General features: G+C 60.7%; 61 protein-coding genes and 1 pseudogene (2 of these 62 running past the window's edge). 22 read left to right on the forward strand and 40 right to left on the reverse strand.

All coding sequences use genetic code 11. The features are described 5' to 3' along the window. Positions 1-1,182, reverse strand: partial view of a type I restriction-modification system subunit M gene (locus IB274_RS02995; protein ID WP_192430591.1) — the 5' portion only. 657 nt of this gene lie to the left of the window's left edge; only the first 1,182 of its 1,839 coding nucleotides appear in the window; it begins with the start codon at positions 1,180-1,182; its stop codon lies off the left edge, out of view. A gap of 486 nt (positions 1,183-1,668) precedes the next feature. On the opposite strand from IB274_RS02995, the gene IB274_RS03000 reads away from it, so the two are divergent. Further along, entirely contained in the window at positions 1,669-1,974 is a 306-nt protein-coding gene (locus IB274_RS03000) for a LasR-specific antiactivator QslA (RefSeq protein ID WP_192430592.1), read from the forward strand. Between the two features lie 106 nt (positions 1,975-2,080). Here the strand turns inward: IB274_RS03000 and IB274_RS03005 are convergent, their stop codons facing one another. The 3 genes from IB274_RS03005 to IB274_RS03015 form a co-directional block, all read right to left on the reverse strand. Then, complete coding sequence (locus IB274_RS03005) at positions 2,081-2,332, reverse strand: hypothetical protein (protein ID WP_192430593.1); 252 nt, start codon at positions 2,330-2,332, stop codon at positions 2,081-2,083. Positions 2,333-2,532: 200 nt separating this feature from the next. Then, entirely contained in the window at positions 2,533-2,739 is a 207-nt protein-coding gene (locus IB274_RS03010; RefSeq protein WP_192430594.1) for a hypothetical protein, read from the reverse strand. 117 nt (positions 2,740-2,856) lie between these two features. Continuing rightward, the gene (locus IB274_RS03015) at positions 2,857-3,291 is read right to left on the reverse strand and encodes a hypothetical protein (RefSeq protein WP_225614623.1); all 435 of its coding nucleotides are present in this window, start codon (positions 3,289-3,291) and stop codon (positions 2,857-2,859) included. A 256-nt stretch (positions 3,292-3,547) separates the two neighbouring features. On the opposite strand from IB274_RS03015, the gene IB274_RS03020 reads away from it, so the two are divergent. The 5 genes from IB274_RS03020 (at position 3,548) to IB274_RS03040 (ending at position 7,730) form a co-directional block, all read left to right on the forward strand. Then, complete coding sequence (locus IB274_RS03020; protein WP_192430595.1) at positions 3,548-4,549, forward strand: D-cysteine desulfhydrase; 1,002 nt, start codon at positions 3,548-3,550, stop codon at positions 4,547-4,549. Positions 4,550-4,669: 120 nt separating this feature from the next. Beyond that, positions 4,670-5,470 (forward strand): cystine ABC transporter substrate-binding protein, encoded by an 801-nt coding sequence (gene tcyJ / locus IB274_RS03025; RefSeq protein WP_192430596.1) that lies wholly within the window; start codon positions 4,670-4,672, stop codon positions 5,468-5,470. Next, complete coding sequence (gene tcyL, locus IB274_RS03030) at positions 5,470-6,141, forward strand: cystine ABC transporter permease (protein WP_171049556.1); 672 nt, start codon at positions 5,470-5,472, stop codon at positions 6,139-6,141. Before tcyJ ends, tcyL begins: the two co-directional genes overlap by 1 nt. Next, positions 6,138-6,905, forward strand: a complete 768-nt coding sequence (gene tcyN, locus IB274_RS03035; protein WP_192430597.1) for an L-cystine ABC transporter ATP-binding protein TcyN — start codon at positions 6,138-6,140, stop codon at positions 6,903-6,905. Before tcyL ends, tcyN begins: the two co-directional genes overlap by 4 nt. Positions 6,906-7,031: 126 nt before the next feature. Further along, positions 7,032-7,730: a pirin family protein gene (locus tag IB274_RS03040; RefSeq protein WP_192430598.1), complete on the forward strand. Its 699-nt coding sequence runs from the start codon at positions 7,032-7,034 to the stop codon at positions 7,728-7,730. A 63-nt stretch (positions 7,731-7,793) separates the two neighbouring features. Here the strand turns inward: IB274_RS03040 and IB274_RS03045 are convergent, their stop codons facing one another. Both IB274_RS03045 and IB274_RS03050 read right to left on the reverse strand, forming a co-directional pair. Continuing rightward, positions 7,794-8,213 (reverse strand): divergent PAP2 family protein, encoded by a 420-nt coding sequence (locus IB274_RS03045; protein WP_192430599.1) that lies wholly within the window; start codon positions 8,211-8,213, stop codon positions 7,794-7,796. Then, a complete protein-coding gene (locus IB274_RS03050; protein WP_192430600.1) occupies positions 8,210-9,097 on the reverse strand; it encodes a decaprenyl-phosphate phosphoribosyltransferase in 888 nt (295 codons plus the stop codon). The genes IB274_RS03045 and IB274_RS03050 overlap by 4 nt, the downstream gene beginning before the upstream one ends. Positions 9,098-9,138: 41 nt before the next feature. On the opposite strand from IB274_RS03050, the gene IB274_RS03055 reads away from it, so the two are divergent. From IB274_RS03055 to IB274_RS03065, 3 genes are read left to right on the forward strand one after another with little or no spacing between them, the layout of a single operon-like run. After that, positions 9,139-9,540, forward strand: a complete 402-nt coding sequence (locus IB274_RS03055; protein WP_192430601.1) for a GtrA family protein — start codon at positions 9,139-9,141, stop codon at positions 9,538-9,540. Then, positions 9,537-10,838: an FAD-binding oxidoreductase gene (locus IB274_RS03060; RefSeq protein ID WP_192430602.1), complete on the forward strand. Its 1,302-nt coding sequence runs from the start codon at positions 9,537-9,539 to the stop codon at positions 10,836-10,838. Before IB274_RS03055 ends, IB274_RS03060 begins: the two co-directional genes overlap by 4 nt. Before the next feature lies 1 nt (position 10,839). After that, positions 10,840-11,589 carry an SDR family NAD(P)-dependent oxidoreductase gene (locus tag IB274_RS03065; protein ID WP_192430603.1) on the forward strand — a complete coding sequence of 250 codons (750 nt, stop codon included), beginning with the start codon at positions 10,840-10,842 and terminating at the stop codon, positions 11,587-11,589. Between the two features lie 45 nt (positions 11,590-11,634). Here IB274_RS03065 and IB274_RS03070 read toward each other — a convergent pair whose 3' ends face one another. From IB274_RS03070 to IB274_RS30045, 7 genes are all read right to left on the reverse strand, one after another. After that, positions 11,635-12,297, reverse strand: a complete 663-nt coding sequence (locus IB274_RS03070; protein ID WP_192430604.1) for an O-methyltransferase — start codon at positions 12,295-12,297, stop codon at positions 11,635-11,637. A 15-nt stretch (positions 12,298-12,312) separates the two neighbouring features. Next, positions 12,313-12,843, reverse strand: coding sequence for a C40 family peptidase (locus tag IB274_RS03075; RefSeq protein WP_192430605.1), 531 nt, complete (start codon positions 12,841-12,843; stop codon positions 12,313-12,315). 80 nt (positions 12,844-12,923) lie between these two features. Beyond that, positions 12,924-13,550 carry a C40 family peptidase gene (locus IB274_RS03080; RefSeq protein WP_192430606.1) on the reverse strand — a complete coding sequence of 209 codons (627 nt, stop codon included), beginning with the start codon at positions 13,548-13,550 and terminating at the stop codon, positions 12,924-12,926. A 69-nt stretch (positions 13,551-13,619) separates the two neighbouring features. Beyond that, the gene (locus tag IB274_RS03085) at positions 13,620-14,384 is read right to left on the reverse strand and encodes an NAD-dependent deacylase (RefSeq protein WP_192430607.1); all 765 of its coding nucleotides are present in this window, start codon (positions 14,382-14,384) and stop codon (positions 13,620-13,622) included. A gap of 28 nt (positions 14,385-14,412) precedes the next feature. Continuing rightward, on the reverse strand, positions 14,413-15,084 hold the full coding sequence (locus IB274_RS03090) for a DNA-3-methyladenine glycosylase I (RefSeq protein WP_192430608.1): 672 nt from the start codon (positions 15,082-15,084) through the stop codon (positions 14,413-14,415). A gap of 19 nt (positions 15,085-15,103) precedes the next feature. After that, positions 15,104-15,931, reverse strand: a complete 828-nt coding sequence (gene ttcA, locus IB274_RS03095; protein WP_017522174.1) for a tRNA 2-thiocytidine(32) synthetase TtcA — start codon at positions 15,929-15,931, stop codon at positions 15,104-15,106. Between the two features lie 253 nt (positions 15,932-16,184). Next, complete coding sequence (locus IB274_RS30045; protein WP_401084884.1) at positions 16,185-16,352, reverse strand: hypothetical protein; 168 nt, start codon at positions 16,350-16,352, stop codon at positions 16,185-16,187. A 276-nt stretch (positions 16,353-16,628) separates the two neighbouring features. Here IB274_RS30045 and IB274_RS03100 point away from each other — a divergent pair, with 276 nt between their 5' ends. Then, on the forward strand, positions 16,629-16,838 hold the full coding sequence (locus IB274_RS03100) for a cold-shock protein (protein WP_192430609.1): 210 nt from the start codon (positions 16,629-16,631) through the stop codon (positions 16,836-16,838). Positions 16,839-16,941: 103 nt separating this feature from the next. Here the strand turns inward: IB274_RS03100 and IB274_RS03105 are convergent, their stop codons facing one another. The 13 genes from IB274_RS03105 to IB274_RS03165 form a co-directional block, all read right to left on the reverse strand. Then, entirely contained in the window at positions 16,942-17,319 is a 378-nt protein-coding gene (locus tag IB274_RS03105) for a response regulator (RefSeq protein ID WP_192430610.1), read from the reverse strand. 152 nt (positions 17,320-17,471) lie between these two features. Beyond that, complete coding sequence (locus IB274_RS03110; protein ID WP_192430611.1) at positions 17,472-18,476, reverse strand: tyrosine-type recombinase/integrase; 1,005 nt, start codon at positions 18,474-18,476, stop codon at positions 17,472-17,474. Further along, entirely contained in the window at positions 18,476-19,771 is a 1,296-nt protein-coding gene (locus tag IB274_RS03115) for a hypothetical protein (RefSeq protein ID WP_192430612.1), read from the reverse strand. Before IB274_RS03115 ends, IB274_RS03110 begins: the two co-directional genes overlap by 1 nt. Before the next feature lie 233 nt (positions 19,772-20,004). Further along, positions 20,005-21,288, reverse strand: a complete 1,284-nt coding sequence (locus IB274_RS03120) for a zonular occludens toxin domain-containing protein (protein WP_192430613.1) — start codon at positions 21,286-21,288, stop codon at positions 20,005-20,007. 7 nt (positions 21,289-21,295) lie between these two features. Beyond that, complete coding sequence (locus IB274_RS03125; RefSeq protein ID WP_192430614.1) at positions 21,296-21,652, reverse strand: DUF2523 family protein; 357 nt, start codon at positions 21,650-21,652, stop codon at positions 21,296-21,298. Positions 21,653-21,656: 4 nt separating this feature from the next. Then, complete coding sequence (locus IB274_RS03130) at positions 21,657-22,868, reverse strand: hypothetical protein (RefSeq protein ID WP_192430615.1); 1,212 nt, start codon at positions 22,866-22,868, stop codon at positions 21,657-21,659. A gap of 139 nt (positions 22,869-23,007) precedes the next feature. Beyond that, the gene (locus IB274_RS03135; RefSeq protein WP_192430616.1) at positions 23,008-23,259 is read right to left on the reverse strand and encodes a major capsid protein; all 252 of its coding nucleotides are present in this window, start codon (positions 23,257-23,259) and stop codon (positions 23,008-23,010) included. 13 nt (positions 23,260-23,272) lie between these two features. Next, complete coding sequence (locus IB274_RS03140; protein ID WP_192430617.1) at positions 23,273-23,524, reverse strand: hypothetical protein; 252 nt, start codon at positions 23,522-23,524, stop codon at positions 23,273-23,275. Position 23,525: 1 nt separating this feature from the next. Then, positions 23,526-23,747: a hypothetical protein gene (locus IB274_RS03145; RefSeq protein WP_192430618.1), complete on the reverse strand. Its 222-nt coding sequence runs from the start codon at positions 23,745-23,747 to the stop codon at positions 23,526-23,528. A 15-nt stretch (positions 23,748-23,762) separates the two neighbouring features. After that, positions 23,763-24,191 carry a DNA-binding protein gene (locus IB274_RS03150; RefSeq protein WP_192430619.1) on the reverse strand — a complete coding sequence of 143 codons (429 nt, stop codon included), beginning with the start codon at positions 24,189-24,191 and terminating at the stop codon, positions 23,763-23,765. A gap of 227 nt (positions 24,192-24,418) precedes the next feature. Then, the gene (locus tag IB274_RS03155) at positions 24,419-24,646 is read right to left on the reverse strand and encodes a hypothetical protein (RefSeq protein ID WP_192430620.1); all 228 of its coding nucleotides are present in this window, start codon (positions 24,644-24,646) and stop codon (positions 24,419-24,421) included. A 3-nt stretch (positions 24,647-24,649) separates the two neighbouring features. Next, the gene (gene pflM / locus IB274_RS03160) at positions 24,650-24,979 is read right to left on the reverse strand and encodes a lysogeny maintenance protein PflM (protein ID WP_192430621.1); all 330 of its coding nucleotides are present in this window, start codon (positions 24,977-24,979) and stop codon (positions 24,650-24,652) included. A gap of 267 nt (positions 24,980-25,246) precedes the next feature. Further along, positions 25,247-25,462 (reverse strand): DNA-binding protein, encoded by a 216-nt coding sequence (locus IB274_RS03165; protein ID WP_192430622.1) that lies wholly within the window; start codon positions 25,460-25,462, stop codon positions 25,247-25,249. Positions 25,463-26,104: 642 nt separating this feature from the next. Between IB274_RS03165 and IB274_RS03170 the strand changes: the two genes are divergently transcribed. Beyond that, on the forward strand, positions 26,105-27,286 hold the full coding sequence (locus tag IB274_RS03170) for a hypothetical protein (protein WP_225614625.1): 1,182 nt from the start codon (positions 26,105-26,107) through the stop codon (positions 27,284-27,286). Next, positions 27,283-28,404 (forward strand): hypothetical protein, encoded by a 1,122-nt coding sequence (locus IB274_RS03175; RefSeq protein WP_192430623.1) that lies wholly within the window; start codon positions 27,283-27,285, stop codon positions 28,402-28,404. Before IB274_RS03170 ends, IB274_RS03175 begins: the two co-directional genes overlap by 4 nt. An 88-nt stretch (positions 28,405-28,492) precedes the next feature. On the opposite strand, the gene IB274_RS03180 is transcribed toward IB274_RS03175, so the two are convergent. Continuing rightward, positions 28,493-29,620 carry a reverse transcriptase family protein gene (locus IB274_RS03180; protein ID WP_192430624.1) on the reverse strand — a complete coding sequence of 376 codons (1,128 nt, stop codon included), beginning with the start codon at positions 29,618-29,620 and terminating at the stop codon, positions 28,493-28,495. Positions 29,621-29,780: 160 nt separating this feature from the next. Continuing rightward, positions 29,781-31,022 carry a hypothetical protein gene (locus IB274_RS03185; protein WP_192430625.1) on the reverse strand — a complete coding sequence of 414 codons (1,242 nt, stop codon included), beginning with the start codon at positions 31,020-31,022 and terminating at the stop codon, positions 29,781-29,783. A gap of 562 nt (positions 31,023-31,584) precedes the next feature. On the opposite strand from IB274_RS03185, the gene IB274_RS03190 reads away from it, so the two are divergent. The 3 genes from IB274_RS03190 (at position 31,585) to IB274_RS03200 (ending at position 33,606) form a co-directional block, all read left to right on the forward strand. After that, positions 31,585-32,181, forward strand: coding sequence for a DNA-J related domain-containing protein (locus IB274_RS03190; protein WP_192430626.1), 597 nt, complete (start codon positions 31,585-31,587; stop codon positions 32,179-32,181). 160 nt (positions 32,182-32,341) lie between these two features. Continuing rightward, positions 32,342-32,938: a Yip1 family protein gene (locus IB274_RS03195; protein WP_088419777.1), complete on the forward strand. Its 597-nt coding sequence runs from the start codon at positions 32,342-32,344 to the stop codon at positions 32,936-32,938. Between the two features lie 170 nt (positions 32,939-33,108). Then, positions 33,109-33,606, forward strand: a complete 498-nt coding sequence (locus tag IB274_RS03200) for a SprT family zinc-dependent metalloprotease (protein ID WP_138525106.1) — start codon at positions 33,109-33,111, stop codon at positions 33,604-33,606. Positions 33,607-33,612: 6 nt separating this feature from the next. Here IB274_RS03200 and IB274_RS03205 read toward each other — a convergent pair whose 3' ends face one another. After that, positions 33,613-34,794: a CaiB/BaiF CoA transferase family protein gene (locus IB274_RS03205; protein WP_192430627.1), complete on the reverse strand. Its 1,182-nt coding sequence runs from the start codon at positions 34,792-34,794 to the stop codon at positions 33,613-33,615. Between the two features lie 42 nt (positions 34,795-34,836). Next, positions 34,837-35,976 (reverse strand): acyl-CoA dehydrogenase family protein, encoded by a 1,140-nt coding sequence (locus IB274_RS03210; RefSeq protein ID WP_192430628.1) that lies wholly within the window; start codon positions 35,974-35,976, stop codon positions 34,837-34,839. A gap of 145 nt (positions 35,977-36,121) precedes the next feature. Here IB274_RS03210 and IB274_RS03215 point away from each other — a divergent pair, with 145 nt between their 5' ends. Then, entirely contained in the window at positions 36,122-36,586 is a 465-nt protein-coding gene (locus tag IB274_RS03215; protein ID WP_192430629.1) for a GNAT family N-acetyltransferase, read from the forward strand. Positions 36,587-36,779: 193 nt separating this feature from the next. Here the strand turns inward: IB274_RS03215 and IB274_RS03220 are convergent, their stop codons facing one another. After that, positions 36,780-38,096, reverse strand: coding sequence for an OprO/OprP family phosphate-selective porin (locus IB274_RS03220; protein ID WP_192430630.1), 1,317 nt, complete (start codon positions 38,094-38,096; stop codon positions 36,780-36,782). Between the two features lie 301 nt (positions 38,097-38,397). On the opposite strand from IB274_RS03220, the gene IB274_RS03225 reads away from it, so the two are divergent. Further along, entirely contained in the window at positions 38,398-39,312 is a 915-nt protein-coding gene (locus IB274_RS03225; protein ID WP_192430631.1) for a DedA family protein/thiosulfate sulfurtransferase GlpE, read from the forward strand. Positions 39,313-39,402: 90 nt separating this feature from the next. Here the strand turns inward: IB274_RS03225 and IB274_RS03230 are convergent, their stop codons facing one another. The 3 genes from IB274_RS03230 to IB274_RS03240 are packed head-to-tail and all read right to left on the reverse strand — an operon-like array spanning position 39,403 to position 41,368. Then, positions 39,403-39,642 carry a zf-HC2 domain-containing protein gene (locus IB274_RS03230; protein ID WP_138215361.1) on the reverse strand — a complete coding sequence of 80 codons (240 nt, stop codon included), beginning with the start codon at positions 39,640-39,642 and terminating at the stop codon, positions 39,403-39,405. Beyond that, positions 39,636-40,244, reverse strand: a complete 609-nt coding sequence (locus tag IB274_RS03235) for an RNA polymerase sigma factor (RefSeq protein ID WP_192430632.1) — start codon at positions 40,242-40,244, stop codon at positions 39,636-39,638. Before IB274_RS03235 ends, IB274_RS03230 begins: the two co-directional genes overlap by 7 nt. Positions 40,245-40,246: 2 nt before the next feature. Then, positions 40,247-41,368 (reverse strand): beta-ketoacyl-ACP synthase III, encoded by a 1,122-nt coding sequence (locus IB274_RS03240; protein WP_192430633.1) that lies wholly within the window; start codon positions 41,366-41,368, stop codon positions 40,247-40,249. A 424-nt stretch (positions 41,369-41,792) separates the two neighbouring features. Between IB274_RS03240 and IB274_RS03245 the strand changes: the two genes are divergently transcribed. After that, positions 41,793-42,305 carry an ankyrin repeat domain-containing protein gene (locus IB274_RS03245; protein WP_192430634.1) on the forward strand — a complete coding sequence of 171 codons (513 nt, stop codon included), beginning with the start codon at positions 41,793-41,795 and terminating at the stop codon, positions 42,303-42,305. Between the two features lies 1 nt (position 42,306). Here the strand turns inward: IB274_RS03245 and IB274_RS03250 are convergent, their stop codons facing one another. Beyond that, positions 42,307-43,209, reverse strand: coding sequence for a LysR family transcriptional regulator (locus IB274_RS03250; protein ID WP_192430635.1), 903 nt, complete (start codon positions 43,207-43,209; stop codon positions 42,307-42,309). A gap of 104 nt (positions 43,210-43,313) precedes the next feature. Between IB274_RS03250 and IB274_RS03255 the strand changes: the two genes are divergently transcribed. Together IB274_RS03255 and IB274_RS03260 are read left to right on the forward strand one after the other, a co-directional pair. After that, complete coding sequence (locus tag IB274_RS03255; RefSeq protein WP_192430636.1) at positions 43,314-44,498, forward strand: MFS transporter; 1,185 nt, start codon at positions 43,314-43,316, stop codon at positions 44,496-44,498. A gap of 87 nt (positions 44,499-44,585) precedes the next feature. Continuing rightward, positions 44,586-45,629 (forward strand): acyltransferase family protein, encoded by a 1,044-nt coding sequence (locus IB274_RS03260; protein WP_192430637.1) that lies wholly within the window; start codon positions 44,586-44,588, stop codon positions 45,627-45,629. Here the strand turns inward: IB274_RS03260 and IB274_RS03265 are convergent. Further along, the gene (locus IB274_RS03265; protein ID WP_192430638.1) at positions 45,611-46,675 is read right to left on the reverse strand and encodes a GGDEF domain-containing protein; all 1,065 of its coding nucleotides are present in this window, start codon (positions 46,673-46,675) and stop codon (positions 45,611-45,613) included. The two genes, IB274_RS03260 and IB274_RS03265, sit on opposite strands and share 19 nt — an antisense overlap. A gap of 174 nt (positions 46,676-46,849) precedes the next feature. Between IB274_RS03265 and IB274_RS03270 the strand changes: the two genes are divergently transcribed. Beyond that, positions 46,850-47,269: a 3-isopropylmalate dehydratase gene (locus tag IB274_RS03270; protein ID WP_192430639.1), complete on the forward strand. Its 420-nt coding sequence runs from the start codon at positions 46,850-46,852 to the stop codon at positions 47,267-47,269. Positions 47,270-47,288: 19 nt separating this feature from the next. On the opposite strand, the gene IB274_RS03275 is transcribed toward IB274_RS03270, so the two are convergent. Then, positions 47,289-47,726, reverse strand: coding sequence for an HIT family protein (locus IB274_RS03275; protein ID WP_138215370.1), 438 nt, complete (start codon positions 47,724-47,726; stop codon positions 47,289-47,291). 154 nt (positions 47,727-47,880) lie between these two features. Here IB274_RS03275 and IB274_RS03280 point away from each other — a divergent pair, with 154 nt between their 5' ends. Next, positions 47,881-48,585, forward strand: a complete 705-nt coding sequence (locus IB274_RS03280; RefSeq protein WP_192430640.1) for a glutathione binding-like protein — start codon at positions 47,881-47,883, stop codon at positions 48,583-48,585. Between the two features lie 189 nt (positions 48,586-48,774). Here the strand turns inward: IB274_RS03280 and hrpA are convergent, their stop codons facing one another. From hrpA to IB274_RS30055, 3 genes and pseudogenes are all read right to left on the reverse strand, one after another. Further along, positions 48,775-52,794 (reverse strand): ATP-dependent RNA helicase HrpA, encoded by a 4,020-nt coding sequence (hrpA, locus tag IB274_RS03285; RefSeq protein WP_192430641.1) that lies wholly within the window; start codon positions 52,792-52,794, stop codon positions 48,775-48,777. A gap of 163 nt (positions 52,795-52,957) precedes the next feature. After that, complete coding sequence (locus tag IB274_RS30050; RefSeq protein WP_401085580.1) at positions 52,958-53,713, reverse strand: methyl-accepting chemotaxis protein; 756 nt, start codon at positions 53,711-53,713, stop codon at positions 52,958-52,960. Between the two features lie 102 nt (positions 53,714-53,815). Continuing rightward, positions 53,816-54,421 (reverse strand): annotated as a pseudogene (locus tag IB274_RS30055) (cache domain-containing protein); its annotated part runs 267 nt beyond the window's last position; the annotation flags it as partial.

Genomic DNA, 54,421 nt, shown 5'->3' on the forward strand with positions numbered 1-54,421 from the left:
GTAGGTGCTGATGCCGGTGTTGTAGAACATGTCGGTGGGCAGGCCGATGATGGCTTCCACCAGGTCGTTCTCCAGCACATAGCGGCGGATTTCGCTTTCGCCGCTGCCGGCACCGCCGGTGAACAGCGGCGAGCCATTGAGCACGATGCCGAAGCGGCTGCCGCCTTCGCTGGCCGGGCGCATCTTGGCGATAAGGTGCATCAGGAACAGCAGCGAGCCATCGGACACCCGCGGCAGGCCGGGGCCGAAGCGACCGTTGAAGCCTTGCTGCTCATGCTCCTGGCGCACCACCTTTTCCACCTTCTTCCACTCCACGCCAAACGGCGGGTTGGAGAGCATGTAGTCGAAGTGTTTGCCGGCGTGGCCGTCGTCGCTCAGGGTATTGCCGACTTTGATATTGCCGACATCCTGCCCCTTGATCAGCATGTCAGCCTTGCAGATGGCGTAGGACTCGTCATTGAGCTCCTGGCCATGCAGGGTCAGGCGCGCCTTGGGGTTGTGCTCGACGAGAAACTCTTCGGCGATGGACAGCATGCCGCCGGTGCCGGCCGTAGGGTCGTAAAGTTCACGCACCACACTGCGTCCTGCTTCCAGCACGTCGCTGTCTTCGATGAACAGCAGGTTGACCATCAGCCGTATGACTTCGCGCGGGGTGAAGTGCTCCCCTGCCGTTTCATTGGAGATTTCCGCGAACTTACGGATCAGCTCTTCGAACACCAGGCCCATCTGCGCGTTGTCGACCTTTTCCGGGTGCAGATCGATTTGAGCGAAGCGTTCGGCCACCTGGTAGAGCAGCCCGGCCTTGTGCAGGCGGTCGATCTGAGTGTGGAACTCGAAACGCTCGAAGATATCCCGCGCCGCCAGGGAAAAGCCCTGGATATAGCTGAGGAGGTTCGCCTTGATATTGTCCGGGTCGCCCATCAGCTTCTTCAGGTCCATCTCGGAGATGTTGTAGAAGCTTTGCCCGGCCTTGCGCAGCAAGAAGGGTTCCGGGTTGGTCACCACCTTCATCTTTTCTGCCTGCTCGGCCAGTACGGCGGCCTTGGTCTTCTCCAGCACGCAGTCCAGGCGGCGCAGCACAGTGAACGGCAGGATGACCTTGCCGTATTCCGACTGTTTGTAGTCACCGCGTAGCAGGTCGGCAACCGACCAGATGAAGGCGGAAAGGGCTTGTTGGTTCATGGGGGGCGAGTCCTTGGGGCACGGCTTCCGGGTGGCCAGGCGGCCGGGGGAATCTGAAAAAGCCGGGATTATGCCGCGCATGGCCGAGGGATGCGATGCGCGTAGGTAATCGCCGCGTCCTGCGCCCACCTCCCTTCATTAATGTCAGACGCGGCCGATAGCGCTTCTGCGCGAGCACCTGTTCTTGCCGCGCCACCACGCAGCCCCTATGCTGCGCCCGTCACGGCTATATCCGTGATCGGGTTTGACAGCCCGAAGCGTCGGCGCGATTGCGCCGTATAGGTGCATGCGAAAAGCAGCGAATGCTTTTTGCAGGCCCTGTTTCGACCAGAGTTTTTGGTTGAAGACGTTATGGCAGATCGCGCGGGGAGACCTCCTCGTGGGGTCTGCCGGTTCCGATGCCCGGTCTGTCAACCCCGCGTGGTCTGCCTCCCTTCGATTGACAGCGAAGCCGGCAGTCTCCTTTCCTGCATTGGAGTTCCGCTTATGTCTTCAGACAACAACACCCACGACCCCGAATCAGAGCTGCACCAGGGCCTGCGCGACACCCTGTCCAGTAGCGACAATCCCGTCACCTTTAAACTGCCGCCGGACTGGCCGGAAGAATCCGACCAGGCCATGGCCTACGGCACAGTGGTCGCAAGGCAATGGCTGTTCGCACCGGGTGGAGAATCGCTCTGGACGTGCTTCGCCCGAGGGCGCACGGTGCAGAGCGATATGCTGGATCGCATGGCCTTTGAAATCGGCTTCCTGACGCATCTTCAACAGCAGATCGACCGCCTGCCGCAGTAAGCGCACGGCGGCCTGGGGAGCCCAGGCCGCCACTTTTCAGAAGGTGGGGCGGATAACGCCAGGGGTGTTATTCGCGCGGCATCGGGTCATCAAATGGCGGGGCGTGTCAGCGACACTGGTAAGGACTCTCGCCCTCCAGTTCCTGCTCCGATTCCACGTCCTTGATGGTGACGATGGCCTTCGGGTAGACCGAGCACAGCGAGTTGCGCACGGTGTAGATGCCACTGCCGTGGGCGAGGAACTTGCCCTTGCTCAGCTCCTTGCCTGACTCATCGTGAGCGGTGACCTCGTAGTTGCCGGTCATGGTGATGCAGCCGGCGAGCGCCAGCAGCGAGAAAATGGGAACGAGGACTTTCATTGATTCTCCTTTGACGCGAGGCGCCCCTCCAGCCATGGCATAGGGGTGCGCTACTGTCGATCCTTGACGTGTTCGCGAGACGGGAAGTTGCCAGCCGACCTGGCCCGGCGGATGCGAATACGACCTGAGCCGGTCGTCGCAGTTCAGCCAGCGCTCCCCGCAAAAGCGCTGGTTGACGGAGTTTCAGATGAGAGGTTGTCTCAGCGCTTGCCCATGGAGCGACGCGAGCCGCGCGGGTGTGGCGGACGGTACTCAGCCTTGTCGTGCTTCTTGCGGTGCTGGTAGGCGCCATTAGCCTGCTGCTGCGCAGCAAGGGCGGCCTTGGCCAGCTCGGCCAGGGAGAGAGTGGGTTGTTCCTGCGCGTTGTCGGCGCTGTCGTCGCGGGGCGGCTGCTGAGAGGACGTCATGGGTAGACCGGTTCTGAAAGGTATGAAACGGCGCACATGATAGCCGAACTCGCCCCGCTCCGGCTGCCCGTCCGCGCGAGCGGCTCAGGCAGAGCCTTCAGCGCGCTGGCAAAGCCATCAGCTCGGCGGGAACAGCGTGTCCGGGCGGGTCACGTATTCGGTCGCTTCGGCCTCGGTCATCACCCAGATCTGGCTGATCCGGCTGTCCAAACCCATCTTGATGCCGACGAACTTGCCGGCGATCTTCGGCAGCATGCCGTAGACCATGAAGCGGTTGCTCTCATCACGGATGCGGATGGTGACCGACAGCGGATAACTGATGGTCTTCTTGTACAAACCAATGGTGATCACCTGGCGCAGCAAGCTCGGCTTCGGCCGCTTGAGGGTGATCACCGGATACACCGCGCTGTCGACGAACCCCACCAACATTCCCGAAGGCAGCTCCCGGGCAGCCAGCGCCGGGTTGCTCAGTCCCGCCATCAGGGCGAGTGCGCCGAGCAGCTGAAGCGTCCAGCGTTGCAGCGAAGCGCGTGAAAGTACTGCTGAAGTCATCGGATTTCCCCGCCCTGGTTTTCCAGTTTTCATTATCTGCCCGGTTAGTTGCCCGGATCTTGAGCGTGGAGCGTAGCGGTTCGCCACGCCGCTGTCCGCACATTGATTCACAGCCTCTGGAGATTCCCACGGCGAGATGGCGAATCATTGCGCGACATTCCCGTGCAGGTCGGCGTCACGCGGTCGCCAGCCACATTGCAGCCACCCCTCGCGGGCTCTATCGTGACGCATCCCGCCGTCACTCCGAGAACCAGCCATGAGCTCTCTTCGCGAAGCCCTCGCCCGATTTTCCCGACTCGACCTGGCCGGCGGCCCGACGCCGCTGGACAAGTTGGAGCGACTGTCCACACACCTGGGCCGCGAACTCCATGTGAAACGCGACGACACGACACCCTTCGCCCTGGGCGGCAACAAAGTGCGCAAGTTGGAATTCCTCGCCGCGGATGCCCTGAAGGCCGGCGCCGATACGCTAGTGACCGCCGGCGCGATCCAGTCCAACCATGTCCGCCAGACCGCCGCCGTCGCGGCAAAACTCGGCCTGCGCTGCGTGGCGTTGCTGGAAAACCCCATCGGCACCGATGACCGCAACTACCTGAGCAACGGCAACCGCCTCCTGCTGGACCTGTTCGGCACCGAGGTCGAACTCGTGTCCAACCTCGATACCGCAGACGAGTTGCTGGCCCAGACCGGCGAACGCCTGCGCCGCGTGGGCCGCAAGCCCTACATCGTGCCCATTGGCGGCTCGAACGCGCTGGGCGCCTTGGGCTACGTGCGTGCCGGACTGGAACTGGCGCAGCAGATTCACGGCAGCGGCCAGGAGTTCTCGGCCGTGGTGCTCGCCTCCGGCAGCGCCGGTACCCATGCAGGCCTGGCGATCGCCCTGGCCGATACCCTGCCGGAACTGGACGTGATCGGCGTGACCGTCTCGCGGACAGACGCGGCACAACGGCCGAAGGTCGAAGGGCTGGTTGAGCGCACGTTGGAGCTGCTCGGCCACGACGCGCGGCCCCTGCCGAAAGTGCAACTGTGGGACGAATATTTTTCCCCGCGCTATGGCGAACCCAATGCCGGCACGCTGGAGGCCGTGCGCCTGCTGGCAAGCCAGGAAGGCCTGCTGCTGGACCCGGTGTACACCGGCAAGGCCATGGCCGGATTGCTTGATGGCATCCGCCGTGATCGCTTCGCTAAACCCGGGCCTATCCTGTTCCTGCACACCGGCGGCTCACCGGCACTATTCGCCTATCATTCGGCGAAGTAACCTACATACCATTCAGAACTAGGTATGTAATTTTTTATTATTTTATTGCATAACGATTCCAGCCCTATAGTCGCCACGCGTTGACTAACCTGCTAACAAACACCAATAACGGGGACCACCATGACCTTCTCCGCACTGCGACGTCATTTCCTGCTTGCCAGCCTGACTCTCACCCTCGGCGCCGGCCTCTTCGGCCAGGCCCAGGCCGCCGACGACCTGCTCGCCCAGATCAAGTCCAAGGGAGAAGTCCGCGTCGGGCTCGAAGGCACCTACCCGCCCTTCAGCTTCCAGGACGAAAACGGCAAGCTAGCCGGCTTTGAAGTGGACTTCTCTGAGCTGATCGCAAAGGAGCTGGGCGTCACCGCCAAGCTGCAGCCGACCAAGTGGGACGGCATCCTGGCCGCGCTGGAGTCCAAGCGCCTGGACCTGGTGATCAACCAGGTAACCATCTCCGAGGAGCGCAAGAAGAAGTACGACTTCTCCGACGCCTACACCGTCTCCGGCATCCAGGCGCTAGTGCGCAAGGGCGACGAAGGCAAATACGACGCGCCGGAGAAACTGGCAGGCGTAAAAGTCGGCGTGGGCCTGGGCACCAACTACGAACAGTGGCTGCGCGAACACGTGCCGCAGGCTGACGTGCGTACCTACGAAGACGACCCGACCAAGTTCCAGGACCTGCGCAGCGGCCGCATCGACGTGATCCTGGTGGACCGCCTGGCCGCCTTCGACATGGTCAACAAGACCAAGGGCGCCATGGCCCTGACCGGCGCGCCCTTCGCTCGCCAGGAAGCCGGCATCGCCCTGCGCAAAGGCAACCCGGAACTCCTCGCAGCACTGAACAAGACCATCGAGAAATTCAGGACCGATGGCACGCTGAAAAAACTCTCGGAGAAATGGTTCCAGGCTGACGTCACCCAATGATCGAAGAAAGCCTGCAGCTAGCGCTGGATTCCGCGCCCTTCCTGCTCAAGGGCGCGGTCTTTACGGTAGTCCTCAGCGTTGGCGGCATGTTCTTCGGACTGCTGCTCGGATTCGTACTGGCGCTGATGCGCCTGTACGGATTCACTCCCGTACGCTGGATCGCGCGCATCTACGTGTCGTTCTTCCGCGGCACGCCGTTGCTGGTCCAGCTCTTCATGATCTATTACGGCTTGCCCCAAGCCGGCATCGAACTCGACCCGCTGCCAGCGGCGCTGATCGGCTTCTCGCTGAACATGGCCGCCTATGTCTGCGAAATCCTCCGCGCCGCCATCGGCTCCATCGACAAGGGCCAATGGGAAGCAGCCGCCAGCATCGGCATGACCCGCGCCGAGACCCTGCGCCGGGTGATCCTGCCACAGGCCGCGCGCACTGCCCTGCCGCCGCTGGGCAACAGCTTCATCTCGCTGGTCAAGGACACTGCCCTGGCCGCCACCATCCAGGTCCCGGAACTGTTCCGCCAGGCTCAGTTGATCACTGCGCGCACCTTCGAGGTCTTCACCATGTACCTCGCGGCGGCGCTGATCTACTGGATCCTTGCGAGCATCCTGTCGCACCTGCAGAACCGCCTGGAAGACCGGGTCAACCGTCATGACCAGGAGCACGACGCATGATCGAAGTACGCCAGCTGACCAAGCAGTTCCGCGGCCAGGAGGTGCTCAAGGGCATCGACCTGACCGTCGAGCCTGGCGAAGTGGTCGCGATCATCGGCCCCAGTGGCTCGGGCAAAACTACCCTGCTGCGCTGCCTGAACCTGCTGGAAGTGCCCAACGGCGGGACCATCCAGGTCGGCGACATCCTCATCGACGCGTCCAAGCCGCTAAGCGGCCAACAGGGGCTGATCCGCAAGCTGCGCCAGCATGTGGGCTTCGTCTTCCAGAACTTCAACCTGTTCCCCCACCGCACCGCGCTGGAGAACGTGGTGGAAGGCCCAATCATCGTGAAGAAGGAGCCACGCGCCCAGGCCATCGAGCGCGCCCGCCAATTGCTGGCGAAGGTCGGGCTGGCCGGCAAGGAAGAGTCGTACCCCAAGCGTCTCTCCGGCGGCCAGCAACAGCGTGTCGCCATCGCCCGCGCGCTGGCCATGCAGCCGGACGTAATCCTGTTCGATGAGCCCACCTCGGCGCTGGACCCGGAACTGGTCGGTGAAGTCCTGTCGACCATCCGCGGCCTAGCCCAGGAAAAGCGCACCATGGTCATCGTCACCCACGAGATGAGCTTCGCCCGCGACGTCGCTAACCGGGCGATCTTCATCGACAAGGGCGTGATTGTCGAACAGGGCGACGCCAAGGCGCTGTTCGCTCACCCAAAGGAAGAACGCACCCGCCAGTTCCTCAGCAAGTTCCTCAATCAGGGCGAGAAGCGCGCGGCCGAATAGAATCGAATTATTCGATTTATATCTGCCGATATTTGCGCTTTTTTATCGATCACCCGCGAGAGAAGATAGCCCCATGAACCGCGCGGACTGGCCCACCGGCCAGCCGCGCCCCATGAGGACTAAGTCATGATCGAACGCAGACCCTTCCAGCAACTCGGCGGCGCCAACCATGGCTGGCTCAACGCCAAGCACCACTTCTCCTTCGCCGAGTACTACGACCCCGAGCGTATGGACTGGGGCAACCTCCGCGTCTGGAACGATGACGAAATCGCCGCCGGCACCGGCTTCCCGCCGCACCCGCACCGCGAGATGGAAATCATCACCTACGTCCGCCAGGGTGCGATCACCCACCAGGACAGCTTGGGCAACAAGGGCCGTACCGAAGCGGGCGACGTGCAGGTAATGAGTGCAGGCTCGGGCATCGTGCATTCCGAGTACAACCTGGAGAAGGATGTCACTAAGATCTTCCAGATCTGGATCATCCCCTCGGTACGCGGCGGCACGCCGTCCTGGGGCGCCAAGCCCTTCCCGAAGGGCGACCGCGCCGGGCGCTTCGTGACCCTGGCCAGCGGCTATGAGAACGACGTCGACGCCCTGCGCATCCGCGCGGAAGGTCGCCTGGTCGCCGCCACCCTGAAGGCAGGCCAGAGTGCCGAGTACGAACTGGGCAACGGTCGCCGCGCCTATCTGGTACCGGCAACCGGCAAGGTCGAGGTCAACGGCATCGAACTGCTGGCCCGCGACGGTGCCGCCATCACCGACGAGACCGTAGTGAAAGTCACGGCGCTGGAAGACAGCGAAGTGATCCTGGTCGACGTAGCCTGATTCAGGCACTAGTAACGAAAAAGGCACGCCAACTGGCGTGCCTTTTTCATGGCAACGGAAAACTCATATCCCGGTTGCCGCAACGCCCCAGGCCACCAGGATACCGACCAGGATACCGGCGGCGATCTCGATTCGAGTGTGTCCCATGCGTTCGCGCAGCGGCTTGTGATCGGTCGCATCCACTGCAAGCATATTGATGGCCGCAGCATGCCGCCCAACCTGCTGACGCAAGGTATTGGCATCCAGCATCACGATGAACGCCAGCGTCAACGCGACGCCGAATGCCGCTTGATCCAGCCCCTGCTTGAATGCAATCAGTGCCGCCATGCTGCAGACGATTGAAGTGTGGTTGCTCGGCAAGCCACCGTAACCGATCAGGCCAAAGGCAGGCGTGCGGGCCCTGATACTGTTGATGGCGAACTTGCTGCAGCCAGCGACCAGCCACGCCAGGAATGGCGTCAGTGCGTATGCATAGGTACTCATGCCGGCATCCCCGGCCAAAGTGCCCACATGCAGACGCCCCCCCAGGCAATGACGGTCAGTAGCAATTGCCAATCCGCCAACAATGCATCGGTAGGCGACTCGCCACCATCCAGTGCTTCAACCACGTACCAGTAGCGGAATAAACCGAACAGCACCAGAGGGACCGTGATCACAAGATCAGGCTTCGCCGACATCACGAACATGCTGTAGAACAGCAGGGCCCCGGTAGCGGAGATTTCTGCGTAGCGATCGACCAGCGAGAGAGTGTACTTGCCTAGCACCTCTCGAGCCCCCGCACCGCTCTTGCTCAGCTCCTGGCGACGCTTGACAGCTGCAAGATAGAGGGCAAGACAAAGCGTGGTGACGAACATCCAGGACGATACCGGGACGCTCAGCGCCACCGCGCCTGCAAATACCCGAAGTACGAATCCGATGGCAATGGTGAATATGTCGACCACGGGCTGATGCTTGAGCACGAAGGTATAAGCCAGGTTGAGCAGCATATAACCCACGATGACTGCAACAACTTTGGGTGCCAGGAACCATCCCACCACCAGTGCCCCATAGAGCAGCACCAGCAGGATTGCCGCCGCCGGAACCGACACGACGCTAGCGGCAAGCGGGCGAGACTTCGACTTGACCGGATGCAGCCGATCCCGCTCTATGTCGTGCATATCGTTGATGACATAAGTCGCCGACGACGCTATGCAGAACAGCAGCACGGCCAGCAAAGCGTGACTCAGCGCAACGGAGCTGAGAAACTCGCCTGAGAAGATCAGCGGTGCAAGAACGAATCCATTCTTGACCCATTGTTTTGGGCGCATCAGTTTGATCAATCCACGCAACTGAGCCCCCGGAACACGAGTGATCGCCGACTCCTGCATCAAATTCCTACCTTGAGAAGCTAAATCAGAAGATACTTTTCATGAAACTGGTTCTTACCTACACAATTCTTGCATTAATCGCCACCGCAGCAAACATTGGCTCTCAGGATATTGTCGTCAGATCCTATAACGGCCCTTACTCCATCCTACTGTCAGTGATGATTGGAACCGGGGTAGGTCTGGTAGTGAAGTACATCCTCGACAAGCGATACATTTTCGGCTTTCGTGCGCAGAGCGCGGCCCACGACGGACAGACCTTCATCCTCTATACCATCATGGGACTCGCAACGACCGTCATTTTCTGGGGCTTCGAGTTCACCTTCCAGCACCTCTTCCAGTCCGATGGCATGCGCTATCTGGGCGGCGCGATCGGCTTGGCTATCGGCTACGTCACCAAGTACCACCTGGATAAGCGCTATGTATTCCGCATGGAGACTGCATGAGACCCATCAATTCCTGGGGCCGCCTGGCTGCGCCACTCCATGATGTCGTCCCGATCGCATCACCAGACCAAGCCGCGCGCGCGATAGGAGCAAGCAAACAACCGGGTCTTGCCCACGGCATGGGCAGAAGCTACGGGGACAGCTGCCTCAACCCCGGAGGCACGCTCTGGCTGATGACAGGCATGGACCGCCTAATCCGCTTCAACGAAGAAAGCGGTCGACTGACTTGCGAGGCGGGAGTCCTGCTGCGCGACATCCAGCAACTGCTGGTACCGCGCGGCTGGATGCTGCCAGTGACTCCGGGCACCCAACTGGTGACCGTGGGCGGCGCCATCGCCAACGATGTGCACGGCAAGAACCACCATGCACTCGGCTCATTCGGCGACCATGTGCAGCGCGTCCGATTATTGCGAACAGACGGTTTGGTGCTGGATTGTGGCCCACAAACGGAAACAGACTGGTTCCGTGCAACGGTTGGCGGACTAGGTCTGACCGGACTTATAGTCGAGGCGGAACTGCAATTGCGCCGCGTCGCCAGTCCCTGGCTTGACACCGAGACCCTTCCCTACGGCGACCTGACAGAGTTCTTCGCCCTCGCCGACGGATCGGAGGCAGAATGGGAACAGACGGTCTCCTGGATCGACTGCCTTTCGGGCGGTGCCAGTCGCGGTATCTTCATGCGCGCGAATCCGGCAGCGAGCGGCCCGCCAGCGCGACCTCGCGGCCGCAAGTTGAGCATGCCACTGGTTCCGCCGATTTCGCTGGTCAACAGTCTGTCCCTGCGCCCTTTCAATGCCGCCTACTACCACCTCAACCTGCGCAAAGCCGGCAGGAGCGTCGCCCATTACGAGCCATTCTCTTATCCGCTGGACAATGTGCGGGACTGGAATCGCATGTACGGCCCTCGCGGGTTCTACCAGTACCAGAGCGTCGTGCCACGGAACGGTGGACAGGACGCCGTGCAAGCCATGCTGGACGCGATCTCGTCTTCGGGCGAAGGTTCCTTCCTGGCCGTACTCAAGACCTTCGGCTCCCGCAGCTCGATGGGCATGCTCGGCTTCCCTCAACCCGGCGTGACCCTGGCCCTCGACTTCCCGAACCGAGGCGAGAAAACCTTGCGCCTGCTAGAGCGGCTCGACGCGATCGTCCGCGAAGCAGGCGGGCGCCTGTACCCAGCCAAGGACGCACGCATGCCGCGTGACCTCTTCGAGTCCGGCTACCCCATGCTGAATGAATTCTTGCCTTATCGCGACCCGGGCATCAGCTCCGGTCTGTCCCGCCGCCTGCTAGGAAGCTGAAGTGAACAGGAAACGCATCATCATCATCGGAGCGACCTCCGCCATCGCCGAGCGCTGCGCCCGTCTCTGGGCGCAGGCGCAGGATGTCGACATGACGCTCGTCGGTCGCGACCTTCCGAAGCTGGAGCGCATCGCCACCGACCTCAGGGTCCGCAGCCCGAAGGGCGAAGTCCACTGCGCGACCGTAGACTTCACCGACCCGCAATCCATCCAGCCGCAAGTAGATGAGCTGACGGCCAAAGGCCCCGCCGATATCGTGCTGATTGCACACGGCTCGCTTCCCGAACAGCAGACCTGCCAGGACGACCTTGCAATCGCACAGCAAGCGCTGGAAATTAACGGCATTTCGCCTGTGCTGTTCGCGGAAGCCTTCGCCGCGAAGATGGAGCGAAGCAATCACGGCTCGTTGATCATCATCGGCTCGGTAGCAGGTGACCGCGGACGCAAGTCGAACTATGTCTACGGCGCTGCCAAGGGCCTGGTAAGTCGTTACGCACAGGGCTTGCAGCACCGCTTTGCAGGCAGCAACGTCAAGGTGCTGCTGGTCAAGCCGGGCCCCACCGACACCCCCATGACTGCGCATCTCAAAGGAGAAGGTGCACGCCTAGCTCCCGTGGAAGACGTGGCCAGCGACATCGTCCAGGCCTGCACCAAGGGTGTTGCCACGCTGTACACCCCGCGAAAGTGGCAATTGATCATGTGGGTCATCCGGCACATGCCGGCAGCGATCTTCAACAAGCTCAACATCTGACCCGGAACAGCCTCGCCGCCCGGCGAGGCTTCTGCCCTGGCGCGCCTAGCACTTGCGGCAGAGACTCATCCCGTCACCAATCGGCACCAGCGAATAATCCACACGCTCATCCGTCTTCAGCGCCAGGTTGAGCTGCTGGATCGCCCGCGTGTCCGCGCTTTCCGGATTCGTCTCCAGCACCCGCCCACTCCACAGCACGTTATCGAAGACCACCAGGCCGCCGTCACGCAGCAGGGTCAGGGCATGCTCGAGGTAAATGGGATAGTTGGCCTTGTCGGCATCGATGAAAACCAAGTCGAAACTGCCTTGCTGGTCACCGGCCAGCAGAGCTTCCAGCGTGGCCAGCGCCGGCCCGAGGCGCAGTTCGATGCGCGAATCGACGCCAGCATCATTCCAGTAGCGTCGGGCGATATCGTTGTACTCCCCAGGCAGATCGCAACAAAGGATATGGCCGCCTTCCGGCAAAGCCTCGGCCATGCACAGGGCGCTATAGCCGGTGAAGGTGCCGATTTCGAGGATGCGTTTGGCGCCAGTCAGCCTGACCAGCAGGGCGAGGAACTGCCCCTGCTCCGGAGCGACCTGCCAGCGGGACATCGGCAGGCTGGCAGTCTCGGCGCGCAGCCGTGCTTTGATCGGCGAATCGCGCAGGGAGACGTCAAGAAGGTACTGGTAGAGCGAGTCGTCCAGGTTCAGCGTGCGGGTGGTCATTGTCCCTCCTGAGGATCAGGGGTGGAGGGCGAGATTCTGCACGGCGAGGACACGCTTGGCTTCCAGAAAGGCTTTCTGCCAATAGGCGCTGTCGAGGCTGTCCAGGCGCACGGTCCCGCCCGTTCTGGGCGCATGAACGAAGCGCCCTTCCCCGACATAGATACCCGCATGGCTGACGCCACGTCCACCACTCGTGGCGAAGAACACCAGGTCTCCGCTCTGCAGGGACTCGCGGCCGACGGTGGGCGCGCGCAGGGTGATCATCTCGCGGGTAGAACGCGGCAGCATCAGGCCGGTGGCATCGCGATAGACGTAGCCGATCAGGCCGCTGCAATCGAATCCGCCGTCTGGCGTATTGCCCCCCCAGCGATAAGGAGTACCGACCAGGCCAATGGCACGGATCAGAACATCATCAGCAGCCTGAGTGTTGTAGACGGGAGCAGCGGGCGCATTCACCACGGGAGGCGGCGACGGCGGATTGCGACTGGCACAGGCGGCCAGCGAGGCGAGAACAATGAGGAGAATGATGCGCTGAGAAACGAGCATGTGATGGCATCCCGTCAAGGAGTGCCATCACTTTGTATCAACAATGGGTTGAACGCAATACTTAAAGTAAAACTTTAAGTTCAGCGGGTCGCCGTCTTCGGCTCGTAGCCGGGCTCGAGCACACGCTTGGCTTCCATGAAGCTCAAGCGCCAGTAGCTCTCGTCCAGGCGATCCACCCGCACACCACCACCGCGGCGGCTAGCAGAGTGGATGAATTGTCCGTCACCGATATAGATACCGGCGTGGCTGACCCGACCGCGACCACGGTTGTTGAAGAAGATCAGGTCTCCCGGTTGCAGGTCTTCTTTCGAGACCAGCGGGACGTCCATATTGATCATCTCGCGCGTGGAACGTGGCAGGCTGATGCCCGCTTCTTCGCGGAATAGATAGCCCACGAAGCCGCTGCAATCGAAGCCCGTCCGCTCCGATTTCCCACCAAAGCGGTACGGAGTACCGATCAGCGAGAACGCGCGGTCCAGAATGTCGGATACATGGGCAGTCGAACTGCCGTTATCGTTTTTGGCCCCCTCGTCCTGCGACTCATTCATCAGCGCTATGTTGTGCTGATTTACCTGGAACGCTGCTCGAGTGGCAGGCACTGAAGCGACCTGGTTCGGCTGCGATTCCGGCGAATGGCTGGCGCAAGCTGCCAGCAGCAGAACGAAACTCATGGGCACGAGGGGTGCTAAGCGTTTAAGCATGGGCACGACCGTGTCTCATTAGCTCCATTTATTAGCGGGCTAATTTGCCCGCTCAATGGGGCCAATGCAAGTTTTTTATCGAGGAATGTGACTTAGCAGGCGCGGCATAATGTCTAAGGCTCGACCAACCATTCTCTCTTCGACCACCGAACTGAGGTCAGTCAGCCCCGGATTCACCTCGGCGGTGAAGCCTCCCGCGTCCCGCGTGCGCAGCACCGGCTCGATGATATAGGGGAAGCTGGCAGTGGTCCCTACCAACAGAACGGCGTCGAATCCCTTGCGCAGTTGCGCATAGAGCGTGTCGATCGCCTCCTCCGGCAGCATCTCCTCGAACAGCACCACCGGCGGGCGCAATATGCCTGCACAGCGCGCGCATGTCGGCGGCAGCGGGCCATCCAGATGTCCGGCCAGTTCGGTGCTTTGCAGCCCGCACGACTGGCAGTACAGCGGCGCCAGATCGCCATGGATTTCGATCAGCCGCTCTGCCGGCGAGCCAGCGCGACGGTGGAAGCCATCGATGTTCTGCGTCAGCACCCAGCATTCGGGCTTGAGACGTTGCAGTTCCGCGATGGTATCGTGGCCGGCGTTGGGCTGCGCATTCAGACAGGCCTTACCGAGCTCAGCCAGATACTTCCAACACAGCGCGGGGTCTTTCTGCAGCATCGGACCGGAGATCGCCGCCTCGATGGGGATCCCTTCCGCCGTACGGCCGTTGTAAAGGCCGCCGAGGCCGCGATAGGTCGGCATGCCAGAATCGGCGGAGAGCCCTGCGCCGGTGATCACCAGGATGCGTTCGGCGCGAGCCAGTGCCGCGCCGGTGCGTTCGATGGCCGAATCCATGCGCCCTCCTCCGCGGCCAGGCCGCGCGTCAGTGGTTGACCGTGTACGACAGCATCATCGAGATATGGCACAGCGGACGGCCACTTTGTTCCTGCCAGGCGTTGAACGCGGTCTGTACCAGCGCCAGGTCCTTCAGGCTGGTCGGGGTCTTGTCGACTATTTCCTGGGCCTTGAGCGCGGCGACTACATCATCGCTGAGCACGAAGGTGTCCTTGCCGGCCATGCGCAGGAAGCGCGGCGCGGACATGCCGCCTAACTGATTGCACTGTTTGGCCAGCAGCTTCCAAAGGCCGACGATGTCGCTGGACGGCCAATCGGCCAGCAGCTTGCCAAAGCTGCCGTACTCGCGGGCGATGTCCAGGACGAACTGTGCATTGCGCGGCACGCTCTTGAGCTTGCCCAGGTGGCGGATCAGCCGGGTGTCCTGCATCAGGTTTTCCAGGCGCTCGCCGCCCATCAGCACGACCTTCTCCGGATCGAAGCCGAAGAAGACTTCCTCGAAAGCCGGCCACTTGGCGTCCACCAGGCTGTGCTTGAGGCCTGCACGGAAGATGCGCAGGCTGATCAGCGACAGGTAGCGATCATCGCCGACCGCGGCCAGCTCCGCCGCGGATTTCGTCTGCGGCAGGCGGGCTTCCAGCGCGTCGACCGAGCCGAAGCGGTTCAGGCAGAATTCATACAGCCACTGGTAATCACGCATCGGGCGTCCTTGCGAGGTTTTACAGGTTCATCACGTCGAGGAAGCGCGGGGTGGCGGTCTCGTCGATGCGCAGACTGTTGAAGTCGAACAGGTTGCGGTCGGCCAGTTGCGACGGAACCACGTTCTGCAGGGCACGGAACATGATCTCGGTGCGGCCCGGCGACTTACGCTCCCAGTCCAGCAGCATTTCCTTGACCACCTGACGCTGCAGGTTTTCCTGCGATCCGCACAGGTTGCACGGGATGATCGGGAATTCCTTGAGCACCGAATAGGCCTCGATGTCCTTCTCGTTGCAGTACGCCAGCGGGCGGATCACCACGTTGCGGCCGTCGTCGGACAACAGCTTGGGCGGCATGGCCTTGAGGGTGCCGCCGTAGAACATATTGAGGAAGAAGGTTTCCAGGATGTCGTCGCGGTGGTGCCCCAGCGCCATCTTGGTCGCGCCGATCTCGTCGGCGTAGGTATAGAGAGTGCCACGGCGCAGGCGCGAGCACAGCGAGCAGGTGGTCTTGCCCTCCGGGATCTTCTCCTTCACCACCGAGTAGGTGTCCTTCTCGATGATGTGGTACTGCACGCCGATGGACTCCAGATACGCCGGCAGCACGTGCTCGGGGAAGCCAGGCTGCTTCTGGTCCATGTTCACCGCAACGATCTCGAACTGGATCGGCGCCACCTTCTGCAGGTAAAGCAGGATGTCGAGCAGGGTGTAGCTGTCCTTGCCGCCGGACAGGCAGACCATCACCTTGTCGCCGTCCTCGATCATGTTGAAGTCGGTGACCGCTTCGCCAACCTGGCGGCGCAGGCGTTTCTGCAGTTTGTTCTGGTTGACCGAAAGGGTGCTGGCCATGGTGCTCTGGAATCCGAAGGGCAAGACGAAAAGCCGGTCATTTTACGCGCAAATCGCCCAGGGCGGACACTGCCCCTTCAACCCACTGATCCCAAAGGCTTTTTCCCACCAGCCTTTCTGAGGTGTCGAAAGAGTGTCGAAAACTACAAAAGACGTCTGCAAACCAATGGCAGCTTCCCAGATCAATGCAGACTTACAGGACGGGACCAAGCAAACCACATAGCCGGGCACAGCCTTTTCAAGCGTTAAGGGCCTATTCCTGCGGATTTTTCTTGCTTATGGTCCACTCGGATCGCTTGAATGGCTCTTTGCGACCGTACCTCCCGGCAGGAATTTCCTGAATTTCTCCACCCTTGGAAAGAAATGCTGAGATTTTCTTATCCAGCTCCAAACGTGCGGCTTTCGTCTCTGAATCGGACATAACTTCACCTGAGGTGATGAGCCGCCGAACCGGCAGCTACCGATCTACTATACGCAAATATCACACCCCTCCCTGACCGCCTGACAGATATCTTCAATCCCTTGAAATTTACCTATCTATTCCCTGCAAAGCCTGTATGGTGACCACCTGCCTGCTCAGTTTAGCGGCACCGTTCGATGACTTATCTTCGTGATTCTCCATCTTTGCGGCCCCTCTTCACTTCGCATCCAGTCATGCATCGCATTTTGCATAGCATGAACTTTTTGGAGATTCATTATGACTACTCGTCAAACTGGCACCGTTAAATGGTTTAACCCTGAAAAAGGGTTTGGCTTTATTACCCCTGAAAGCGGCGCGGACGTTTTTGTTCACTTCCGAGCGATTGAAAGCTCCGGTTACAAGACTCTGGACGAAGGCCAGCGCGTTAGCTTCTATGTGACCTCAGGTGCCAAGGGACCTCAGGCTGACCAAGTGCAAACGATGTAGCTTCTGCACTAATCAAGAGCCCCGCAAATGCGGGGCTTTTTGCTTGTTGTTACACCTAGAAATTACAGCCGCTCACACAAAATCAAACCGATGAAATCCCCGCTCATCCGGCCATATTGGATTTCACCGCACTGATGAGCGCATCCATTGCAATCGGCTTTTGCAGAAACAACCTATCCACCGGGGCATCGGGCTGAGGAACAGCAGACATCAATATTACTGGCAGAGTGGGAAACTCGCAGGCTAAAAGCACCGAGAATCCAACCCCATTCATTTCTCCAGCAAGATTTACATCAGTCAAAATCAGCTGAACGTTATGTTTTCCCTGCCTCAATATTTCAAGAGCGTCCTCTGCCGCTCCAAACATTAAGGCTGAAATTCCAACCTCTTCCATCACTAACTGAATAAGAAATGCCAGGGTTGCTTCATCCTCCACGATAAAAATCACCCGATCATCGGCACTACAGTCTTGGATTTTCACAACGATGTCCAGAAAGCCCACCCTAAACAGGAGGGATGAGGCAGTGATCCTCCCTTTTCCCCCAAAGGGCAAGCCATTTCGTGTCACAGAAACATAATGAGGAGAACGGCAGACGCCTCTGGCCACGAGCCGTGCATCACTCACACCCAAGCTCAGGGTAACGACTCCCCTTCGTACATCGACAATGGGTTGAGCCGAACTGCGTCCTGTAGGTACTCCGGCGACAAATGAGCGTATCGCATCGTCATGTTCAGCGACGTATGCCCAAGAATTTCCTTCAGAGCCAGGATGTTTCCGCCATTCATCATGAAGTGCGACGCAAAGGTATGGCGTAGGACGTGGGTGCACTGGCCACGCGGCAGCACGATGTTGCAGCGCTTCACCATTCGAGCGAATGCCTCCCGACAGAACGGGAAACGGTTTTTCTTGGCGAAATAGGCTTCAAGCCGATCCTGCAATTCCTGGGAGATCGGGACCGTCCGCACTCGCTTCGACTTGGTATTAGCGAACACCACACAGCCCGCACGAACCATCGGCCAGGTCAGACGCTGGGCCTCGGACCATCGCGCACCCGTAGCCAAGCAGATCTCTGATATCAGCGCCAAGTGTGGGAACGTCGAGTAGTCCCGCAGTGCAGACACCAGGGTCGCGACCTGAGCTTTCGACAGGAACGAAACCACCTCCTGCTGAGGCTTCAGCGGCTTCAACGTGTCCAGGGGATTAGCATAGTCGATGTCACCGAGTCGGCGCAGCTCGGTATAGATGGACTTGAGGTACGAGTACCTCACGTTGATCGAGCGCGGGAGCGCCCCCTCCTCCAACTCCACCTTACGCAATGCCACCAAGGCAGAGACGGTGAACGTCTGAGCGATGGGATTCCCCAGCTTCGCAGCAATGAACAACAGCATGTTCCTGCGACGTCTCCCGCTGGTGATTGCATGCCCGTGCAGCTCGTACCAGCGCTCTATGAGCTGAGACAGGCGACGCGTGTCCTTCGGCCTGGGATTCCACTCCGGCGTGACCGCCAGCTTTGCGCGCACTGAAGCTTCAAAGCGCTGAGCCTCCCCCTTGGTCTTGAACCGCTTGCGGAAGCGCTTCCCCTTGATGGGTTCGACGTCAACGAACCAACGACCATCCTCCAGCTTGGTGATCGCCATCAGATCGCGTACCCGCGCTTCAAGTACCGATCATTTATGAGTCCAATGATGTGTCTTTCGAGGTCGCGAGTGCTGTAGCCCTTGGCGGTATAGTGATCCTCGATCACGTGCCAAAAGGGCAAAGTACGCCCGACCTCTAAGGCTTTTTTTGGTGGTACGCGCTCCCTTGCAATGAGGCTAGCGAACTGGCCCAGGAACATCTCGCAGTTCTTGCCGGAGAAGCCCTGAGCCGTCTTGTAGTAGCGGCGGTATTCGGTGCGATCAATGAGCGGATCAGCCTCTACCTGCACCTGGGTATCCAGGGTGATGAGCGACCAGAAGGGATTGAACTCCTTCGGGCTGTCCAACAGCCGGAAGCTCTCACAGGCGTATCCCCACAGGCCTTGCAGATGCGGGCACAGGCCCGCGTAGGTACGGCAGCCGATCACCTCACCAGAAGTCATGGTGGAGCCTTCGGAGAACTGCTGTACCACCGAATGGTGGAAGCGAAACTCGATACGCCAGACCGTTTCCAGAGGGTTGTAAGCAGGGTCACCATCACCGAAGGGATCGCCATTCAGGTTGGCCCAAACACATTCCCAATAGTCGAGCTTGTCGGTTGTCCGGGCTTGGAGCGTTTTGTTGTAGATGCACAGTTGCAGCCCGCTGGCCGAGCCGAACATGTACGTTTCACCACGGCCGTATACCGAGGCGTTGCCATCGAACTCGATACGCTCGATGCCGCTGATTTGGCGAACACGCCGGGACCGACAATGCATGCGATCCACCAAGTCAGACGGGGGCGTCCAACCCTGCACGTCGAGGGCGAGATGCACTGCGCATTGATTGGTTTCGCAGGCCGAAAGCACGCCAGCGGCCAAGTCATCGAGCATGCCTTGTAGGATCGACGGATCGGCGCCATCCAGAGCGTGTGGGGACACCTCAATCTTGAGGTGTGGCCCGATGTTTTCGAGCTTCACGTTGTGGTTCTTGATCAGCAGGATCAGGCCCATATCGGCGTTCTGTAGCCGGTACTGGTAGCCGGAGTCGCGACCAATACGACCCTTGGCCCACTGGTAGCCGGCGAACTCCACGATGTCTTCCGGCTCATCGAAGATCGCCATGACCTCGGGTCGAATCAGGCCGTTGTACAACTGCCGGACCGTATCTACGCCGCAGCGCAACAGACGCACACCGGAAAGGTCGGTGAACTCCCCTGCCCTACTGCTGAAAAAGATGCGCCCTTTGGGCGACTCGAAGAACTGCCCATCTTCCTGAAGTGTCGCGCGAATCTGGTGTTCTGCTGCCTTAGTCATGATTCAAACCTATCCAATGCTATCCAATGAGTAACTGGGTTATCCGACGTGTTACAGGGTCGTCGGCCGCGCCTTCGGCCTACCGCTCGTGCCTGGCGCTCCCGGCCGGCGGCGCGTCTCGCCGACTCAAAACGGAAACGCCGCCACCGGCTGCATCACCTGCAGTGCGGTGAGAAATCCGAGCGCATACGCGAACGCGAGCAGCCCAAGGGCGTTGATCAGGCCGTGCAGAGTCATTGGGTCCTCCAGGGGCGTGCGGGGTATTCGGAGTCGGGGACGATAGTGAGCGTCGTCTGAGCGGGCGCTGTGGGCTCTGCTGGGGCGGCGGCGATGGTGGGCGGTGCAGCGGCTGCCGGCTTGGGGAAGGCTCCGGCGCAGACGATGGTTTCGTGGTACTCGCCGTAGGTGAGTTCGGCGACGCATTCCGAACGGGCCTTCACGCCGTAGCCGGACTCGCCCATCTGCCACGAATTGAGCATCAGCCGGCGTCCTTCGGCATCGGTGATGACGAACATGTACATCTCGCGCTGCATGCCCTTCACCAGCCCTTTGACGCGGGCCGCCACGGCGATCTGCCGGCCCGCAAAGGGATGCTCAGCTAGTGGAAGAGCCGAAACACCTGATTGGCCAAAAACAGCACCAGCAGGAAGAGCGCGATTCGCAGCAGCAGGCGCTTGAGCAGGTACAGCAGGCCCTTGAGGATGAGGCGGAGTGCCTTGCTCAGGATGGGCAGGATCAGGTTTTTGCTGAGCGCCGCCACCGACGACCTTGAGAGGTCCCATATAGCTGACAAAGCCAATAGTGCCGGCCAGCAGTGCCAGTAAAAGAACCAACTTAGGCGACCGGAAGAGACTCTTGCCGGCTTTGGTGTCCTGGGTTTTGCCAGTGGCGGTGGATTGGTAGAGGCGGAAGGTCTGCTTTTTGATTCGCTTGTATTCGACGATGGTGCCGTCAGCGGGTGGTCGGTTGAGCTGGGCGTCATGCTGGGCCTCCTTGTAGCGACCAGGGATGCCGATGACCGCGAGGTTGGAATGCTTGTAGGCCATCTCGCAGGTCATGCGGATGTCGTCGCGGATGTAGCTGATGTTCGGCGTGGTCAGGACGATGTCCCAGTTGAAGTGACGGTGCCGGGTCCAGGCATCGAGCCAGCCCATGGGCCGATCCGCTTCGTGCGCCGCCTCGGGTCCGCCTGGGTAGTCAAACTTCTCGAGGTCTTTCTCGCGCCAGGACTTGGGGAACAGCAACTGGGTTTCATCGAAGATCAGGAACGCGCCCCGCGGTGCCCACTGAAACCACGTGCGCATCTTTTCGAGATCGGCCAGCGACTCCAGATCGAGGTTGATGATCTGCGCGGTGTTCGGCAGGTCGGGAAACACGGTGTAGGCCCGCTCCAGGGTGAAGCCCCGGACGTTGGTGATGATGACGCGGCCGTCCTTGAGCGCGGGAACGGCATCGTCTTGGATTGCGCCGGAGGTTTTGTACGAGCCATTCGGACCGTGGTGAATCTTGATCGACATGACTCACTCACCTCCCAATGAACGGCACGAAGCGCATGCAGAAGCGCGTGGCCAGGGCGGAGAACATGATGTTCAGGGCCTGCGGTACGCCGAGGAATTGCAGCGCAGCCGCGAGCGGACCAGGGAGCGTGGCGTACATGGAGCGGACCATGTTGGAGACGCCGAGGCTGTCGATTAGCTCGCGGGCGACGGTGTAGCTGACGTCGAGCAGGAAGAGAAAACCTTGGAGCGCGCTGTACATGGCCCACTGAGTGGCGACCACGAAGCCATCCTTGATGAAGTCGTAGATCCCCTGGGTGAGGAAGTTCCAGATCCATTGCAGGAACAGGACGATCTGGTCAAAGAAGCTGGATAGCCATTCCATGTGATCACTCCTTCAGAATGACGAAGGCGGCCAACACCGATGCCATGAACATCAGCGCGTAGCGCAGGTAGGAGAGTTTTTCTTCGTACTCGGTGAAGCAGAGGCTGACGGACTTTTTCCAGACCACGAAGGTGTCGCAGGGGAGCTTGCCGCCGCCCTCGCCGAGGTTCAGATCGAACACGCCCTTGAGCTGGTCGGCGTTCTCTTTGATCTTCTCGGAGAACTCCTTTTTCGCTTCGGCGACCTTCGCTTCCCAGGTGGTGAGCGCTTCATCCCAGCTGCCTTGCTTGGGTTGCTCCAGGGACTCTTTCGGGCCTTTGCCGCCGTTGGTGCCGTCATTGCCGCCGCCACCGCCTGAGTTGCTGCCATCGCCGTCACCGTCCCCGCCGCCCGTGCCGGGATTAGTGCCGCCATCGCCGCCACCAGAGTTACCGCCGCCGGTATTGCCGCCGGGGTTGTCCGGGTTTTCGTTGCCGCCACCGGTAGTGGGGAAGCACGCCGAGCCCGACCACGAAAAGCCGTCCGGGCATTTGTCGTCGGGGTCGATATCGGGAGGTGTGGTTTGCGCGCCCGTGCAGCCGACCGTGCCGTTCGCGGTCTTCTTGCACTCGAACTCTTTGGCCAGCTGATCGAGGTAGTCCTGCAACTGCTGGTCAGGGTTGTCCGGGTTATCGGACATGTCGTCGTTGCCGACCGGTATCATGTCCACCGTGCAGGCGTTCTCATCGCAGCTATCGGGCATGCCCGGCTCGTAGATGCAGCCGTCTTTGATTTCGGGGTCTACCTCAAAGACAGCGCCACCCTCGTTGTATGAGAACTGGATGGTCTTGGTGTAGTTACCGCGAGTTATGCACTCGGCGTCAGTGGGTTTTTCGCCAACACATTTATCGACGCCTTCAGTGTCGTCGTAGACCTGGCCTGTCGGGCAGCTGTCCCCGATCCGATCAATCAGCCACGAACTGATGTTTACCTTGCCGCTGCTGTTCCAGTAGGAGCAGTAGTACTGCGTGGGTGAGCGTCGGTCGAAGCCGCTGCGCTCCCCGGTGTAGTTGCCCGTTGCCTGCATGACGCCCAAGCGGGAATCGCAGGCCTCCAGCGGGCTGTTGTAAATGCTGCCAGTGCTGGTGATCTTCCATTGGTAGGTGGCTGCAAACGCCATGGGGGACAAGCCGCCCAGGAGCAGCGTGAGTACGGAGAGGATCAGCCGAAAATTCATGGCGGGCTTTCCAAAAAAGAACCCCGCCGAAGCGGGGTCCAGGTTCGGCACATCAGTGCAGTCAAAAGAATTCGCCGCAGCGGTACCCGGTGATGAAGGCGCCGGCGAAGAACGCCCCCAACCACACCGACCAGAGCACTTACGCCTTGCGCAACATGCTGTAGATCAGGCCGGCAACGGCCAGGATGACCAGGGCACCGACGATGTAGCCGCCGATGTTAGACATGTCGCCCTTGCCGTCGGTGATGGCCTGCTCGACCGCGCTGGTGTCGATGACGCTGGCGGCGAAGGCCGGAACCGAAGTCACGGCGGTGACGGTGCCGGCGATGCAGACGTTGCGGAACGAGCGGATCGGGTTGAACTTGGCGATCTGTTGTTTCATGCCTTTCATGGGTATTTCCTCTCTACTTGGCTTTACGAAGAAGTGACGCGACCCAGCCAGTTAAAAGCCCCGTCACGAATGCCCCGAGAACGCCCGCAGCACCGATGCTGAAGGCCTCCAGGGAGAACCCGCCGTTGACCAGAATTTCAATTGCTCCAGCGGCCTCGGGCGGAATCAGATAGGCCTGTTGCCACTCGATCTGCTGGCAGCGCATCAGGCCGTCCGTCGTGGACGCCCAACTGGTGCAGACCTGAATGGCAACCACGCCTGACATGTCAGCGGGCCTCCTTGCGCGGGCGGTCGCACCAGCACCAGAACGAGCGCAGGACGAACCACCACAGGGCGAAGAAGGCGAACGCAGCCGCAATCACAGCGATCACGGAATCCAGCGGGTAGGGTTCGAGGAACTCGCGCACCGCACGCACGGCAGGCGATACGGCGCAGAGAATTGCCACGTACAGCACCCAGCCGAAGGCGAAACGGAGCGGCGCTTTCATCTACCTACCCTCCCGTCAGGACTTGCTGCTGTCGGAGGGTTTGTCAGCGGCGGGCTTGTCGCTGGCCGGCTGCTGGGTTGGGCGCTGGACTTGTGCTTGGGGCTGACGGCTCGGTGCAGGGGAATGCACGTCCTTGCCGGTGGCGAGCAGTTCGGTGAGCACCTGGGTGTTCTTGGTGTTGCCGAAGCGGTCCTTGGTCGGGCGGACAACGGTGGCGAACTTGCACAGCACCGGAGAGCCCTCGAAGACGATGCCGTCGAGCAGAGTCGGCTCGATGTCGTACTGGGTGATTTCGAAGCCACGGGCATTGCCGCGAGCGCCATCCGGGATCGGCGAAATGGCCTGAACGCTGGCGTAGATTTCGCCGGAGGTTTTCGAGGTGAAGGTGTCGGTCTGAGTGACCCACAGTTCAACGACTCCGCCAGTGGTCGCAAACATGTTCATTGGTAGTTCTCCTTTTGCCTTTTTCGGGCATGAGTTGGCCCGCTACTGCAAATAAGGCGCGTTGGTGGCCGTCTTTCAGCGGGTGTGGTGGTGCCTGGGTTTTGCGGTGGTGCTTGCGGTGAGTGGGGTCAACACAAAGGGCTCTGCCCTTGTCATCCCGCTCTCGCCGCCGAGGGCTCAGGAGCGCGGGGCGGTGGTGCTGCCCCTCACTCCCGAGCGGAGGCTATTCAGGGTGGGGGACGGTCAAGGGTGCGCTTCGCCCGGCGCTCCGTTTGTCCGAACGGGAAAGCGCGTTCGGACAAGCCGGTGCGGCGGCCCTGGACCGGTTTGGCCTGGGTGCACTTGTTGCGGTCGGCCCACTTCGAAATTTCGTGGGCCACGCACATCAGGGGAAAGCCAACACAGGTCAGGAGGGCAAACAGCAAACTTACGCAGAAGGTGGCGTCAGCATGCATGACTCAGGCCTCCAGCTCGAATGGCTCGCGGATCGGCACGAAGGGTGTCGGCTCGCCGCTGTCGTACACAACGTGCCAGTACTTCGGTGGACGGAGCGCGGGCATGTGTTTCGCGCAGGTAAAACCCGGTTCCACCCGGTACGTCGAGTGGATCGAGCGCCACACTCCAGCGACCTTGGCCATCGTGGTAACGACCGTGAAGACTCGCGTAGGGCGGCACTCGGTGCATCGTGTGGACTGGCAGCGATCGGGCTTCGCCAGTTCGCGACGGGACCAGCAGACAGAGCAGTCGCAGTCCGGGGCGTGAGGTTGACGAACGTACTTCGACAGCATCGGAAGTCACCTCGCGATCAGTCGGCAGACGCGGATGAATCACGGCGCGGGAGAACAGGCACCGCATAGAAGGAAGAATGTCGTCATCGCGGTTGGCTTCGACGGTCAAACGTGCGGAGGCAAGCTCCATTCGCCCTTCTTCATGGAATCGGCGCGCTGCATCTACAAAGCCATCAGCCAGAGCATTGCGCATCAGGCGGAAAAACAGGCGTGCAGCGGCGAGCTTTTCCCGAACACGCTGAGCACTGAGCGGAGAAAGAAGGCTCATTAGAGGCCCTCCTGTTCCAGCAGGCGGCGACTCAACAGCGCCACATTCACCATGACGCGGTTGCCGATCTTGATTCGCGGGATGTAGCCCACACGGATCCAGCCCTCCACCACGCCTTCATCCATACCAATCCAAGAGGCGAATTTTCGCCACGGCATTAGCACGGGAGCGCTTTTGAGTGCCTCGATAGAAACCTTGCCTCCGTTCTGTTCCATAACCTCCCCCTACGCTACGATCACTCAATTTATGGGAAATTGCGGATGGCTCCGTATAAGCCATTTGTAATCTACAAACGAAATATACGCTAAGCCTGTGCGGAAGGCGAGCTATACATGTGTAATGTACAATACCATTATGGAATCAATAGATAGCCGTATTAGAACAATTATCGATAAGGCCACCATCGATGATCTGGTCCGAAAAACGACGATCAGCGGAACCCGGTGGCGTACCGTCAGATACGACAAGCGCACGCGCGTCAGCACCCAGGAGCTAGAGGCCTTGGTTACGATCTATCCTCAATACGCGCTGTGGTTAAATACGGGAAAGATCATTCCCGAGTCCGGGCAAACAAGTCCGGAGTACGACGAGGCGCAGGCGCATTTAAACGGAGCCCACGGGGGATAGAGCTGACAAGGAGAGCGGCCCTCACGTGGTTCAAAGGAAAAAAAGGGTAGGCCTTGTAGGCAATTAGTCTTCGCACTAATTGAAATTCTCACCCAAGGACAACAAATGAAACGTCTCGAAACTTTGCGCCCCTCCGTTGAGCACATCTATTTACACAATCAAGAAAGACCACTCCCATCGACATGATCGTCAGCATAGCTGAACTAGAACACCACTAAAGAGAAAAAACAATGGAACCAATTTTTCTAGAAGACACACGAGTAAAATGTATTTCTGGACTTGGAAGACTCGACGTCCATGAATATCTAAATTTAGTGGCTGACGTATACAAAGATAACGGCGGAATTTCAGGGCAACGTGCACCGCTTAAGACCAAAACTGGAATAAATATTCGAAAGAGAATGATCGACGATATCCAAAAAGGCGCAATCCTTCCGCCTATTGTTATCGGAGCGGTCGTCCCAAAGTCAATTTTCAGACAAGCCATGAGCTGCTCTTCAAATGACGAGTTCACAGAGCTTGTACGAAGCATTGATAGACAAAGTCTTTCAATAATAGATGGAATGCAAAGAACAACAGCACTCGACTCTGCCTTAAAGGACGCCCCCTCCGGCGGTCATTGCAATTCTATTCGAATTGATCTTTGGCTAGCCGAAAGCATTGACAGTCTCGTGTATCGAATGCTGGTTTTAAACACCGGACAGGTGCCTTGGGATATAAAACGACAATTAGAAACCATTTATAAACAGGTTCTGATTGAAATAGAGAAACACGTGCCCAGCATTGATGTTTTCAACATTGATGAAAAGGAGCGTAGAAGTGCAGCCGGACAATACAGATCTACTCGGGTAGTGGAATTATTTCTTGCATTCACCTCAAGAAAGCCACACATCGAGATAAAAGAAAAGGTTGCCGAAGACTTTGCCCGAATGGAGGCTACAGAAGCTACAGCAAACGAAAACGTCCTTCCGGCGTTTATTGAGACAATGAAATTGCTTGCTGAGCTAGATCACGCGTTCTCGAAAACTGCAACGCTATCTGAATATATCGACTCGAATACACGATTCAAAGAAGGTCGCGACATCTTCACAAGTGCTCCCGCAAGTATCGGATTCTCGGCTGCCGCAGCCCAACATTTACTAGGGAAACCCGGATATCCCTTCGAATTCGCGAACCTGGACAAAAAGCTAGAGACCCTAAAGGAAAATATTAAGCACATAGTGAGAAAGATAGATTCCGCAACTCAAAAAGACGAGTTCATCGACTATCTAACACTAAACCAGAAGATATCTGCTAGATCAGGTCGTATAGGTGAGTACGAGCGAGAGCTATTCTTCAGAGCATTTGAGCATATGTTTTCGAACGCAGAAGGCCTTGAGTCTCTAACTCCCTGCTGGTTTGCGTATAAATGACAAAAAGCTTGATTGAACTCTCACAAGATTTGCTCTCCAAATTTTTAGACCCTAATGGAAATCCAGTATCAGGGAGAATTAGTAAACCCGAAAACTTTTCAGAAGAAGCCGAGGCTCTCAGAGAGATAGTAGCTGGCGACAGCTGGCAATCCCATAGCGGTGCAAAAGCCTTTGATTTCTTACATGAAAATTCTTATTGCATCGCTCTAAATTTCTCACTCTCCGAAGAAGAAATAGAACACCTGGAAGATCAAAGTGAAAAAACCATTAAAGTTATCGATGTTCCCGGCAGTATATTTCTTTTCCTCGCAAACCGCCTAGGGGTCTCACCCAAGAATATAGAACCTCTCTGGATCGAGGAATATATTGCCGGACCTGCAGCTTCGAAAGAGGGTGTTGCGCTTGATGTACTCAAGGAGAACATAGAAGGGATATCAGTATTCAAGCTTAACGACGCATCCATATTTCATAGCTCCACTTCTGGTAAGTATGTTGCGAACTATCTCTGCACCTTTGACCCTACCTTAAATAATAAAACCCAACTATCTCAACGTTCACTAGAGCTAATTAGGGAGATATTTCTACAAGAAAAAGAGAACCTTATCGAATATAACTTATTCGAGTCAATGTCCACTCCACTACTTCGGCACGCATTCCTCGAAATTTATCGAACACTTGAATTTGTATATGTTTTACCGCGAGCAAAGTCACTTCTTCAACAACTGCGCCAAGCAGGTGGAACTTTAGATATAAAAGTCTTGGATTTTGCAAGACACTGTCATAAAGAGCTTGGATGGAAGCGGGTCGAGCGCGACTCGGTTAGCAAGCTATTCCGAGAATACTCAACGTCAAATTATGGCTCCTTCATAGAATTATTTAGTCACTGCAAACCTTTTTCAACAGAACTAGCCCCATCGATTGAAGATGATGAGAACATGCGCCTTACTTATGTCAGCAAGGCCGCAGAAAAATATTACGCCCTTCGCAATCAAGTTGCTCATCAGTTCTGGCCAGATGAAATGCTACTTTGTGACAATGAGGACTGGCAGGCATTAATTGAATTCACCTTGGGCTGCATTACCTATATCTACAACCAGCACCTTACAAAACAAATATAGGAAAAAATGAGACCAGAATAAACTGGTCTCATACTCGCACTTTCCTTCGCTATGAGCACCTGTAGAAAATTGAAAAATTAATAATTGCTCACCACTTCACCAAGTGAAGCATATTCCGCATCTCACCCGCCCACTTTGGCTCAATATGCTGGGCGTATGCAATTTTCCCTAACAAGAAGTTGCGAAGCCCAAATCTACTGTCAAACCCTCTCTTCACCAAATGCTTCTCGACTCCAATATCTTCGCGAAGAAGAAAGTGAAGATGGGTTCTTACCTCTTGCTTGTACTCAGATGTAAGGCGAGGTTTTTTGCCGTCCACCAAAAGACCGAGAACAACTTTCCTTGCACCAGGCGATACAATTTTTGTCTTAACTCTATTCGGCCAAAGCCCATGTTTCCGAACAATATCATAAAGTTCGTGAACCATTACTAATACGGCTGATCTAGAAAACTTAGCCTCAGACGAAAAAACCATATCATCAGCATATCTGCTGTAGGTTAATTCATGCTCTATGGAGTATGAAGACAACTCTTTATCCAGCTCATAGACTGCCAAGTTAGATAGCAACGGACTAGTGGCTGCACCTTGGGGCAGGTGACCTATTTCTGCAACCATATAAGGCAAGCCCGGAAGGTTAGCATCCTGTTTATTCCTATAAACTGGATTACCATACGGCCGCACTCGAGTACACAACCTCGCAAGCTCTAGCGAGACTAACGGTTGATATCCAAGGCCTCGAAAAATCTTATATATTCGAGGTTCAAGAATAGACTCAAAAAAATTAGTTACATCGAGTTTAATCATCCATCTGCAGCCCGAATGGACCTCAGCGGCCTTTAAAACACCAGCCCCCTTTGTATATGCATAACTAGCTTCATGAGGCTGCAAACTTTCCAAAATCTCACGATTTATCCAACGCTGGACCTTCAGTAACTTTGGGTGCGGCGCACAAATATAACGATACCGACCCACCAAATTCGGGCTATTTTTCTTTAGTTTAAAAACCCGATAGGGATCACTGCTACGCGAAACAACTTCTCGAAGAAAGTTATACGGCACTCCTGTCAAATGAGCGATGTGCCGTAAAGTAAATACAGGAGGTAGATCAGGAGATATTAGTAGCTCTGCCGTTCTAGCAGCATCCCGCAGGATATCTCGAGGCACATCTTTTGATCTACCTTCTTTTATGTAGAGCTGAGAGCTCCAGCGAGTCATCTACCTTAGGTTCCGCCAAGGGCGGAAGTGCGCCTCGCGACCGCCAGACATCGCCTGCGTAGGCTCGAGGCACACATCCTCCCATGAAGCGTCAGTTCTTCCTTCGGACAGCATATCCTGCCTCCTACAGCCTCTATTTACTAGAGGATTCTAGATTCCGCTAAAACGGAGCTCTCAGCTGCCGAGGATAATAAAATGAAGGAGGCGAGTTTTCCACTAAAAAATTTGAGGAAAGGTCGTTCACCATGGCTCTACCTTTTCTCGAAACCCGTCCCGAAGGCCCTATCCATCCCTCTTTAACTGCGTACAAAAGAGCAAGATCAAAGCACCTAAAAGGAATCCCACTATATTGGATCTGCTCATTTATAGTGCTATAGCCTTTAGACGAAATAGCAGTTATCAAAACAGCATACCTCTCAACTTGCCCAAGACTCTTGTACTTCCAACTTAAAACTATGCCTTCCAATCCTAGAGCTTGAAAGGCTTCCATGACACACAGATCTATGTTGTCATGAATACCCCATAGAAACTCAGTAGATCGCTTGTAAAACAATGCATCCCAGTGATTTCGCTTTTGAGCACAGGACTTAACAAATATCGCCGGCAGGTTATTCGGCGCCGAGTGCTCAAATGCTATTAATGCAGCGGCATTCTTATAACCTAACGGCTCAGGAGAGAAGCCACCATAGCGGTTGCAGAGATCCAACATCTCAAAGGATCTTCCTCCATCGAAAGAATTATATATAGTCGGACATTCCATTCCCTTTACAACTACCGGCTTTGAAGAGTGTCTCTCCACCGCAGCTATGCCAACATCAGTACCACTTACACATACCACATATATCTTAATTAACCTTAAAGAAACCCAGCTCCTAACTGATCTTACACGCCACAGAGACGATAGCATTGACGCTACCCTATCACCGCTTCCAATAAAATCAGTTACAACAATTATCTTTCTAACTTTTCTAGCCCTTATTTCCTCTGCCGTAGGCTGAAACATGTAACTTTCAGGAAATTTCTCACACTGCTTTGTCAACACCTGCGCAAGTATCCCTTCACTACCAATTTCTTGCTGCTTGTATTTTAATGACTGAACAGCCTGAGCTGCGGCGCCCCTTGCCCTGAGCGAATACTTTTTCTTTCCTTTGACCTTTACTCTCTCCTCTTTGTACATTGCAGGAGGCAATAACGCCTTAGTTTTCTGAAGTTCCCTTTCAACATAAACAGCACAGGGAACACTTTTAAAACGGAGCTGATCCAACTTTAAATGCAAGTGGACCTTCAGATCCAAATGATCCACATAAATAATCTTATCGAAAAGCTCTTTTGCAAGCAGATAGTCATCAGGACGCTGATTGAATTGCTCTAACCAAAAGTCCACCTCAGGAAAAGCTCGCATCAGCACTCCCTAAAAACACAGCATCAATAAAAAAATATCTAATATCAACCCAAGCTTGCACTACCTAAAGCGAACGAATGACATAATCCACTAGCGAATTACAAAAAACAATATTCCTGCTATTGAATAAATGGTATGTAGTGGCAGTGCATCCCCCTTATCCTCAGCACTATAAACTCCGAAGACGAGATGCAATGGGTCAGCCCAGGCATAGGCTTTTCTCATGCAGCGATTTCACATTGCCACCCTCCGAAATTAAACATCAATCGGTGCCGCTGGTGTAGGCCTTGTCTCAGTTTTGTTGAAAATGGCCGAATTTCTACCATCCGAAAACCGAAAACCGAAAACCGAAAACCGGCCCTACCAAGGTGTCGAAAAAGTGTCGATATCGCAGTCCATCGCTATCCAAATCTGTCCAAGCATTCTAGGCACACCTCAACTTCAAGCCCCGAAATATCGAGTGCTATCCATTGCTGCCTGCCTAAAATTTGCAGCTAGCTTTTTTACGCGCAAAGCGACGCGTACCCCAGCCCCTCTATCGGCCTACTGCTAATCTGACAGCATGACGCCCGATCTCGAACCCTCCCTCGACCTGACGGACCAGCTCCTGCAGCTGCTGCAGGAAGCGGCTGAAGGAATCTCCGAATTCCAGCTGATCCAGCAATTGAAGGCACGGCATTCCACGCATGTGCCCAACCTGCCGCTGACCGACAAGCTGGTGCTGTTCCGCACCCACTTCCTGGTGTTCAACGCGCTGTATCGCCTGCGCGACCGGCTATGGGAAGAGAACGCCGCTCATCTGGAGATCGGCCCGTTGCAGATCCGTCTCTCTCCTTATGTAAGCGGCGCGCAGGCGCTCGGCGAACAGGATGCCCTGCGCGCCTATTACCTAAACGAGAAGCACCTGAAGGAAACCACCGAGCGCGACGTGGAGAAGCTGCTGAAAAGCTTCTGGACGCGCATGCAGGGCAACGAGGAAAAGGCTGCGGCGCTGGCCCTGTTCGAGCTGGAAGACGGCCCGGTGGACTACGCGCTGATCAAGCTGCGCTACCGCCAGTTGGTCAGCCAGCACCACCCCGATCGGGGCGGCAGCACCACTCGATTGCAGTCGATCAACAAGGCCATGGAAATTCTGGAGCGCTATTACAGCCGCCCCTGAAACTTCCATTTGCTCTAACCCCGCGGACGACGTGGCCTGCAGCCATTCCTATACTGCGACTTAAGGTCGCATAGGTCGGCCGGGCACCGGATGACGCTGGCTACGCGCATTCGGCGCCTCGCTGGGGGGCGACCTTCTATAAGAAGAGGAGAATGCTGACATGATCCATCATGTGTGGGGGCTCTTCACCCATCCCGATCAGGAGTGGCAGGAAATCCGTGGCGAGGAAGAATCCATCAGCCACATGTACCTGACCCACGTCCTGATCCTCGCTGCCATCCCCGTCATTTCCGCCTACATCGGCACCACGCAGGTGGGCTGGGTATTGGGAAGCGCGGGACCGGTCAAGCTGACGGCCGCCAGTGCGATCCAGCTGACCATCATGACCTACATCGCAATGCTCGCCGGCGTCGCCATCATGGGCGCTTTCATTCACTGGATGGCCCGCACCTACGACGCGTCGCCATCGCTGACCCAATGCATAGTATTCGCCGCGTACACCGCTACTCCGCTGTTCATCGGCGGCCTGGCGGCGCTCTACCCGCACCTGTGGCTGGGCATGATCATCGGCACCGCCGCGATCTGCTACACCGTCTACCTGCTCTACGTCGGCATCCCGACCTTCATGAACATTCACAAGGATGAAGGGTTCCTGTTCTCCAGCTCGGTGCTGGCGGTAGGACTGGTGGTGCTGGTGGCGATGATGGCGCTGTCGGTCATCCTCTGGGGCAGCGGCGTCGGCCCGGAATACACCTGATTGCACGACATGAACGGAAAACCGGGCCTTAGCGGCCCGGTTTTGTTTTGCGTGCTTGCCCGAAACTCGCCCGCCTTGCCTGAACCTGCGCCCCCGGACGAGTGGCCGCGAGAAATCCTCCACCCGCGCTCCGACTGCGGCATAATCTGCCCCCGTCGGAGAACCACTGTATGCCTGAACAGCTCAACGCTCGCGTCGAAGCCTGCTACCAGCAGGCCGAAGCCTTCTTCCAGCGGCGCTTTCCCCGCCCGGAGGTGAGCTTCCGGCTACGCGGCCAGAAGGCCGGCGTCGCCCACCTGGATGAAAACCTGCTGCGCTTCAACCCGCAGCTGTACCGGGAAAACCACGAACACTTCCTGCAGCAGACCGTGGCCCATGAAGTGGCCCACCTGATCGCCCACCAGATGTTCGGCCCGCGCATTCGCCCGCATGGCGAGGAGTGGCAACTGATCATGCGTGGCATCTACGGCCTGCCGCCCGATCGCTGCCATACCTACGAGATCAAGCGCCGCCGCTCCACCCGCTACCTGTATCGCTGCCACTGCGGCGAAGGCAATGAATTCCCCTTCTCCGCCCAACGCCACAACCTGGTCGCCCAGGGCCGCCGCTACTACTGCCGGCGTTGCCGCGCGACGCTGATCTTCACCGGCGAAACCCGCCGCGAGTGATGCGACTCAGGCGATGACCTTCGCCGCCTTGAGTGCTGCGACCTGCTCGTCGGTGTAACCCAGCTCCGCCATCACCTCCGCAGTGTGCGCGCCCAGCGCAGCGCCTATGTGACGTGGCTCGGGCAAGCCGGCGGAGAAGCGAATCGGGCAGGCCACCTGCCGCTGCTCACCGCCCTTGCCATTGGGCACCTGGGTGACTACGCCACGCTCGCGCAGTTGCGGATGCTCCACCGCCTCGGCCAGTGACAGCATCGGCTCGACGCAGGCGTCCAGTGCGGCGAAGCGCTCCTGCCACTGGACGAAATCCTGCTTCTCGAACTCGATGGCGATCTCGCGCTTGAGCGCCTGCTGGTCTTCCGGCTTGGGCGACAGCCCGCGCGCGGCCAGTTCCGGGCGGCCGATGGCAGCACAGAACTGTTGCATGAACTGCGGCTCCAGACTGCCCACCGAGAACCAGCGGCCATCGCGGGTGCGGTAATAGTCGTAGAAACTGCCACCGTTGAGTGCGAGGCCTTCCATCTCCGGCTCCACGCCCGCCGCGAGATAGCCCGCGCCAGCCATGCCGTGCAGGCTGAAGGCGCAGTCGGTCATGCTCACATCGACCTGCTGCCCCTCCCCCGTCTGCTGCCGATGGATCACCGCTGCCAGCAGGCCCATCACGCCATGCAGCGATCCGCCGCCGATGTCCGCCAGTTGCACGCCCAGCGGCAGCGGGCCGCTCTCGCGACGACCGGTGTAGCTGGCAATGCCAGCCAGTGCCAGGTAGTTGATGTCATGCCCCGCGCGGTCACGGAAGGGACCGGTCTGGCCGTAGCCGGTGATCGACACGTAGATCAGCTTCGGGTTGATCGCCTTGAGCGCCTCGTAGCCCACGCCCAGCTTGTCCATCACGCCGGGGCGGAACTGCTCCAGTACGATGTCGTATTCCTGCACCAGTTGCTTCACCACCTCCACTGCCTCGGCCTGCTTCAGGTCCAGCGCGATGCAGCGCTTGTTGCGATTGAGGTAGGCGTGACTGGCGGAGGTGCCATCCACGTGCGGCGGCAGCACGCGCACCAGGTCCATGCGCGTCGGGGATTCCACGCGCAGCACCTGGGCGCCCATGTCGGCCAGCAGCAGCGAGGCGAACGGCCCCGGCAGCAAGGTGGAAAAATCGAGGATCTTCAGTGAGGCGAGCGGGCCGTTCATGGGCACTCCTGTTTCGCTCAATCGATGCGTGGGCGCCGCGCCTCAGAGCTTCATGCCGCGGCTGATGATCTCTTTCATGATCTCCGACGTACCAGCGAAGATGCGCTGGATGCGCGCGTTCGCGTACATCTTGCAGATCGGATACTCCCACATGTAACCCCAGCCGCCGTGCAGTTGCACGCCTTCGTCGACCACCTTGCACAGCAGCTCGGTGGTGAACAGCTTGGCCTCGGCAGCCACTTCGGGGGTGAGTTTCTTCTGGTTGTGGTCCATCACGCAGCGGTCGGTGAAAACCTGCGCCACGTCGATCTGCGTGCGCATCTCGGCGAGCTTGAAGCGGGTGTTCTGGAAGTGCGCCACCGGGCGGTCGAAGGCCTTGCGCTCCTTCACGTAGTCGACGGTCGCGTTCAGTGCCGCCTCCGCGCCGGCCACCGCGCCGCAGGCGTTGGTCAGTCGCTCCTGAGCCAGCATGTTCATCAGGTAGAAGAAGCCGCCCTTGGCGTCGCCCAGCAGGTTTTCCTTCGGCACTTTCACGTTGTTGAAGAACAACTCGGCGGTATCCTGGCTCTTCATGCCCAGCTTCTTCAGGTTGCGCCCGCGCTCGAAGCCTTCCATGCCTCGTTCAACCACGAACAAGCCCATGGCGTGCTTGTTCACCGGGTCGGTCTTGGCCGCGACTATCACCAAGTCCGCCAACAGGCCGTTGGAGATGAACACCTTGGAACCGTTGAGGACAAAGTGGTCGCCCTTGTCCACCGCCGTGGTGCGCATGCCGGCCAGGTCGGAGCCGGCCGACGGCTCGGTCATCGCTACCGCCAGGATGCTTTCCCCACGGATGATGCCCGGCAGCCAGCGGGCTTTCTGCTCGGCGTTGCCGTATTCGGCGATGTAGGGGCCGCACAGCGCCGAGTGCAGCGGGATCATGAAACCCGGCTCGTTGATGGCGGCCAATTCCTCACACATGATCTGTTCGTAGCGGAAATCCTTCAGCGCGGTACCGCCGTACTCCTCTTCCGCCCAGGGCAGCAGGAAGCCCATTTCCCCCGCCTTGCGCCAGACGCTGCGGTCGACCACGCCGGCTTCTTCCCATTCCTCCTGGTGAGGCACCACTTCCCTGTCGAGGAAGGTACGGAACGCATCGCGGAACAGGTTGTGCTCGGTCTCGAAGTGATTGCGCAGCATGGTCGACTCCCAGTGGGTTGAGTGCCCGCAGGGTAGGTGCTGGCTGCGCGCGGCCTCAATGACGCGAGCGCTCAGGGTCGATTGACGCAATCGCCCAGCAAATGCGAGTGTGAAACTTCCCAAAGCTGCACCGGAGAGCGCCCGCATGCAGATTCGCCCTTTCCAGGCGGATGACATCCCACCGTACGAAAGCTGGTTCGACGATCCACTACTCGACGCGCAACTGGGCCCGATGGACCGCTACTGGCTGGAACAGGTGCTGAACGATGCGGACAAGGCCCAGTACAGCATTCTGCGCGGTGGCCAGCTGGTGGCGGTGGTTGGAGTTTGCCTGCCCACTCCGGCGCGTCCGTATTACTTCGTGACCGATCTCGCCGTGCGCCCGCAGTTACGCGGCTCGGGGATTGGGCGCGCAGTCATGGCGCTGGTGATGGGCCGACCGGAACTGCAGAGCAACCCCTTGTGGCGGGCTAGCGTGAGACCGGACAACCTGGCGGCACTGGCTTTCCTTATCAAGCTGGGCTGGACACGGCTGGAAATGGGCAACCCGTTCGACGAACTGCTCGAGTTCGAATTTCGCCGACGGCCGGCGGGGCCCTTACTCCGCTGATCCAGCAGGGGCATAGGAGCGCACTTTGTCAGCGATAGCTCACCGCCTACGCCGGGCACACCGATCGCGGATGAATCCGCTCCTACGCGAGCGTGAGCTTCCGTGTTCGTAGGAAGGTAATTTTCCGACTCCATAAAAAAACCCCGCCGAAGCGGGGTTCACACAAAGGAGTCGAACGGTAGCGATGTAGTTCTTAGAACACGTACTGCAGACGGGTCACGACACCGTTGCCGTCGTCGTCGCCGTTGGCGTTGCGGATGCCGTCGGTGCTGACGTGAACGTAGTCCAGGGAGACCTTCACGGCTTCGTTGGCGTACCAGTTCACACCGATGGTGTTGGTGCTGGCCTTGGTATCGCCCACGTCGCGGGTGGCGGTAGCCACGACCACGTTCGGGTCATCGACCTTGATGTGGTCGTAACGATAGAAGACTTCCCAGGCACCGATTTCCTTGTTGGACGGCTTGATGGTGTCGAACTTGGCGCCATCGAGCTTGTACACGCGGGATTCACCGGTGATGGTGTAGGCCAGTTGGCCGTAGTAACCGTCAGCCTTGATGTCTTCGTAAGCGTCGGCATCAGCCTTCAGCTTGCGCTTCAGGTATTCGGCCTGAGCGGAGAACGGGCCGATGGCGTAGGCGAATTCAGCACCCCAGGTGGAGTCATCCTTGTAGGAACCGGCCGGGCTCAGGGTGGCGCCGCCGAAGGTAGCACGGTTGCCGTTGTCGCCAGCGTCGTTACCGCCGTTGGTGGCGATACCACGCATGCCCAGACGCGGACGGATGCGGGAGTCGAAGGCGGTGTCATCCAGGTCACGGTAGGCGTAGTCCACGCCAACGTGCAGGACGTTGCCGTCGGTGTTCAGCGGAGCGAACACGCCGCGGAAGTTGAACTGCTTGACGCTGTCACCGTCGGTGTCGTCGGCGTCCTTGGCGAACACGCCGGCGTCCAGGTAAGCCATGTTGGCGACCACGCCGCCAACCTGGGCACCCATGCCGTCCTGGTGAGTGTTGATCCAGTCAGCCAGTTCGTAGGCGGAGGTACGCTCGGTAGCGGTGACCCACTTGGAGCTGGTGGCTTTTTCCAGGCCGAAGTCCGGGTCGAAGCGGCCGAACTTCAGGGTCACCGGAGCGAAGCCGATGTAGCTGAAGGAAGCTTCGTCGAAGTAACCGTTGTCAGCGTTACCGGAGTTGTGGGACATGTCGTAGTTGATCTGGTATTTCCAGTCTCTGTAGACAGTGCCGCCCAGTTCCAGGTAGGCGCGGCGGAAGTAGGCGCCGTCACCGTTGTTGCCGTTCTTGGTGTAGAAACCATCGAAGCGGCTGTAATCCGCTTGCAGACGGCCACCAAGCTTGAAGCTGAATTCCTTGTCGGTGGTGCCGACTTCAAGACCGCCTTTGGTCTTGATCACGATATCGGCGCCATCGGTGGTGACTGTGCCTGCGAAAGCCTGGGCGGAAACGGCCAGTGCCAGGGCAGTGGCGGCGTAACCGGCGAAGTGCTTACGGATCATCGAAGATTCCCCTTAATGGTATTTGCGTTGAACACGCCGAGTGCCTGGCTGCTGCGCGCCCCCCAAGGACTCGCACAGGCCGTTCTGGCGGCCCCCGTTTGTGTTGCTGGGAATCTTGGCGAGGGGTTATTTCAGATCAGTTGCTCGTAGATAAAACTTTTATTACAAAGGAACTTTTGATTCCCTTATGGCATAACCGTCCTAGGCCATGTCCCACTAGGCTTGCAGGCAGTTTCTGACGTCCGCTTTGCCGGTATGCTGTCACCCTCCCCTGGAAGACCTTCCCCGCTCAGGCTTTCCCATGCACGAACTGCAGCCCCTGATCCAGCAGCACGGCCTCACCCTGCTGTTCTTCAACGTCCTACTCGAGCAGTTGGGCCTGCCGATCCCTGCCTACCCGGCGCTGATCGTCGCCGGCGCCCTGGCGCTGCAAGGTAGCGGTGTCCCGCTGGGCCAGGCACTGGCGGTGGCGGTATGCGCGTGCCTGATCGCCGACCTGATCTGGTTCTGCGCCGGCCGGCGCTATGGCGGCTTCATGCTGCGCAGCGTGTGCAAGGTCTCGCTGTCGCCGGACAGCTGCATTCGCCAGAGCCAGAGCCTTTACCTGCGCGTCGGCCCGCGCGCCCTGCTGATCTCGCGCTTCCTCCCAGGCGCCAGTGCGCTGACCACCACCATGGCCGGCATGACCCGCACGCCGATAGCGCGCTTCCTCGCCTACGACTGCGCCGGAGCGGCGCTCTGGGCCGGCTCCGCACTGCTGCTCGGGAGCATCTTCAGCAACGCGGTGGACCGCATCCTCGACGTGCTGACCGAGTACGCCAGCGTTGGCGTCGCCGCACTGCTGGGTGCCTTCGCGCTGTTCATCGCCTGGAAGCTCTGGCAGCGTTTCAGCCTGCTCAAGCGCACCTCGCGGATTCCGCGCATCAGCGTCGACGAGTTGCGCGCGCGCCTGGACACTGGCGAGCCGCCACTGATTCTCGACGTGCGTGCGCAGTTCGATGACGAGGCGATTCCCGGCTCCATCGCCTTCAGCCTGGACGGCGCGCTGGACGAACTGGGTGACAGCCTGGCGGACAAGGACGTAGTGATCTACTGCGCCTGCCCCCACGAGCTTTCCGCGGCGATACTGGCGGAGCGGCTACAGGCCTTCGGACACCCGCGCACCTGGGCGCTTTCGGGTGGGTTGGATGCGTGGCGGGCGCAAAGTCTGGGCTGAGGATTCGGCTGCAGGACCGTCATCGCACGGACGTATCCGGCAAGCGCTACGAGGTGTTCATCCCGCGCCGACTGCACAGGTCCGAATGATTCATCGCCGCGCGCTATCGCGGCGCAATTCGGCGAGGTGGTCGGCCAGGCGTTCCGAGTCAGGGCGCGGCGGTTCCGGCAGCAAGCGCAGGGTCGCCTGGGCCAGACGCATCTGCCGCAGGTAGCGCCGGCAGTTCCGGCACAGCAGCAGGTGTCGGCGCAGCGCGAGCTTCTCGCGCCAGCCCAGCTGTTCGTCCAGCAGGTCGCTCGAGCGCGCCACCAATTCCTTGCAGGTCAGCATTCCCCGGTCTCCTCGAAGTGCTCCACGGTGGCGAATACCTTCAGCCGCGCACGGTGCAGCAGCACCCGGACATTGGAGAGCGAAACCTCCAGCAGATTACAGATCTCCTCCAACTCCAGCCCCTGACGCTCGCGCAGCAGCAACACGCTACGCTGCAGGTCGGAGAGGCTCAGCAGGGTCTTTTCCAGGCACTGGCGCAGTTCGTCCTCGGCCAGCAGGGCTTCGGGCGAGTCCTCGTGCCAGGCCAGCGGCGCCGGGCTCCAGTGGCCGTCAGCGGCGAAACGGGTTTCGTCGAGGCTGCCGTGAGGCGCAGGCAGGTCGTCCAAGGAGACGTCGCGGCGAACCCTGCGCAGGCGGGATTTGGCGGTATTGGCGGTGATGGTCAGCAGCCAGGTCTTGAGGCTGGAGCGCCCCTGGAAGCCGTCCAGGTTACGCACAGCGGCGAGCCAGGCGTCCTGCACCACTTCATCGGCATGGGCGGCGCCGACGATGGCAATGGCCACGGCGCGCATCGCGCCCTGGTAGGTGGCTACCAGGGTACGGAAGGCCTGCTGGTCACCGGCCAGCAGGCGTGACAACAGCTCACTGTCGTCGGCGGGCACGATCAGCGCTTGCGCAGGATCACGCTGCCGATGGAGTAGCCGGCGCCGAAGGAACTCAGCACGCCGATGGAGCCGGCGGGCAGGTCGTCCTGGTACTTGTGCAGGGCAATGACCGAACCCGCCGAGCTGGTATTGGCGTAGGTGTCGAGGATTACCGGCGCTTCATGCGCCTCGGCGTCGCGGCCGAGAAGCTTGCGGGTGATCAGCAGGTTCATGTTCAGGTTGGCCTGGTGCAGCCAGAAGCGCTTCACGTCGCTGACCGGGATGTCGTTCTGCGCCAGGTGCTCGCCGATCAGCTCGGCCACCATTGGGCAGACGTCCTTGAACACCTTGCGGCCTTCCTGCACGAACAGCTTGTCACGGGTGCCGATGCCCTCTTCCGCGGCGCGGTTGAGGAAGCCGAAGTTGTTGCGGATGTTGTTGGAGAACTGGGTCAGCAGTTTGGTGCTGACCACCTCGAACTGGTGCTCGCTGGTGGCCTGGTCGGCACGCTCGATGACCACGGCGGTGGCCGCGTCACCGAAGATGAAGTGGCTGTCGCGGTCGCGGAAGTTCAGGTGGCCGGTGCAGATTTCCGGGTTGACCATGAGGATCGCGCGGGCCTGGCCCAGTTGCACGCTGTTCACCGCGGCCTGGATACCGAAGGTGGCCGAGGAGCAGGCGACGTTCATGTCGTAACCGAAGCCCTGGATGCCGAGGGCAGCCTGCACTTCGATGGCCACGGCCGGGTAGGCGCGCTGCAGGTTGGAACAGGCGACGATCACGCCGTCGATGTCTTCGGGAGTACGGCCGGCGCGCTGCAGGGCCTGCTTGGCGGCGGCAGTCGCCATCTCGCAGAGGATGCCCCAGTCTTCGTTGGAGCGCTCCGGAATGCGCGGCGCCATGCGCTGCGGATCGAGGATGCCTTCCTTGTTCACCACGAAGCGGCTCTTGATACCGGAAGCCTTTTCGATGAACGCCGAGCTGGACTCGGACAGTGCCTCGACCTCGCCCCTGGCGATGGCTTCGGCATTCTGCTCGTTGTGACTGCGGACGTAGCTGTTGAAGGATTCCACCAGTTCATCGTTGGAGATGCTGAACGGCGGGGTATACAGGCCGGTTCCGCTGATCACGACTTTATGCACGGTCAATCCTCTTCTCAATCTGCGCCGCCGGGCCGGGCGGCAAGGTTAGGCATCAAGGTGCCCGCCCATTGGCCGGCACTGGATATTCGTCGCTCCGCGTCCTGGCGCGAAGGCTTAGGGATGGCGATCCCCGCAACAGGGCAGTGTGCCACTCCCACCGACGGTGGGCACCTTTGCCCGCCCGGCGGTTTGCGGTTTCACCCCAGGTGCAACCGCTGATCGCTGATTATGCTGCAATTTTCGCCGAAAAGTCGCCGTGCGAGGGCGGCATTTGCGCAAGATCATGGACATAAATCACGCCACGCCTGCCCTGGAGCAACGGATTGAAATTTTCCACCGGCACCATAGGCACAGTGTTGGCGCGCCCAGGCGCACCAGTCCTTATCCTTCAGTGCATTCCCGACTTTGCCAAGGAGACTTCAGGATGAGTGCCGCGAACCGCCCGGAAATGGACGAACAGACCCTGGAATTCGCCAATCAGGTGATCGATCTTGCCCGCCAGGGCGATACCCCGCGCCTGACGGAACTGCTGCAGCAGGGCCTGCCGGCCAACCTGCGCAATCACAAGGGCGACAGCCTGCTGATGCTGGCCAGCTATTACGGCCACCACGACACCGTTGGCCTGCTGCTCGACCACGGCGCCGACCCGGACCTGCGCAACAACGCCGGGCAGACACCGCTGGCTGGCGCCGCCTTCAAGGGCGACCTGGAGATGGTTCGCCTGCTGCTCAGCCGTGGGGCGCAGGTGGAAGGCGCATCCCCATGCGGTAAGACCGCGCTGATGATGGCGGCGATGTTCAATCGTCCGGAAATCGTCCGTTGCCTGCTGGAACACGGCGCCAACCGCGAGGCCCGTGACGCCAGCGGCCTGACGGCGCTGGCCGCGGCGAAGATGATGGGCGCGGCCGATACCCTGGCATTGCTCGAAGCCGCCTGAGTCAGTCGATGCGCACGTGCTCGGCGAGGAAGTCGAGCACCGCGCGCACCCGTGCCGGCAGGTGTCCCGGCTTCCCCAGGTAGAGCGCATGCATCGGCTTGCGGTCGCCGGGATTGAAGCCTGCCAGCACCTCCACCAGCCGCCCGGCAGCGATATCCTCACGCACCTGGAATTCCGCCAGCCGTGCCAGCCCCAATCCGGCCAGCGCCAGGTGACGCACACTGTCGCCATCGCTGGCCTGCACGTTGCCGTTGGGTTCGGCCTGCTCCAGAGAGCCACCGAGGAACGGCCAGTCCGGCTCGATTCGTCGATAGCTGAAGCCCACGCCGTTGTACCGGACCAAATCGCTCGGCTGAAGCGGCGTACCATGCCGCGCCAGGTAGTCGGGCGAGGCGACGACCTTGTGTCCGGATTCCCCCAGCGAGCGCGCTACCAGTCGCGAGTCACGCAGTGGGCCGCTGCGTATGGCGACGTCAGCGCGCACCTCCAGCAGGTCCACCACTTCGTCGGTCAGTTGCAGGTCGAGGCTCACGCCTGGGTAGCGCTCGAAGAACAGCGGCAGCGCCGGGATGAGGAACTGCCGGCCCACCGGCAGGTTGCAACTGATGCGCACCCTGCCCTGCGGTTCGGCGCTGACCGAAGCCTCGCGCTCGGCTTCATCCAGATCGGCAAGGATGCGCAGGCTGCGCTCGTAGAACGCCGCACCTTCAGCCGTGAGCTGCTGACGTCGGGTAGAGCGGTTGAACAGCCGCGCACCGAGGCGATCCTCCAGGCGTGCCACCAGCTTGCTCACCGCCGAGGGCGTCATCCCGCACTGCTGCGCGGCGGCGGTGAAACCGCCGGTTTCCACCACGCGGATAAACACTTCCATTTCGCCGAAGCGGTTGACGTCGGGGCGAGCCATATTGAATTCAATTCACAGGTGATTTGCTTACAAGCAGTCTATATCAGCAATGCGCACGGCGATAAGGTGGCGGCCATTCTTCGAATCCCCTGGGGAGAACCCTCGTGCCTATTGCCTTGTATGCCTTGACCGCCGGTGCTTTTGGCATCGGCGTTACCGAATTCGTGATCATGGGATTGCTGCTGGAGGTCGGCCATGACTTCGGCGTGTCCATCTCCGCCGCCGGCCTGCTGATCTCCGGCTATGCGCTGGGCGTAGTGCTCGGCGCTCCGCTGCTCACCGCCCTCACCGCACGCTGGCCGCAACGCCGCACCCTGCTCGGGCTGATGGTGATCTTCACCCTCGGTAACCTCGCCTGTGCCCTGGCGCCGGATTACGCCACGCTGATGGCGGCGCGGGTGCTGACCTCCTTCGCCCATGGCACCTTTTTCGGAGTCGGTTCGGTGGTCGCCACCAGCCTGGTGCCAGCCGAACGCCGCGCCTCGGCCATCGCGCTGATGTTCACCGGTCTCACCGTCGCCACCATCCTCGGCGTGCCTCTGGGCACCTGGCTCGGTCAGCTCTATGGCTGGCGTGCGGCCTTCTGGGTGGTGACCGGCATTGGCGTGCTGGCCCTGGCGATCCTGGCGATCTACCTGCCGCGCCACAGCGCACCGCCGGCCGCCGGCAACCTGCGCGATGACTTCCGCGTGCTGAAGCGCCCGGCCGTGCTGCTCGGCCTGCTGACCACCGTGCTCGGCTTCGGCGGCGTGTTCACCGTGTTCAGCTATGTGTCGCCGCTGCTGACCCGCCTCGCCGGTTTCTCCGAAAGTGCGGTGTCGCCGGTGCTGCTGGTATTCGGCGGCGGGCTGGTGCTGGGCAACCTGCTGGGCGGCAAGCTCGCCGACCGCAAACTGGTGCCCGCCCTGCTCGGCAGCCTGGTCGCGCTGGCGGTGGTCATGGGCCTGATGAGCTTCGCGCTGGAGAACCGGGTTGCCGTGGTCATCTTCATCGCCCTGCTCGGCGCCGCCGGTTTCGCCACCGTGCCGCCGCTGCAGATGTGGGTGCTGGAGAAGGCCCACGGCGCAGGCCAGAGTGTCGCGGCCAGCTTCAACATAGCCGCCTTCAACCTGGGTAACGCCCTGGGTGCCTGGCTCGGCGGCATGACCATCGACCACGGCCCGGGCCTCGCCGCGCTGCCCTGGGTCGGCGCCACGCTGCCGGTGGCGGCCATCATCACGGCGCTGCTGTGCCTGCGCCAGGAGCGTGACCCGGAGATGCCGGCCGCGACCGTCCAGCAGGCCCGGTGAACGATCGGCGAAACCCTACTGTCGAGGAAAGGGGCGCGCAAAGTCGCGCCCCTTTCTTTTATCCACCGACGGAGGACTCGCCCACTCATGCTGGTTTCGCTTCAGGCACTGCGGGCACTGGCCGCCTGGCTGGTGGTGTTCCATCACTTCATGCAGGTGTTCTTCGACTTCCGCGCCGACAGCCTCGGCGGCAAGCTCCTCTCCACCCGTGGCCAGGTCGGGGTGGACATCTTCTTCGTCCTCAGCGGCTTCGTGATCTACCTCTCCAGCGCCGGTCGGCCGATGTCACCGGTGACCTTCCTGGTCCAGCGCCTGGCCCGCGTCGCACCGGCGTACTGGCTGTACACGGCGATCACCGCGCTGATCATCTACGCCTTCGCCGACGTGATGCCGATCTACGGCGTCGGCGGCAAGTCGCTGCTGCTCTCGCTGCTGTTCATCCCCAGCGAAAACCCCGGTGGTTTCGGCCTGTACCCGGTGCTGCCGGTGGGCTGGACGCTGAATTTCGAGATGCTTTTCTACGGCCTGTTCGCCCTCTCCTTCCTGGTCGCCGAGCGCTGGCGCCCCTGGCTGGTGACGGCGCTGGTGCTGCTGGTGGCGCAGGTACTGGCGCGCGAACCCTGGCTCAGCAACTTCTACCGCAATCCGATCATCTTCGAGTTCCTTCTCGGCCTGGGGCTCGCGGCGCTGTACCGGCGCGGCTGGCTGAACCTCCCCCGGCCGCTGGCCCTGCTGACGGCCGCCATGGCAGTGGCCACCATCGCCCTGTTCCCCGCCGACCATCCCTGGCGCCTGCTGACCTGGGGCCTGCCCGCCGCCGCACTGCTCGCCGCTTGCGTGGCGCTGGAGCCACTGTTCGAGCGCAGCAGAGTGCTGCACGCGCTGGGCGACTGGTCCTATTCGGTGTACCTGCTGCACGTGATCGTGCTCTGGCTGGCCGCCTACTGGCTGCATGAGCGACTGGGACTGACGCCTTATCAGACGCTGAGCGTCAGCGTGCCGGCGATCCTGCTGCTGTCCTGGCTGAGCTACGAATGGGTGGAACGGAAGATGGCCCGCCAGGTGCGCACAGCCTATGCGCGGATTGCCGAGCCGCTGGCAGCGAAGCGCACTCAGGCCGGGTCGCTGTAGACCAGCCGATTGCGCCCCTCGGCCTTGCCGCGATAGAGGCGGCGGTCGGTACAGCGGTAGAGCTCATCGGCATCCAGGCCATCGCCCGGCCACTCGGCGAGGCCGAAGGTGGCGGAAATCTCGATGCGCTCCCCGTGGTACATCAGCGGCGCCTCGTCGATGTCGCGGCGCAGGGATTCCACCAGCGGCTTGGCATCGAAGCGGTCGGTGAAGGGCAGCAGCAGGCCGAACTCCTCGCCGCCCAGCCGGCCGATCAGGTCGGTGGCGCGCAGGCGGTGGCGCAGGCGATTGCACAGGTGCTGCAGCGCCTTGTCGCCGGCATCGTGGCCCCACTGGTCGTTGATGTTCTTGAAGTGATCGACATCCAGTACCACCAGCACCAGCCGCGTCTCGTAGCGGGCCGCCTCCTGGATGCAACGCCTCAGCGCACGCTGGAAGCTCTCGCGGCTGGCCACGCCGGTCAGCGCATCGGTCAGCGCCAGGTGCCGCAGCTGCTTGTAGGCGGCAGCGCGGCGCTCTTCATAGACGTGCATGAAGGCAATCACCAGCACGCCACAGAAGATGCCGTTGCCGATATCGATCAGCCCCGGCGCATCCAGGCGCAGGTGGTTGGCATGCAAGTACATCAGCGTGGCGATCAGCATGAACGGCACGGCGAGCAGGAAGCCACGCCACTTGCCCAGCAGCAGGTAGGCCATCACCGGCATCAGGTAGACCCAGACGAAAGCCGACGCCGAGGCGTTGGGCATGACGATGATGTAGAGGATGAAACAGAAAGTCGGCAGCAGGTAGGCGATGATCCACGGCACCAGCCGGCGCACATGCTGCAGCCGGTGCGCCGCCCACAGCAGCAGCCCGCAGGTGGCCAGTTCGGCGCCAGCCAGCCAGAGATTGCCGGCGAGGTACTGCAGAATCGAGAACAACCCCAGGGTCGCTCCGGTGCAACCGAAGATCAGCCGCATCAGCAGGCGATGGTCTGCCTCTTCCAGCCCGGTAGGTCCGGCACTGGAGTCGAACAGATGGTCGGGATCGCTGTTGCGGTGCATCAGCCCTGCTCCTTGGCTCGACCGCCCGGCGGATCGGCCTGAATGGCGGCAATCGGGCACTCCAGCCCGAACACATGCGCTGAAGACTACTCCAATTTCCTACGGTGCGTAGCCCAGCCGACGGAAACCGGTCGGATGGGCTAGCCTAGGCTGCATTGTCCATGGAGGAAGTCTATGCGTTCGATCCTTGCCGTCCTGTCCCTGCTCGCGCTTTCCGGCTGTGCTTCGTACCAGAGCGATGAAGTCCAACCCGTCCCCACCGACCGCCTGCTGGCCTACCAGCAACCGGGCAAGGACAGCGTCAAGGTCGATGTCACCCGCGACGTCGGCTACATCGGCGGCGGCTGCTACGTCGCCTTCACCATCGACCACGAGATCGCCGCGCGCATCGGCAAGGGCGAGTCGGCCAGCTTCCACGTACCGATCGGCAAGCACGTGGTCGGCATCATCGGCGACAAGGATGGCGAAGGCCTGTGCAGCAAGGCCATGCTGCGCCGCGAGCTGCTGGTGCCGCTGGAGCCGGGCGGCAACAACGCCTTCCGCATCGTCAGCGACAACCGCACCGGTTTCGACATCAAGCCGGCGGTCGAGTAACTGCAGGCACAGGTGCGCCTCAGCCGTTCAGGCGGGCAACGAGGCGCGCCTGCAGCTTCTCCAGCTCCCCCGCATCGGCCTTGTTCGCCGCGTGGATGCCCAGGCCCTCGCCAGCATAGCGCGGGACGATGTGCACATGGATGTGGAACACCGTCTGCCCGGCCGGCGCGCCATTGAACTGGGCGACCTGCACGCCATCGGGATTGAGTTCCTCGACGATCACGCCGGTCAGACGCTGCACCACGCGCATCACCTTGGCCAATGCATCGGGGTCGACCTCGAGGATATTGCGCGCCGGGGAATTCTTCGGAATCACCAGGGCATGGCCGTAGGACTGCGGGAACAGGTCGAGGAAGGCGAGCACGTCGTCGTCCTCGTACAGCTTGTAGCAAGGGGCTTCGCCACGAATGATCTGGGCGAAGATGTTCTGCGGATCGTAAGTGCCTTGCAGGCTCATGCTGGGTTCCTTGTCTGTTGACCGCGTCGCGGGCCGGTTGCTTGTCTGTGGGCCCGAACCATACCGGTTTGTCGCGCGCGGGTCATGACCGGCGGCGCGCGGAGGTCTATCCTGAGGACAGACTCAAGAACCTGCTCACCTGACCGGAGTATGCATGTCAGACCTTTCCGCGTTCCCCATCACCCGCAAATGGCCCGCCGAACACCCTGACCGCCTGCAGCTGTACTCGCTGCCCACGCCCAACGGCGTGAAGGTGTCGATCATGCTGGAAGAGCTCGGCCTGCCCTATGAGCCGCATCTGGTCAGCTTCGAGCGCAACGACCAGATGTCCCCGGAATTCCTCTCGCTGAACCCGAACAACAAGATTCCGGCGATCCTCGATCCCAACGGTCCCGACGGCAAGCCGCTGGCGCTGTTCGAGTCCGGCGCGATCCTGGTCTATCTCGCCGACAAGACCGACTCGCTGATCGCCCCCGGCGCCAGCGGCCGCTATGAAACCCTGCAATGGCTGATGTTCCAGATGGGCGGGATCGGCCCAATGTTCGGCCAGATCGGCTTCTTCAACAAATTCGCCGGCAAGGACTACGAGGACAAGCGCCCGCTGCAGCGCTACGTGGACGAGTCCAGGCGTCTGCTGGCCGTGCTCGACCGCCACCTCGAAGGCCGCGACTGGATCATGGGCGAGCGCTACACCATCGCCGACATCGCCACCTTCCCGTGGATTCGCAACCTGATCGGTTTCTACGAGGCGGGAGAGTTGGTGGGCTTTGAGAACTTCCACAATGTGAAGCGCGTGCTGGAGCGATTCCTCGCACGGCCGTCCGTGCAGCGCGGGCTGAACATTCCCAAGCGCGACTGAGGACTTATCCCTTGTAGGAGCCAAGGCCGCGCCCCGTAGGGCGCATAACGCGTCGGTGTTATCCGCCGCGCTGAGCCGGCGGATAACCTGTCCCAGGTTATCCGCCCTACGATTGGAGCCCCGCCGGACAACCGTGTCAGCCTGACACGCCTCGCTCGCGAGCAAGCTCGCTCCTACAGGAGAAAAACATCAGGCCTCGACCTGGCTCCACTGCTTCGACAGGCGCTTGTCCGACACCGGCAGCTTCGTCCCCAGTTGCTGGGCAAACAGCGAGACGCGGTATTCCTCCAGCATCCAGCGGTACATCACCAGTTCCGGATCACGCTTGCCTTCCTGGGCGTGCTTGGCCAGGCGCGCCGAATACTGCTCCCAGTAACCGGCCATCTCGCCGCTCCATACACGGTCGCGCTGGACCTGGCCGGCGACCTTGTCCAGACGCTGTTCGACTGCCTTCAAATACCGAGGATATTCCTTCAGCCACTCCAGCGGCGTGTCGCGCACGAAGCCGGGGCAGACCAGCTTGGCCAACTGCCCCTTCACGTCGTTGAGCGGCACCGTCATGGCGAGGTCGACCTTGCCCTTGAAGCGCTTCTGCAGGCCGTGCCAGAGCTTGAGGATTTCCAGGGTCAGGCGGGCGATGCGCTCGGCATGCTCGGTCCAGGCGCCGCGCTTCTTCTCGGCCAGTGAGGCGAGCCCTGCGCCATCACGCGGCAGGTTGCTCTCGCCGTCGAGAATGGCGCTGTCCAGGCTGGCCAGCAGGATGTCTTCCACCAGCGACTCGACGCGGCCCAGCTCGCGGTAGAGCAGGCCCATGTCGGTCTGCCCCGGCAGCTTGCTGCGCAGGAACTTGGCCGGCTCGGCGAGTTGTTGCAGGAGCAGGCGCTGCAGGGCGCGGCGGTGCTGGTAGTCGGCCTCGGCCTGGGTCGGGAAGCGGTTTTCCTTCACCACGCCAGCCTCTTCCACCAGAGCCGGATAGACCGTCATCGACAGCCCGGCGACCTTCTGCTGGACCTTCTCCGCGACTTCGCCAAAGCCCTTGGCTTCCACCGGTTTCTGCGGCTTGTCCGCCTGCGGGATCGCCAGCGCGGCCTGGCTGGCCTCGGCGAAACGCGCGGTGAGTTCAACGAGGTCGCGGCCTTCGCCAAGGAACTTGCCGCGGGCGTCGACCACTTCGATGTTCATCCGCAGGTGGCTTTCCACCTGGGTCTCGGCTTCCGCCCAGGCCTCTTCCGGGACGCGGCTGCCGGTCATGCGCTGCAGCTCGCGGCCCAGGGATTCGGACAACCCGCCCTCGGCGAAGACCATCTTGCCCAGCGCGGCGCGGACGAAGTCCGGCACCGGCACGAAGTTCTTGCGGATGGCCTTGGGCAGGCTGCGCACCAGCTCGATGCACTTGGCCTCCAGCAGCCCCGGCACCAGCCATTCCAGGCGTTCGGCGGGCAGCTGCGGCAACAGCGGCGCCGGCACTCGAATAGTCACGCCGTCGCGTACGTGGCCCGGCTCGAAGTGATAGCTGAGCGGCAGTTGCAGGTCGCCCAGGCGCAGGCGGTCCGGATAGAGGCCGGCGGTGACTTCGCTGGCGTCGCGGGCGAGGACGTCTTCCTCGCGCATGATCAGCAGGTCCGGCTGCTGCTTGTGCTCACGCTCGTACCACTTTTCGAAGCTGGCGGACTGGTAGATATCCGCCGGCAGGCGCTCATCGTAGTAGGCGAACAGGGTTTCCTCGTCGGCGAGGATGTCGCGCCGGCGCGCCTTGGCTTCCAACTCGTCGAGCTTCTCCAGCAACTGACGGTTGGCCGACAGGCACTTGGCGCGGCTGTTGATCTCGCCGCGTACCAGCGCCTCACGAATGAACATCTCGCGTGATACCGCGGGGTCGATCGGACCATAGTGCACGGCGCGGCGGCCGATGATGATCAGGCCGTAGAGGGTGACCTGCTCGTAGGCCACGACCTGACCACGGCGTTTTTCCCAGTGCGGCTCCAGGTAGTTCTTCTTCACCAGGTGCCCGGCCAGCGGCTCCAGCCAGTCCGGCTCGATCTTCGCGACCATGCGGGCGAACAGCTTGGTGGTTTCCACCAGCTCGGCGGCCATGATCCATTGCGGCTTCTTGCGGCCGATCACGCTGGAGGGGTGAATCCAGAAACGCCGCTGGCGCGCGCCGAGGTAGTCGCCCTCCTCCGCCTTCTGGCCGATCTGGCTGAGCAGGCCGGAGAGGATCGCCTTGTGCACGGCGGCGTAGTCGATGTCGCGGGCCTTTGGCTCGTCCGCCTTGGCGACCGGCTGGCGGCCACGGTTGTCGTGCTGCCGGGGCTGTTCGCGCGCGGGTTCGTTCTTGCGCTGGGCGCCGTCAGACTTGGAGCCGAAGGGCAGCTGCAGCTCACGGCAGATCAGCGTCAGCTGGCGGTGCGCATCGCGCCATTCGCGCAGACGCAGGTAATTCAGGAAGTTCTTCCGGCACCAGTTGCGCAGCGGGTTGGAGCCCAGCGCCTGGCGCTGCTCCTCGAAGCCGCGCCAGAGGTTGATCAGCGCGGCGAAGTCCGAGTCCGGGTCCTTCCACTGTGCGTGGGCCTGGTCGGCGGCCTGCTGGCGGTCCATCGGCCGCTCGCGCGGGTCCTGCACGGATAGCGCGCTGGCCACGGTGAGCACTTCGGGGAGGCTGCCCAGTTGCGCCGCTTCCAGCAGCATGCGCCCCAGCCGCGGGTCGACGGGCAGGCGCGCCAGTTGGCGGCCCAGCGGCGTCAGCTGACCCTCGCGGTTCACTGCCGAGAGTTCCTGCAGCAGGGTGAAGCCGTCGTTGATCGCCTTGCCATCCGGCGGCTCGATAAAGGGGAAGGCCTCGATGTCGCCCAGGCGCAGGTGGAGCATCTGCAGGATCACCGCCGCGAGGTTGGTGCGCAGGATTTCCGGATCGGTGAAGGCCGGGCGGCCGTTGAAGTCTTCCTCGCTGTACAGGCGCACGCAGATGCCCGGCTCGACCCGGCCGCAACGGCCCTTGCGCTGGTTGGCGCTGGCCTGCGAGACGGCTTCGATGGGCAGGCGCTGGACCTTGGCGCGGTAGCTGTAGCGGCTGATCCGCGCGGTGCCGCTGTCGATCACATAGCGGATGCCCGGCACCGTCAGCGAGGTTTCCGCGACGTTGGTGGCGAGCACGATCTTGCGCCCCGGCATGGGCGCGAAGATCTTCTGCTGCTCGGCCGGCGTCAGCCGCGCATAGAGCGGCAGCACTTCGGTGTGGCGCAGGTTGGCCTTGCGCAGCATCTCGGCGGCGTCGCGGATTTCGCGCTCGCCGGGGAGGAACACCAACACGTCGCCGGGGCGCTTGCCGATTTCACGCTCGTGGGCGGCGATCTCGTCCAGCGCGCGGAGGATGCCCTGGTCCACGGAGAGGTCGTCGAACAGCGCTTCGCCGTCCTCATCCACTTCCGCTGCCAGCGGGCGGTACCAGGTTTCCACCGGGTAGGTGCGCCCGGAAACCTCGACGATTGGCGCATCGCCGAAGTGTTTGGAAAACCGCTCCAGGTCGATGGTCGCTGAGGTGATGATCAGCTTCAGGTCCGGCCGGCGGTGCAGCAGGGTCTTCAGGAAGCCGAGCAGGAAGTCGATGTTCAGGCTGCGTTCGTGGGCTTCGTCGACGATGATCGTGTCATAGCGCTCGAGGTAACGGTCATGCTGGGTCTCGGCCAGCAGGATGCCGTCGGTCATCAGCTTGATCAGCGTGCTGTCGTCGCTCTGGTCTTCGAAACGCACCTGGTAACCGACCAGCGAACCCAGCGGCGTGCCGATCTCCTCGGCAACGCGAGTGGCCACGCTGCGCGCGGCCAGCCGGCGCGGCTGGGTGTGGCCGATCAGGCCGTGGGTGCCGCGGCCCAGCTCCAGGCAGATCTTCGGCAGCTGGGTGGTCTTGCCCGAGCCGGTCTCGCCGGCGATCACCACCACCTGGCTCTTGTCCAGCGCGGCCTTGATCTCGTCGCGCTTGGCGGCGATGGGCAGGCTGTCGTCGTAGCGGATCTTCGGGATGCTCGCACGACGCGCCTCGGCCTTGGCGCAGGAGGCCTGGAAGCGCTCGGCCCACTGGGCGAGCTTGGCCTCGTCGGGGTGCTTGCGCAGTTCGTGGAGCTGCCGGCGCAGGCGATGGCGGTCGCGGATCATCGCGTGATCCATGCGCTGCAGGAGCTGTTCGGGGGTCGGCGTACTGTCTGTGGTCATCGGCTTCGCGGGCATCAGGCGGGAGCGGCGCGAGCAGGTGCGGAGCCGGTCCCTGGAATGGGCTGTCATGGCGACAATTCGGGAATTGTCGCAAAAGACCGGCACGGGCCGCCAATCCGATTGCTTGGCGACCCGGATTGACGGGGCATTGCGCCCCGCCGGATCAGATGCGGAACTGGCCTACCAGTTGGCGCAGGCGCTCGCCGAGGCCGTTCAGCTCGGTCGCGGTACGCGCGCCCTTGGCCGCGTCGTCCGCCACGCTGTCCACGCCGCCGGCGATCTGGTGCACGCTGCGGTTGATCTCCTCGGCCACCGCGGTCTGCTCTTCGGCGGCGCTGGCGATCTGCGCGTTCATCGAGTTGATGGTGCCGATCAGCTGGGCGATGGCGTCCAGCGACTGGCCGGCCTGGTTGGCCTGGCCGCGGGTGCGCTCGGCCATTTCGCTGGCGCGCTGCATGGCACTCACCGAGCCTTCGGTGGTGCCGCGCAGGCGGTCGATCATCTGCTGGATTTCCCCGGTGCTCTGCTGGGTGCGGCTGGCCAGGGCGCGGACTTCGTCGGCGACCACGGCGAAACCACGTCCGGCCTCGCCGGCGCGGGCGGCTTCGATGGCGGCGTTGAGCGCCAGCAGGTTGGTCTGCTCGGCAATGGAGCGGATCACTTCCAGCACGCCGACGATGCCCTGAACATCCTGCCGCAGAGTGTCGAGGGAGTCGCTGCTGCTGCGCACCTCGCCCGCCAGGTCGTTGATCTGCGCGACGCACAGGTCCACTTCTCGCTTGGCCGCCTGGCCTTCACGGTCGGTCTGCTGGGCGGCATCGGCGGCCTGTTGCGCGCTGCGCGCCACTTCCTGGGCGGCGGCGGTCATCTCGTTGATGGCGGTGGCGACCTGGTCGGTTTCGTGGCGCTGGCCGTCCATCGCGCGTTCGGAGCGCTGCGCCTGCTGGGCGACGTCGCCGACCAACCCGGAAAGCTGTTGGGTGGTGCCGGCAACCTGCTGCACCAGCACATGGATCTTCTCGACGAAGCGGTTGAACGAACCGGCCAGCTCACCCAGTTCGTCATGGCGACCGAGGTTCAGGCGATGGGTCAGGTTGCCGTCACCGGCGGCCATGTCGTCGAGGTTGTCGCGTACCTGCACGATGGGCTGGACGATGGTGCGGCTGAACAGCCCGGCGAGCACGCCGATCACTACCAGCAGCGCCAGCGCGGAGCCGCCCATGAGCAGCAGCAGGTTATCGATCTTGGCGTCGAAGGCGGCGCCGGCCTCCTTCACTTCACGCTCGACGTCGTCGAGGTTCAGCGAGGTGCCGAACACCAAATTCCACTTGGGCAGGAAGTGGGCGTAGCCGATCTTCGGCACGATGGCGTTGCCGCCCGGCAGGGTGAAGCTGTAGCGCACGTAGTGCTGGCCACTCTGGCCCGCTGCCACCAGCTCGCGGATGGCGTAGATGCCATTGGGATCACGATAGCTGCTGAAATCCTCGCCCAGGCGCTCGTCGCTGGTGCCCTGGAAGACACGCACGGAGCGGATGTCGTAGCCCCAGAAGTAGCCGCCCTTGCCGTATTCGAGGCGTTTGAGAATCGCGATGCCCTGCTCGCGCGCCTGGGCATCGCCCTGCGCTGC

The organism is Pseudomonas sp. PDM18 (assembly GCF_014852585.1).
Lineage (GTDB): Bacteria > Pseudomonadota > Gammaproteobacteria > Pseudomonadales > Pseudomonadaceae > Pseudomonas.

Excerpts from the sequence above, each read along its gene's own strand:
- IB274_RS03000 (WP_192430592.1), top strand. The coding sequence starts at position 1,669 with ATGTCTTCAGACAACAACACCCACGACCCCGAATCAGAGCTGCACCAG.
- IB274_RS03005 (WP_192430593.1), bottom strand. The coding sequence starts at position 2,332 with ATGAAAGTCCTCGTTCCCATTTTCTCGCTGCTGGCGCTCGCCGGCTGC.
- IB274_RS03010 (WP_192430594.1), bottom strand. The coding sequence starts at position 2,739 with ATGACGTCCTCTCAGCAGCCGCCCCGCGACGACAGCGCCGACAACGCG.
- IB274_RS03015 (WP_225614623.1), bottom strand. The coding sequence starts at position 3,291 with ATGACTTCAGCAGTACTTTCACGCGCTTCGCTGCAACGCTGGACGCTT.
- IB274_RS03020 (WP_192430595.1), top strand. The coding sequence starts at position 3,548 with ATGAGCTCTCTTCGCGAAGCCCTCGCCCGATTTTCCCGACTCGACCTG.
- tcyJ (WP_192430596.1), top strand. The coding sequence starts at position 4,670 with ATGACCTTCTCCGCACTGCGACGTCATTTCCTGCTTGCCAGCCTGACT.
- tcyN (WP_192430597.1), top strand. The coding sequence starts at position 6,138 with ATGATCGAAGTACGCCAGCTGACCAAGCAGTTCCGCGGCCAGGAGGTG.
- IB274_RS03040 (WP_192430598.1), top strand. The coding sequence starts at position 7,032 with ATGATCGAACGCAGACCCTTCCAGCAACTCGGCGGCGCCAACCATGGC.
- IB274_RS03045 (WP_192430599.1), bottom strand. The coding sequence starts at position 8,213 with ATGAGTACCTATGCATACGCACTGACGCCATTCCTGGCGTGGCTGGTC.
- IB274_RS03050 (WP_192430600.1), bottom strand. The coding sequence starts at position 9,097 with ATGCAGGAGTCGGCGATCACTCGTGTTCCGGGGGCTCAGTTGCGTGGA.
- IB274_RS03055 (WP_192430601.1), top strand. The coding sequence starts at position 9,139 with ATGAAACTGGTTCTTACCTACACAATTCTTGCATTAATCGCCACCGCA.
- IB274_RS03060 (WP_192430602.1), top strand. The coding sequence starts at position 9,537 with ATGAGACCCATCAATTCCTGGGGCCGCCTGGCTGCGCCACTCCATGAT.
- IB274_RS03070 (WP_192430604.1), bottom strand. The coding sequence starts at position 12,297 with ATGACCACCCGCACGCTGAACCTGGACGACTCGCTCTACCAGTACCTT.
- IB274_RS03075 (WP_192430605.1), bottom strand. The coding sequence starts at position 12,843 with ATGCTCGTTTCTCAGCGCATCATTCTCCTCATTGTTCTCGCCTCGCTG.
- IB274_RS03085 (WP_192430607.1), bottom strand. The coding sequence starts at position 14,384 with ATGGATTCGGCCATCGAACGCACCGGCGCGGCACTGGCTCGCGCCGAA.
- IB274_RS03090 (WP_192430608.1), bottom strand. The coding sequence starts at position 15,084 with ATGCGTGATTACCAGTGGCTGTATGAATTCTGCCTGAACCGCTTCGGC.
- ttcA (WP_017522174.1), bottom strand. The coding sequence starts at position 15,931 with ATGGCCAGCACCCTTTCGGTCAACCAGAACAAACTGCAGAAACGCCTG.
- IB274_RS30045 (WP_401084884.1), bottom strand. The coding sequence starts at position 16,352 with ATGTCCGATTCAGAGACGAAAGCCGCACGTTTGGAGCTGGATAAGAAA.
- IB274_RS03100 (WP_192430609.1), top strand. The coding sequence starts at position 16,629 with ATGACTACTCGTCAAACTGGCACCGTTAAATGGTTTAACCCTGAAAAA.
- IB274_RS03110 (WP_192430611.1), bottom strand. The coding sequence starts at position 18,476 with ATGGCGATCACCAAGCTGGAGGATGGTCGTTGGTTCGTTGACGTCGAA.
- IB274_RS03115 (WP_192430612.1), bottom strand. The coding sequence starts at position 19,771 with ATGACTAAGGCAGCAGAACACCAGATTCGCGCGACACTTCAGGAAGAT.
- IB274_RS03120 (WP_192430613.1), bottom strand. The coding sequence starts at position 21,288 with ATGTCGATCAAGATTCACCACGGTCCGAATGGCTCGTACAAAACCTCC.
- IB274_RS03125 (WP_192430614.1), bottom strand. The coding sequence starts at position 21,652 with ATGGAATGGCTATCCAGCTTCTTTGACCAGATCGTCCTGTTCCTGCAA.
- IB274_RS03130 (WP_192430615.1), bottom strand. The coding sequence starts at position 22,868 with ATGAATTTTCGGCTGATCCTCTCCGTACTCACGCTGCTCCTGGGCGGC.
- IB274_RS03135 (WP_192430616.1), bottom strand. The coding sequence starts at position 23,259 with ATGAAAGGCATGAAACAACAGATCGCCAAGTTCAACCCGATCCGCTCG.
- IB274_RS03140 (WP_192430617.1), bottom strand. The coding sequence starts at position 23,524 with ATGTCAGGCGTGGTTGCCATTCAGGTCTGCACCAGTTGGGCGTCCACG.
- IB274_RS03145 (WP_192430618.1), bottom strand. The coding sequence starts at position 23,747 with ATGAAAGCGCCGCTCCGTTTCGCCTTCGGCTGGGTGCTGTACGTGGCA.
- IB274_RS03150 (WP_192430619.1), bottom strand. The coding sequence starts at position 24,191 with ATGAACATGTTTGCGACCACTGGCGGAGTCGTTGAACTGTGGGTCACT.
- IB274_RS03155 (WP_192430620.1), bottom strand. The coding sequence starts at position 24,646 with ATGCATGCTGACGCCACCTTCTGCGTAAGTTTGCTGTTTGCCCTCCTG.
- pflM (WP_192430621.1), bottom strand. The coding sequence starts at position 24,979 with ATGCTGTCGAAGTACGTTCGTCAACCTCACGCCCCGGACTGCGACTGC.
- IB274_RS03165 (WP_192430622.1), bottom strand. The coding sequence starts at position 25,462 with ATGGAACAGAACGGAGGCAAGGTTTCTATCGAGGCACTCAAAAGCGCT.
- IB274_RS03170 (WP_225614625.1), top strand. The coding sequence starts at position 26,105 with ATGGAACCAATTTTTCTAGAAGACACACGAGTAAAATGTATTTCTGGA.
- IB274_RS03175 (WP_192430623.1), top strand. The coding sequence starts at position 27,283 with ATGACAAAAAGCTTGATTGAACTCTCACAAGATTTGCTCTCCAAATTT.
- IB274_RS03180 (WP_192430624.1), bottom strand. The coding sequence starts at position 29,620 with ATGACTCGCTGGAGCTCTCAGCTCTACATAAAAGAAGGTAGATCAAAA.
- IB274_RS03185 (WP_192430625.1), bottom strand. The coding sequence starts at position 31,022 with ATGCGAGCTTTTCCTGAGGTGGACTTTTGGTTAGAGCAATTCAATCAG.
- IB274_RS03190 (WP_192430626.1), top strand. The coding sequence starts at position 31,585 with ATGACGCCCGATCTCGAACCCTCCCTCGACCTGACGGACCAGCTCCTG.
- IB274_RS03195 (WP_088419777.1), top strand. The coding sequence starts at position 32,342 with ATGATCCATCATGTGTGGGGGCTCTTCACCCATCCCGATCAGGAGTGG.
- IB274_RS03200 (WP_138525106.1), top strand. The coding sequence starts at position 33,109 with ATGCCTGAACAGCTCAACGCTCGCGTCGAAGCCTGCTACCAGCAGGCC.
- IB274_RS03205 (WP_192430627.1), bottom strand. The coding sequence starts at position 34,794 with ATGAACGGCCCGCTCGCCTCACTGAAGATCCTCGATTTTTCCACCTTG.
- IB274_RS03210 (WP_192430628.1), bottom strand. The coding sequence starts at position 35,976 with ATGCTGCGCAATCACTTCGAGACCGAGCACAACCTGTTCCGCGATGCG.
- IB274_RS03215 (WP_192430629.1), top strand. The coding sequence starts at position 36,122 with ATGCAGATTCGCCCTTTCCAGGCGGATGACATCCCACCGTACGAAAGC.
- IB274_RS03220 (WP_192430630.1), bottom strand. The coding sequence starts at position 38,096 with ATGATCCGTAAGCACTTCGCCGGTTACGCCGCCACTGCCCTGGCACTG.
- IB274_RS03225 (WP_192430631.1), top strand. The coding sequence starts at position 38,398 with ATGCACGAACTGCAGCCCCTGATCCAGCAGCACGGCCTCACCCTGCTG.
- IB274_RS03230 (WP_138215361.1), bottom strand. The coding sequence starts at position 39,642 with ATGCTGACCTGCAAGGAATTGGTGGCGCGCTCGAGCGACCTGCTGGAC.
- IB274_RS03245 (WP_192430634.1), top strand. The coding sequence starts at position 41,793 with ATGAGTGCCGCGAACCGCCCGGAAATGGACGAACAGACCCTGGAATTC.
- IB274_RS03250 (WP_192430635.1), bottom strand. The coding sequence starts at position 43,209 with ATGGCTCGCCCCGACGTCAACCGCTTCGGCGAAATGGAAGTGTTTATC.
- IB274_RS03260 (WP_192430637.1), top strand. The coding sequence starts at position 44,586 with ATGCTGGTTTCGCTTCAGGCACTGCGGGCACTGGCCGCCTGGCTGGTG.
- IB274_RS03265 (WP_192430638.1), bottom strand. The coding sequence starts at position 46,675 with ATGCACCGCAACAGCGATCCCGACCATCTGTTCGACTCCAGTGCCGGA.
- IB274_RS03270 (WP_192430639.1), top strand. The coding sequence starts at position 46,850 with ATGCGTTCGATCCTTGCCGTCCTGTCCCTGCTCGCGCTTTCCGGCTGT.
- IB274_RS03275 (WP_138215370.1), bottom strand. The coding sequence starts at position 47,726 with ATGAGCCTGCAAGGCACTTACGATCCGCAGAACATCTTCGCCCAGATC.
- IB274_RS03280 (WP_192430640.1), top strand. The coding sequence starts at position 47,881 with ATGTCAGACCTTTCCGCGTTCCCCATCACCCGCAAATGGCCCGCCGAA.
- hrpA (WP_192430641.1), bottom strand. The coding sequence starts at position 52,794 with ATGACCACAGACAGTACGCCGACCCCCGAACAGCTCCTGCAGCGCATG.
- IB274_RS30050 (WP_401085580.1), bottom strand. The coding sequence starts at position 53,713 with ATGGACGGCCAGCGCCACGAAACCGACCAGGTCGCCACCGCCATCAAC.